Below are 57,530 nucleotides of genomic sequence, written 5' to 3' on the forward strand. Positions count from 1 at the left end.
TTGCCGGCGATGGGGCCAGAACGAACAGCACAAAGGGATCAGCATGTTCGACTGGAATGATCTGCGGTTTTTCCTCGAGTTACAGCGCAGCGGCCGCTTGCTCACCGCTGCCAAACGCCTCAACACCACCCACAGCACCGTCGCCCGGCATATCGAAAGCATCGAGAAAAGCCTCGGTACACCGCTGTTCGTGCAGCATGCCCAAGGCTACGAACTGACCTCCTCAGGCCAGGCCCTGCTCAAGCATGCCGAAGCCATGGAGAACGTTGCCCTGCTGGCGCAGGAAGAAATCACCCAGGCCATCACGCCACTGGGCAAGATTCGTCTGGGGGTTACCGAAGGCATCGGCATCATGTTCTTCACCCCGCGCATGCGCGATCTGTTCGAACGCTACCCGGGCCTTGAGGTAGAGCTGGTTGCCGTGCCGCGCTTCGTCAGCATCCTGAACCGCGAAGCGGAGATCAGCATTCATCTGGAACGGCCCAACGCCGACCTGCTGATCACCCGCAAACTCACCGACTACCGCCTGGCGCTGTATGCCAGCCAGGCGTACCTGGACCGCGCCCCACCGCTGCGCAACCGCGAGGACCTGGCCCGCCACAACTGGATCGGCTACGTCGATGACCTGCTGTTCAGTCAGGAGCTGCTGTTTCTCAACAGCTTCTGCCGGGCGCCCAACGTGGCCTTTCGCAGCACCAGCGTGATCGCCCAGCAAACCGCTGCCCGCGCCGGGCTGGGGATCGCCGTGCTGCCCAACTACATGGCCCGCCGCGACCCCACGCTGGTCCGCGTGCTGCCCAGCGAAACCATCCAGCGCAGCTACTGGATCTGTACCCGTCGCGAGCTGCACAAGTCGGTGCGCCTGCGGGTGGTCTGGGACTACCTGCTGGCGCTGTGCGCGGCGGAGCAAGGCGAGTTGCTAGCCGAGTAGCGCCTTGCCCGCCAGCAGCAGTGCCGCCGACCAACCGGCCACGGCAAACAACTGCTGCAATCGCGGCCCGGCGAGTTTGGCGGCCAGCGGCCGGGCCACCAGCAAGCCGAGCACCGCGCCGATGGCGAACGGTGCGCCAACCCGCCAGTGCATCACCCCCGCCAGGCTGGCGCTGACCACACTGCCCATGGAGACCAGGGCGATCACCGCCAGCGATGTGCAGACGATGCTCGTCATGCGCAAGTTGGTGTAGCGATTCAAGGCTGGAATGATCACGAATCCGCCGCCTACGCCCAGCAAGCCGGACAACAGCCCAGACAATGCGCCCGTGAAGGCCAAGGCTCGCGCGCACGGCAACGTCCAGCGCAAGCGACCCTGCAACGGGTTGAGTACGCAGGGCGCGATGAGCCGGTGCGCATCGACGGTTTCACCGCGCAGCTCCTTGGCCGCCTTGCGCCAGATGCGCAGGCAGGCATAAACCAGCACGGCGGCGAAAACCAGGGCCAGGGGCGTGTTGGGCAAGCGGTGGGCCAGCATCAGCCCGAACGGCGCTGCAACGATACCGATCAGGGCGATGAACAAGGCGGCGCGATAACGCACCAGCCCCTGGCGCAACCCCAGTACCGCGCCCACGGCCGCCGCCAAGCCCACCGCCAGCAGTCCGATCGGCGCCGCTTCGACCATCGACAAACCCAGGCCGAACACCAGCAGCGGCACCGCCAGGATGCCGCCGCCAGCGCCGGTCAGCGCCAGCACCGCACCGATGATGGCGCCGAGGCCGGCGCCCAGCAGTTGATGTTCGATCACTGGCGGGCCTCGACCAGTGGCTGTGGACGCGCCATCCATTCGCGCCCCTTGAGCATGCCTTGCCAGTACAACGGAGGCAGCACCCGTGCCTTGAGCAGCCAGGCCAGGCGGGTAGGCTTGCGGCCATCGAGCAGCCAGCGCGGGAAGCTCGGTGCGACCTTGCCGCCATAGGTGAACTCGGCCAGCACGATCTTGCCGCGCTCGACGGTCAGTGGGCAGGAGCCGTAGCCATCGTACTGGGCCAGGGTAGGCAGCCTGCCCAGTGCCACCAGCACGTTGTTGGCCACCACCGGCGCCTGCTTGCGTGCCGCGGCAGCGGTCTTGGCATTGCTGGTGTTGGCCACGTCGCCCAAGGCATGGACATTGGAGAACTTGCGATGGCGCAGGGTCTGCGGGTCGACATCGACCCAGCCAGCGGCATCGGCCAACGGGCTTTGGCGAATGAACTCGGGGGCAACCTGCGGCGGTACCACGTGCAGCATGTCGAAGGCTTCAGTGCGGGTTTCGCTGGTGCCGTCGGCGAGGGTACGGGCGAACGTCGCGCGCTTGTTGGGGCCATCCACCGCGACCAGACGGTGACTGTAGTTCAGGTCGACACCGTATTTGTCGATGTAGGCCATCAGCGCAGGTACATAGTCGGGCACACCGAACAGCACCGCCCCGGCATTGAAGAAGCTGGCTTTGACATGGCCCAGCTGACCGTGGCGCAGCCAGTGGTCGCAGGACAGGTACAGCGCTTTCTGTGGTGCGCCAGCACACTTGATCGGCATGGGCGGTTGGGTGAACAGCGCTCGGCCCTGCTTGAGGTTTTGCACCAGCTGCCAGGTATAGGGCGCCAGGTCGTAACGGTAGTTCGAGGTCACGCCATTGCGGCCCAGGGTTTCGCTGAGCCCGGCAATGGCCTCCCAGTCGAGCTTGAGGCCCGGGCAGACCACCAGCTGTTCATAACTGATGGCGCGGCCGTCTTCGAGCATCACCAGCTGGCCCGACGGGTCGAAGCCCTGGACCCGTGCCTTGACCCAATGCACACCGCGCGGGATAGCCGAAGCCATGGTGCGGGCGGTGCTCGGTGCTTTGAACACACCTGCGCCAACCATGGTCCAGCCAGGCTGGTAGTAGTGCACATCGGCAGGGTCGATAAGGGCGATGTCCAGTGAAGGGTCGCGGCTGATGAGGCTCGAAGCGGTGGCGATACCGGCGGCACCGGCACCGACGATGACCACTTTATGGTGATCGGTATGGGTTGGGGACAACAAGGCAGGCATGAAGGTATTTCCTGGAATTCTGATAATGGAGCAGGGCGGTCAGAGCTTGTTCAGCGGGATCTTCAGGTAGCTCACACCGTTCTCCTCGGGTTCGGGAAAATGGCCGCTGCGCATGTTCACCTGCACCGAGGGCAGGATCAGTACAGGCATGTCGAGCGTCTTGTCGCGGGCTTCGCGCATGGTCACGAAGCTGTCCTCGTCGATGCCGTGATGGATGTGGATATTACTGGCGCGCTGTTCGGCCACGGTGGTGACGTACCGCATGTCACGCCCACCTGGCAGGTAGTCGTGGCACATGAACAGCTGGGTCTGGTCAGGGAAGGCCAGCAGTCGGCGGATGGAGCGATACAGGGTGCGGGCATCGGCACCGGGGAAGTCGCAACGCGCCGTGCCGTAGTCGGGCATGAACAGGGTGTCGCCAACGAACAGCGCTTTTTCCCCAGCATCCTCGAACAGATAGCTCATGCAGGCAGGTGTGTGCCCGGGGGTGTGCAGGGCACGGGCGTGCAGGTTTCCGATACGGAAGCCTTCTTCGTCCTCGAGCAGCACATCGAACTGGCTACCGTCACGAGCAAAGCCGGGTTCGGCATTGAACAGCGAACCGAAGACTTTCTGCACCTGCGTGATGTGGGCACCAATGGCGGTATGGCCACCCAGTGTTTCCTTCAGATAAGCCGCTGCGGAAAGGTGGTCGGCATGTACATGGGTTTCCAGTACCCACTGCACCTCGGCACCCAGCGCCTTGACCCGGGCAATCAGCAAGTCTGCGGAGTCTGTGCAGGTGCGCCCGGACTTGGGGTCGTAGTCCAGGACACTGTCGATCAACGCGCACTTGCGCGTCTCGCCGTCCATGACCAGGTAGCTGATGGTCGAGGTCGCCTTGTCGAAGAAGGCTTCCACGTGAAGGTTGTTGCCGATGATCATCACGTTCTCCAAATTATCTGCCGCGCCTTGTAGAGGCGTAGGCAGTGCCGGGAGGTTTATCAAGATGCATGCCAGGGTTTTTCTGCTCGAAAGGCCAATGAAAACGGCCGGTGCTGGCGTATGCCTTGCCGATATGGCAGCTGCACTGGCAGTCGACTGTCAGCTAATGGCAGTGTTTGGCAGTCCTTGTTACCCTGCAGCGGTCATTCCTCGGTGCCGTCATGCCTGAATCCCACTCCCTCATCCTAGCTTTGGTTTCCTACCTCGAACACGATGCGCAGCCTACGATCGTGCTGGATACCGACTACAACATCCTCGCGGCCAACGCGGCCTACCGCCGGCTGTTCGGCCGTGACCAGCAAGCACCACTGGGCGAGAAGTGTCACCGCGTGTCCCATCACTACGCCGTGCCTTGCGATCAGGCCGGTGAGCATTGTCCGATGCGCAAGGCCTGGGACAGCAAGGTGCCGGAACGTGTCCTGCACATCCACCACACACCACGCGGGCCGGAACACGTGGATGTCGAGCTGCGCCCCATCCTCGATGAGCAGGGCAGGGTGGTGGCCTTCGTCGAGCGTCTGACCACCGTTACCCTGGCTTCGGCACAACCTCAGCAACAAGGCCTGGTGGGACGGGCGCCAGCCTTCAAGGCGGCACTGGCCAGCCTGCAGCGTGCGGCCCCAGCGCAGATCCCGGTGTTGCTCCAGGGTGAGTCGGGCACGGGTAAAGAACTGTTTGCCCGTGCTATCCACATGGGCAGCCCACGGGCCAACGGCCCCTTGGTGGTGGTCGACTGCACGGGCTTGACCGAGTCGCTGTTCGAGAGCGAATTGTTCGGCTACGAGAAAGGCGCCTTCACCGGTGCCAACCAGCGCAAGATCGGCCTGGCCGAAGCGGCCCATGGCGGCACGTTGTTCCTCGACGAAATCGGTGAAGTGCCATTGGCCATGCAGGTCAAACTGCTGCGCTTGATCGAGTCCGGCAGCTTCCGCCCGGTAGGCAGCCTGCGCACCGTACACTCGGACTTCCGCCTGGTATCGGCGACACACAAACCCTTGAAGCAGATGGTGGCAGAGGGCACGTTCCGTGAAGACCTGTATTACCGCATCAGCGGCTTCCCCATTCGCTTGCCCGCCTTGCGCGAGCGCGTGGAAGACCTGCCATTGCTCGCCCAGAGCCTGTTGCAGCGCATGCCAGGCAAGTCCACATCCAGGCTGAGCGTTGAAGCGCAGCAGCATCTTCAATTGCATCCCTTCCCGGGCAACATCCGCGAGCTGCGCAACATTCTGGAAAGGGCCCACTTGTTCGCCGACGACGGGCTGATCCGGCCAGAGCATTTGCCGGAAGACGTCGGCCCTGAATACGCTCGCGGGCTGAGCAAGGGGCGAGGGCGCAACGAGTTGGGTGAGCTGGCGCAGGCGCTCGAACAGTTTCAGGGGTCGCGCAGCGAACTGGCCCGTCACCTCGGCATGAGTGAACGCACCTTGTATCGGCGTTTGAAAGAGTTGGGGTTGTCCTAGCTTTCGTGGATCTGCCGCCATGAAAAAACCCGCTTACGCGGGTTTTTTCATGGCGGTCTATCTACACCTGATCAGAAGTCCAGGTTCGACACCGACAGCGCATTGCTTTCAATGAACTCACGGCGTGGTTCCACCGCATCACCCATCAGGGTGTTGAAGATCTGGTCGGCAGCGATCGCATCTTCAATGGTGACCTTCAGCATACGGCGGACGGTTGGGTCCATGGTGGTTTCCCACAGCTGATCCGGGTTCATCTCACCCAGCCCTTTATAGCGCTGGATGGTGTGGCGCTTGGTGGTCTCGTTCATCAGCCAGTCCAGGCCTTCCTTGAACTCGACGATGGCCTTGCGGCGCTCACCACGCTGAACATAGGCACCTTCACCCAGCAGAGTGGACAGCTTGGAACCGATGTTGACCACGGTACGGTAGTCGTTGCTGCCGAAGAAGTCGCGGTTGAAGGTGATGTAGCTGGCCAGGCCGTGGGAGGTGATTTCCACTTCCGGCAGCCAGACATTACGCTCTTTGTCTTCGCGCAGGCTGGCCTTGTAAGCCAGGCCCGACTTCTGGCTGTTGTTCAGGCGCTCCTGGAAGCTAGCCAACCAGGCCTGCATGACGGCGTGGTCGCCCAGGTGCTCCAGGGTCACTTCCGGCAGGTAGATGAAGTGCTCGGTCAGCTCTTCCGGGTACAGTCGCGACAGACGCTTGAGGGTCTTCATCACGCTGCGGAACTCGTTGACCAGGGCTTCCAGTTGCACACCGGAAACGGCTGGCGCCGATTCGTCCAGGTGCAGGCTGGCGTCTTCGAGGGCCGACTGGGTCATGTATTCTTCCATGGCCTCGTCGTCCTTGATGTACTGCTCCTGCTTGCCTTTCTTCACCTTGTACAGCGGTGGCTGGGCAATGTAGATGTAGCCACGCTCGACCAGTTCCGGCAGCTGACGGAAGAAGAAGGTCAGCAACAGGGTACGGATGTGCGAACCGTCGACGTCAGCATCGGTCATGATGATGATGTTGTGATAACGCAGCTTGTCGATGTTGTACTCTTCGCGACCGATACCGCAGCCCAGCGCAGTGATCAGCGTGCCGACCTCCTGGGACGAGATCATCTTGTCGAAACGGGCTTTCTCGACGTTGAGGATCTTGCCCTTCAGCGGCAGGATCGCCTGGGTACGACGGTTACGACCTTGCTTGGCCGAGCCACCTGCGGAGTCACCCTCCACCAGGTACAGTTCGGAAAGGGCAGGGTCCTTCTCCTGGCAGTCCGCCAGTTTGCCCGGCAAGCCAGCAATATCCAGCGCACCTTTGCGGCGAGTCATTTCACGTGCTTTACGCGCCGCTTCACGGGCACGGGCAGCATCGATCATCTTGCCGACAACGGCCTTGGCTTCGTTAGGGTTCTCCAACAGGAAGTCGGAGAAGTACTTGTTCATCTCCTGCTCCACGGCGGTTTTCACCTCCGAGGAAACCAGCTTGTCCTTGGTCTGGGAGCTGAACTTCGGATCCGGCACTTTTACCGAGATGATCGCGGTCAAGCCTTCACGGGCATCATCACCGGTGGTGGCGACCTTGTTCTTCTTGGCCAGGCCTTCCTGCTCGATGTAGCTGTTGAGGCTACGGGTCAGGGAGGAACGGAAGCCAACCAGGTGGGTACCGCCATCGCGTTGCGGAATGTTGTTGGTGAAGCACAGCAGGTTTTCGTTGAAGCTGTCGTTCCACTGCAGCGCCACTTCGACACCAACGCCATCGTCACGCTGAACATTGAAGTGGAACACCTGGTTGTTGACCGGGGTCTTGTTGGTGTTCAGGTACTCAACGAACGCACGCAGGCCGCCTTCATATTTGAAGAACTCTTCCTTGCCCGAGCGCTCGTCCTTCAGCAGGATGCCAACGCCGGAGTTGAGGAAGGACAACTCACGGATACGCTTGGCCAGGATGTCCCAGCTGAAGTGGATGTTCTTGAAGGTTTCAGCCGAAGGCTTGAAATGGATGTGGGTACCGGTGGTTTCACTGTCGCCTACTACGGCCATCGGTGCCTGCGGCACACCGTGCACGTAGGTTTGTTCCCAGATCTTGCCGCTACGGCGAACGGTGAGCACCAGCTTTTCAGACAGGGCATTGACCACCGACACACCCACGCCGTGCAGGCCGCCAGAAACCTTGTACGAGTTGTCGTCGAACTTACCGCCGGCGTGCAGCACGGTCATGATGACCTCGGCTGCCGAAACGCCTTCTTCTTTATGCACGTCAACCGGAATGCCGCGACCGTTGTCGCGCACACTGATCGATTCGTCCGTATGAATGATTACGGTGATGTCATCGCAGTGACCCGCGAGGGCTTCGTCGATCGAGTTGTCGACCACCTCGAAGACCATGTGGTGCAGGCCGCTACCATCATCGGTGTCGCCAATGTACATGCCGGGGCGCTTGCGCACGGCATCCAAACCTTTCAGCACCTTGATGCTGGAGGAGTCGTACGTTTGATTTTCGCTCATGCCTTCACTCCCGATGGTCGTGGGTCTGGGTGATACGGCCCTGTTCCACGTGGAACAAAGCAACTGGCGTTTCCGTTTGCCAGCCTTCCCTCAGTAATTCGTGATCTACACAGGTAATGAACACCTGGCAGCGTAATTCTTCTAGCAAGCGGCACAATGCGCGGCGGTGCTGGTCGTCCAGCTCCGACGGCAAGTCATCCACGAGATAAATACAGTGACCGCGGCGAGCCTGGCTGACGAGGTGGCCCTGGGCAATGCGCAATGCACACACCACCAGCTTTTGCTGACCGCGCGACAAAATGTCCGCTGCGTTGTTGGCAGCCAGACGAAGACGCAAATCAGCACGCTGCGGGCCGGCCTGGGTATGGCCCATCTGCTGATCACGAAGGAGAGAGGAGGCGAGGACTTCTTGCAGTTCCCGGTCCTTGTCCCAGCCTCGGTAGTAGCTCAGGGTCAACCCGTCCAACTCGACCAGTTCGCTCAGGGTTCGCTCGAAGACGGGCTTCAAGGCCTTGATGTAGTTGCGACGGTATTCATCTATTTCCGCGCTGGCCAGGCACAATTCCCGGTCCCAGGCGGCTTGCGAAGCTGGGTCAAGTGTACCATGACGCAACCACGAGTTCCGCTGCCTCAGCGCCTTCTGCAGACGTTGCCAGGCAGGCAAGAATCGGGGTTCCACGTGGAACACTCCCCAATCGAGGAACTGCCGACGTATTTTCGGCGCCCCTTCCAACAGCCGAAAGCTGTCTGGGTTGATGAGCTGCAAGGGCAGTAGTTCAGCCAGTTGCGCTGCGCTCCTGGCATTCTGCCCATCGATGCGGATGGTGAACTCTCCCTGCCGTTCCCGTGAAACACCGAGGTTGCTGGTGCCACCCTGGGCGAGCTGCACTTCGCCAAAGACCGTGCACGCCGGTTGCTCGTACTGAATGACCGGGTTCAGGCGGGTGCTGCGGAACGAACGGGCCAGGCCGAGCAGATGCACAGCTTCGAGCACGCTGGTCTTACCGCTGCCGTTGGCGCCGTAGAGGATATTGATGCGGGGAGAGGGTGTGAGTGTCACCGGGTGCAGGTTGCGCACCGCGGTGACCATGATACGTCGAAGGGACATTAGGCCTGCTACGTTACAGACGCATCGGCATGACTACATAGGAAGAATCGTCATTGCCGGCTTCCTGCAGCAGCGCACTGCTGTTGGAGTCGGACAGAATCAGACGAACTTGCTCGGTAGTCATCACGCCCAATACGTCCAGCAGGTAGCTGACGTTGAAGCCGATTTCCAGCGAGCTACCTTCGTAGTCCACGCTGATCTCTTCTTCAGCTTCTTCCTGCTCAGGGTTGTTGGCCTGAATCTTCAGTTGGCCAGCCGCCAGCTGCAGACGGATACCGCGATACTTTTCGTTGGAGAGAATCGCGGTACGGCTGAACGCTTCACGCAGTGCCTGACGATCGCCCAGCACCAGCTTGTCGCCGCCCTTGGGCAGCACGCGCTCGTAGTCCGGGAACTTGCCGTCGACCAGTTTCGAGGTAAAGGTGAACTCGCCGGTGGTCGCGCGAATGTGATGCTGACCCAGCACGATGCTGACCATCCCCTCAGGGTCGGTGAGCAGGCGCGCCAGCTCCAGGATACCTTTGCGCGGCACGATGACCTGGTGACGCTCATCCTGCTCGATCGCTGCGCTCATCGAGCACAGGGCCAAGCGGTGGCCGTCGGTGGACACCGCACGCAGGGTGTTGCGCGACACTTCCAGCAGCATGCCGTTGAGGTAGTAGCGCACATCCTGCTGGGCCATGGCGAAGCTGGTGCGCTCGATCAGGCGGCGCAGTTTGCTTTGCTCCAGGTTGCAGGTAAGCGAGCCCGGGCCTTCTTCCACGGTCGGGAAGTCATTGGCCGGCAGGGTCGACAGGGTAAAGCGGCTACGGCCGGCCTTGACCAACAGCTTCTGCTCGTCAACCTTGATATCGATCAGAACGTCGTTCGGCAAGCTCTTGCAGATGTCCATCAGCTTACGCGCCGGGACAGTGATTTCGCCGGGCTCAGCCGGCTCTTCCAGTTGCACGCGGCCTACCAGTTCGACTTCCAGATCGGTACCGGTCAACGACAGCTGCTGGCCTTGTACGACCAGCAGTACGTTGGACAGGACCGGCAAGGTCTGGCGGCGCTCGACGACACCGGCGACCAGTTGCAGGGGTTTCAACAGGGCTTCGCGTTGAATGGTGAAATGCATGGTCTAGTCCCTTGCCTTCAGTTAGCTGGGCTGACGGCCATCAGGTCGTTAGCGTGCGCAGCAGGTTCTTGTAGTCCTCGCGGATGTCCGCGTCGGATTCCTTCAATTCGTTGATCTTGCGGCAGGCGTGCAGCACGGTGGTGTGGTCACGGCCGCCAAACATGTCGCCGATCTCCGGCAGACTGTGGTTGGTCAGCTCCTTGGACAACGCCATGGCCACCTGACGCGGGCGCGCGACAGAGCGCGAGCGGCGTTTGGACAACAGATCGGCGATCTTGATCTTGTAGTACTCGGCCACGGTGCGCTGAATGTTATCCACACTCACCAGCTTGTCTTGCAGCGCCAGCAGATCCTTGAGCGATTCGCGAATCAGCTCGATGGTGATATCGCGGCCCATGAAGTGCGAGTGGGCGATCACCCGCTTCAGGGCGCCTTCCAGTTCACGCACGTTGGAGCGAATACGCTGGGCGATGAAGAACGCCGCGTCGTGCGGCAGCTCGACCTTGGCCTGGTCGGCCTTCTTCATCAGGATCGCGACACGGGTTTCCAGTTCCGGCGGCTCCACGGCCACCGTCAGGCCCCAGCCGAAGCGCGACTTCAGACGCTCTTCCAGGCCTTCGATTTCCTTGGGGTAGCGGTCGCTGGTGAGAATCACCTGCTGGCCACCTTCGAGCAAGGCGTTGAAGGTGTGGAAAAACTCTTCCTGCGAGCGCTCCTTGCGGGCAAAGAACTGGATGTCGTCGATCAGCAAGGCGTCGACCGAGCGATAGAAACGCTTGAACTCGTTGATGGCGTTGAGCTGCAGCGCCTTGACCATGTCCGCGACGAAGCGCTCGGAATGCAGGTAGACGACCTTGGCATTCGGATTCTTCTTCAGCAGGTGGTTACCCACAGCGTGCATCAAGTGCGTCTTGCCCAAACCCACGCCGCCATAAAGGAACAGCGGGTTGTAGCCATGCTTGGGGTTATCGGCCACCTGCCAGGCAGCGGCGCGGGCCAACTGGTTCGACTTACCTTCGACAAAGGTTTCGAAGGTAAAGGTGCGGTTCAGGTAGCTGGTGTGCTTGAGCGCGCCTTCGACCTGGACGGTGCGCTGTTCGGTGCGCCCGCTCGCGGCCGGCGCCGAGTTGCTTTCGGCCATGGAATCGAAGCTGTCACGCGATGACGACTCTGCGCTGTCATTGACCAGCACAGGTTCAGCCACGGCGGCGGTGACCGGCTCGGCAAAGGCTGCTGGTGCGGCGGTGGGTGGCGTCTGGCTTTGTGCAAGAGACGCGGCCACTGCGGCACTGACCGGGGCGTTGGGTGCGGCACGTGGTGCGGAGCTACGACGGCTGCCTATTAATAAGGAAAGGGCAGGCGCGATGCCGCTGCCGTTCTCACCCAACAGTTCGAGCAGACGGCCGAGGTACTTTTCATTCACCCAATCGAGAACGAAGCGGTTAGGCGCATAAACGCGCAACTCGTCGCCTTCGGCTTCGACCTGTAGCGGACGGATCCAGGTGTTGAATTGCTGGGCAGGCAGTTCATCGCGCAGAAGCTCCACGCACTGCTGCCAAAGTTCCACTGACACGGATATCCCCTGAGTTTGAAAGCCGGATGAGGCAAAAGCAAACCGCCATTGTACCGGTCGAGCGTTCAGTTATCCACATGTGGAAACATTCTGAGTAATGACAAATCAGCCATTTAGCGACCAAAACACCTCAATGGCGCGGTGGATAAGCCCTGTGGATAACCGAGCATGAGGGCTATGCACAACCCCGGGTCGAGCCCTGTTGATAACTCCCCTGTGGATAATTACCGTTTTCATCCACAAGTTTTGCCCACCCGCAGCACAGGCGCCGCACCCCTTGTGGACAAGGTTTTGAAATTCTGTACAGCCCATGAATAAAGGGCTGCAGAAGGTTATCCACAGATACTTATCCACTTAAGAGTTATAAGTTCTTCAGAAAAGCTTTTTATATGTCTCTTCTTTTTTTTCATTTTGTCGTCCGTTTGTCTGCACGAGCAAGCGTCGCCTGGACGAGCGTCGGGTTTGCACCTTCCATAAGGAAAGGCTGGTTGGAAATTGACCTATTGGCTTGCTTTCTCTAGAATCGCCGATCTCTTAAAAAGGGGGCCATCCCGGCCCGTCGTCGACAAACCCAGGTAACACGCCATGAAACGTACTTTCCAACCAAGCACCATCAAGCGCGCTCGCACCCACGGCTTCCGTGCCCGTATGGCTACCAAGAACGGCCGTGCTGTTCTGTCGCGTCGTCGCGCCAAAGGCCGTAAGCGTCTGGCCATTTGATTTTTCGGCACAGGTGGTGAGTCAGGACTTCAGTCGGGAAAAGCGACTGCTTACACCCCGGCATTTCAAAGCGGTCTTCGACTCCCCAACCGGCAAGGTTCCAGGGAAAAACCTGCTGATCCTTGCTCGCGAGAACGGTCTCGATCATCCGCGCCTCGGCCTGGTAATCGGCAAGAAGAGCGTCAAGCTCGCCGTTCAACGCAATCGCCTCAAGCGCTTGATGCGCGATTCCTTCCGTCTGAACCAGCACCTGCTCGCTGGCCTGGACATAGTGATCGTCGCGCGCAAGGGATTGGGTGAGATAGAAAACCCGGAATTGCACCAACACTTTGGCAAGCTCTGGAAACGCCTGGCACGCAGCCGGCCCACTCCAGCGGCAAACGCCGATTCCGCAGGGGTAGACAGTCAAAATGCGTAAACTGGCCCTCGTTCCGATCCAGTTTTACCGTTACGCCATCAGTCCCCTGATGGCCAGCCACTGTCGTTTCTACCCCTCTTGCTCCTGTTACGCTTACGAAGCCATTGAAAACCATGGTCTTTGGCGTGGCGGGTGGCTAGCCGTTCGTCGCCTGGGGCGTTGTCATCCGTGGAACGACGGCGGTTTCGATCCCGTTCCCCCCGCTCCTTCCTCCCGAACTTCTTCGATAGCCGAGTAATCATGGATATTAAACGCACGATCCTGATCGCCGCCCTGGCAATCGTGTCCTACGTCATGGTCCTGAAGTGGAACGATGACTACGGGCAGGCTGCCCTGCCGACTCAGAATACTGCTGCCAGCACTGTTGCTCCGGGCCTGCCAGATGGCGTACCGGCCGCTAACAACGGCGCCAACGCCGATGTTCCGAGCGCCAACGGCGAGTCGACCCCTGCCGAGCTGGCACCCGTTGCACTCAGCAAGGATCTGATCCGGGTCAAGACCGATGTCCTGGAACTGGCTATCGATCCAGTCGGTGGTGACATCGTCCAGCTGAACCTGCCGAAGTACCCACGCCGTCAGGACCATCCGAACATTCCGTTCCAGCTGTTCGACAACGGTGGTGAGCGGGTGTACCTGGCCCAGAGCGGTCTGACCGGCGCCAACGGCCCGGATGCCCGTTCGACTGGCCGTCCTCTGTATGCTGCCGAGCAAAAGTCCTACCAGATGGCTGATGGCCAGCAACAACTGGTGGTCGACCTGAAGTTCAGCGACAACGGTGTGAACTACATCAAGCGCTTCAGCTTCAAGCGCGGTGAGTACGACCTGAATGTCAGCTACCTGATCGACAACCAGAGCGGCCAGGCCTGGAACGGCAACATGTTTGCCCAGCTCAAGCGTGACGCCAGTGGCGATCCGTCTTCGAGCACTGCTACCGGCACCGCGACCTACCTGGGCGCTGCCCTGTGGACAGCTGGCGAGCCGTACAAGAAAGTGTCGATGAAAGACATCGACAAAGGCAGTTTGAAAGAAAATGTGTCCGGCGGCTGGGTCGCCTGGCTGCAGCACTACTTCGTGACTGCATGGATCCCTGCCAAGTCGGACAACAACGTCGTCCAGACCCGCAAGGACAGCCAGGGCAACTACATCATCGGCTACACCGGCCCGACCATCAGCGTACCTGCTGGCGGCAAGGTCGAAACCAGCGCCATGCTGTACGCCGGTCCGAAGATTCAGTCCAAGCTCAAGGAATTGTCCCCAGGCCTGGAACTGACCGTCGACTACGGCTTCCTGTGGTTCATCGCCCAGCCGATCTTCTGGCTGCTGCAACATATCCACAGCCTGCTGGGTAACTGGGGCTGGTCGATCATTGTCCTGACCATGCTCATCAAGGGTCTGTTCTTCCCGCTGTCGGCTGCCAGCTACCGCTCGATGGCGCGCATGCGTGCCGTGGCGCCGAAGCTTGCCGCACTGAAGGAACGCTTCGGTGACGATCGCCAGAAGATGTCCCAGGCGATGATGGAGCTGTACAAGAAAGAGAAGATCAACCCGCTGGGCGGCTGCTTGCCGATCCTGGTGCAGATGCCGGTATTCCTGGCCCTGTACTGGGTACTGCTGGAAAGCGTCGAGATGCGTCAGGCCCCATGGATGCTGTGGATCACCGACCTGTCGATCAAGGATCCGCTCTTCATCCTGCCGATCATCATGGGCGCCACCATGTTCATCCAGCAGCGCCTGAACCCGACGCCGCCGGATCCGATGCAGGCCAAGGTGATGAAAATGATGCCGATCATCTTCACCTTCTTCTTCCTGTGGTTCCCAGCCGGTCTGGTGCTGTACTGGGTTGTGAACAACTGCCTGTCGATTTCGCAGCAGTGGTACATCACCCGCCGTATCGAAGCAGCGACCAAAAAAGCTGCTGCTTGACGGGCTACTGCGCTAGCCTGTGAATAAAAACGCCCCTTCGGGGGCGTTTTTGCTATCTGTCGTTTTTGTCGTAGAGGCTTTCGAGCATGAACACTGTGCGTGAAACCATCGTCGCCATCGCTACCGCCCAAGGCCGCGGCGGCGTAGGCATCGTCCGCCTGTCCGGGCCACTGGCGGCCCAGGCCGGCCAACTCATCACCGGCCGCACGTTGACGCCGCGCCATGCCCACTACGGGCCGTTCCGCGACGAGCAGGGGCTGGTGCTGGATGAAGGCATTGCGCTGTTCTTCCCGGGCCCCAACTCGTTTACCGGCGAAGACGTGCTCGAGCTGCAGGGCCATGGTGGTCCGGTGGTCCTGGACATGCTCCTGCAGCGCTGTGTACAAGTCGGTTGCCGTCTGGCTCGCCCCGGCGAGTTCAGCGAGCGAGCATTCCTCAACGACAAGCTCGACCTTGCCCAGGCCGAAGCCATCGCCGATCTCATCGAAGCCAGCTCCAGCCAGGCCGCGCGCAATGCCTTGCGTTCGCTGCAGGGTGAATTTTCCAAGCGTGTGCACAGCCTGACCGAAGCGCTGATTGCGTTGCGGATCTACGTCGAGGCCGCCATCGACTTCCCGGAAGAGGAAATCGACTTCCTGGCTGACGGCCATGTGCTGTCGATGCTCGATACCGTGCGCAGCGAGTTGTCCACAGTGCAGCGCGAAGCCGGGCAGGGGGCCTTGCTGCGTGACGGCATGACGGTGGTGATTGCCGGCAGGCCCAATGCGGGCAAGTCGAGCCTGCTCAATACACTGGCTGGCCGTGAAGCGGCGATCGTCACCGATATCGCCGGCACCACCCGGGACATCCTCCGCGAACATATCCACATCGATGGCATGCCGCTGCACGTGGTCGACACCGCTGGTCTGCGTGATACCGATGACCATGTGGAAAAGATCGGCGTGGAACGGGCGCTCAAGGCCATTGGCGAAGCCGACCGTGTGTTGCTGGTGGTGGACTCCACCGCTCCCGAAGCCAGCGACCCATTTGCGCTGTGGCCGGAGTTCCTGGACCAGCGCCCTGACCCTGCGAAGGTCACGCTGATTCGTAACAAGGCCGACCTCAGTGGCGAGCGAGTAGGGCTGGAACAGTGCGACGACGGCCATGTGACGCTTACCCTGAGCGCCAAGGGCGACGACCAGGGCCTGCTGCTGCTGCGTGACCACCTCAAGGCCTGCATGGGCTACGAGCAGACGGCGGAGAGCGGCTTCAGCGCACGCCGGCGCCACCTGGATGCGCTGCGCCAGGCCAGCGACCACCTGGAGCACGGTCGCGCTCAATTGACCCTGGCTGGCGCTGGCGAGCTGCTGGCTGAAGACCTGCGCCAGGCACAACAGGCCCTGGGCGAAATCACCGGTGCGTTCAGTTCGGACGACCTGCTGGGCAGGATTTTCTCGAGTTTCTGCATCGGCAAGTAGTCCACAACCTGCAAGACCAAGGCCGCTCCTACAGGGAGCGGCTTTTTTTTGCCCGCAGGAGCCCTGTGGAAAACTCGCCTTCAGCTCAGTTGATAAGCAGGCTTTTTTTCTGAGGACAAACTGGCCTGTGGGTAAACAGGCATTTAATCCACAGGCTAAAAGACGTTATCCAGAACCCTCAAGGCACTCCAGACACAGGGTTTAATTTCTCTCTACACAGCGAATTATAAGGGATACAGAATCTTATCCACAGATATGTGTGTGCATAAGAATAAACATAAAAACAAAGCTTTTTTAAATTTCTCTTCTTTGATTTCTGTTGTCTGCCACTCATCCACAGCTGGTCAAAATTTGCGCAAAAGGTTTCTTTAGAGGGGGGGAAGTCCCTATACTTGTCGGCTTACCTTCTCTATTCGCAAAAACAGGCACGAGGTGCGTGGTGGATTTCCCTTCCCGTTTTGAAGTGATCGTCATCGGCGGCGGCCATGCCGGTACCGAGGCTGCGCTTGCGTCTGCACGCATGGGTGTGAAAACCCTGCTGCTGACCCACAACGTGGAAACCCTCGGTCACATGAGTTGCAACCCCGCCATCGGCGGTATTGGCAAAAGCCATCTGGTCAAAGAGATCGATGCGCTCGGCGGCGCCATGGCATTGGCTACCGACAAGAGCGGTATCCAGTTCCGCGTCCTGAACAACCGCAAGGGGCCGGCCGTACGCGCCACCCGTGCACAGGCAGACCGCGCCATCTACAAGGCGGTGGTGCGCGAGATCCTGGAAAACCAGCCGAACCTGTGGATATTCCAGCAGTCGTGCGACGACCTGATCGTCGAGCAGGACCAGGTCAAAGGCGTGGTCACGCAAATGGGCCTGCGCTTTTTCGCCGAACAAGTGGTATTGACCACCGGTACCTTCCTCGGTGGCCTTATCCACATCGGCCTGCAGAACCATTCCGGTGGCCGCGCCGGTGATCCACCTTCGATCGCCCTGGCTCACCGCATGCGTGAACTGCCGCTGCGTGTCGGCCGACTGAAAACCGGCACGCCACCGCGTATCGACGGGCGCTCGGTGGACTTCTCGGTCATGACCGAACAACCGGGCGACACGCCAATCCCGGTGATGTCGTTCATGGGCAATGCGCAGATGCACCCGCGCCAGGTCAGCTGCTGGATTACCCACACCAATGCGCGCACCCACGAGATCATCGCCTCGAACCTCGACCGTTCGCCGATGTACTCCGGGGTGATCGAAGGCGTGGGCCCGCGCTATTGCCCGTCGATCGAAGACAAGATCCATCGCTTCGCCGACAAGGAAAGCCATCAGGTGTTCATCGAGCCGGAAGGCCTGACCACCCATGAGCTGTACCCCAACGGTATTTCCACTTCGCTGCCGTTCGACGTGCAGCTGGAGCTGGTCCGCTCGATCCGCGGGATGGAAAATGCCCACATCGTGCGCCCGGGCTACGCCATCGAGTACGACTACTTCGACCCGCGTGACCTCAAGTACAGCCTGGAGACCAAAGTCATCGGCGGCCTGTACTTCGCTGGCCAGATCAACGGCACTACCGGTTACGAAGAAGCCGGCGCCCAGGGCCTGCTGGCCGGGACCAACGCCGCGCTGCGCGCGCAGGGCCGTGAAAGCTGGTGCCCACGGCGCGACGAGGCCTACATCGGCGTACTGGTCGACGACCTGATTACCCTGGGTACCCAGGAGCCCTACCGCATGTTCACTTCGCGTGCCGAGTACCGGCTGATCCTGCGCGAAGACAATGCCGACCTGCGCCTGACCGAAAAAGGCCGTGAACTGGGCCTGATCGACGACGCGCGCTGGGCCGCGTTCTGTGCCAAGCGCGACGGCATCGAGCGTGAGGAACAGCGCTTGAAGTCGACCTGGGTACGCCCGAATACCCCGCAAGGCCAGGCCGTTGTGGATAAGTTCGGTACCCCGCTGAGCCACGAGTACAGCCTGCTGAACCTGCTCGCCCGTCCGGAAATCGACTATGCCGGGCTGATTGAAGCGACCGGCGGTGATGTCATCGACCCACAGGTGGCCGAACAGGTCGAGATCAAGACCAAGTACGCCGGTTACATCGACCGCCAGCAGGATGAAATCGCCCGCCTGCGTGCCAGCGAAGACACCCGCTTGCCTGTGGATATCGACTACACCACGATTTCCGGCCTGTCCAAGGAAATCCAGAGCAAGCTGGGGCAGACCCGCCCGGAAACCCTGGGCCAGGCTTCACGCATCCCCGGCGTCACGCCAGCGGCGATTTCCCTGTTGCTGATTCATCTGAAAAAACGCGGCGCTGGCCGCGAATTGGAGCAAAGCGCTTGAGTTCCCTGGTCACCCCGCAGCACGCAGAAGAGTTGTCCACAGGCGCGCGCCAGCTCGGCATCGAGTTGACCGCGCAGCAGCACGAATCGCTGCTGGGCTACCTGGCCCTGTTGATCAAGTGGAACAAAGCCTACAACCTCACCGCCGTGCGTGACCCGGACGAGATGGTGTCGCGCCACCTGCTCGACAGCCTCAGTGTCATGACGTTTATCCACAACGACCGCGAAAGCTGGCTGGATGTTGGCAGTGGCGGTGGCATGCCGGGTATTCCCTTGGCTATCCTGCATCCGCACAAGCAGGTGACGGTGCTGGATGCCAATGGCAAGAAGACGCGTTTTCTGACCCAGGTGAAAATGGAGCTGAAACTGGACAACCTCACGGTTATCCACAGCCGGGTCGAGGCCTTCCAGCCCGCGCAGCCGTTCAGCGGCATCATCTCCCGCGCCTTCAGCAGCATGGAGAACTTCACCAACTGGACCCGCCACTTGGGCGACACCGGGACGCAATGGCTTGCAATGAAGGGGCTGCATCCTGCCGATGAACTGGTAGCATTGCCCGCAGACTTCACAGTGGAAAGCGAACAGGCCCTGACCGTTCCAGGTTGCCAGGGCCAGCGCCATCTGCTGATACTGCGCCGCAAGGCATGACTGGGAACACACGCACCAATGGCTAAGGTATTCGCAATCGCGAACCAGAAAGGTGGAGTGGGCAAGACCACCACCTGTATCAATCTTGCAGCATCGCTGGCCGCGACCAAGCGTCGTGTGCTGCTGATCGACCTCGATCCGCAGGGCAACGCCACCATGGGCAGCGGTGTGGACAAACACGAACTCGAGCATTCGGTCTATGACCTGCTGATCGGCGAATGCGACCTAGCCCAGGCCATGCACTACTCCGAGCACGGCGGCTTCCAACTGCTGCCGGCCAACCGCGACCTGACCGCCGCGGAAGTGGTGCTGCTGGAAATGCAGGTCAAGGAGAGCCGCCTGCGCAATGCCCTGGCGCCGATCCGCGAGAACTACGACTACATCCTGATCGACTGCCCGCCGTCGTTGTCCATGCTGACGCTGAACGCCCTGGTCGCTTCCGATGGCGTGATCATCCCGATGCAGTGCGAGTACTACGCACTGGAAGGTCTCAGCGACCTTGTGGATAACATCAAGCGCATCGCCGCCCGTCTGAATCCGCAGCTGAAGATCGAAGGCCTGCTGCGAACCATGTTCGACCCGCGCCTGAGCCTGAACAACGATGTTTCGGCGCAGCTCAAGGAACACTTCGGCGAGCAGCTGTACGACACGGTCATTCCGCGCAACATCCGCCTGGCGGAGGCACCGAGCTTCGGCATGCCCGCGCTGGCCTACGACAAGCAATCGCGTGGCGCACTCGCCTACCTGGCCCTGGCCGGGGAACTGGTTCGCCGTCAACGCCGTCAATCACGCACTGCACAAACAACTTAAGGAATCCGTATGGCCGTTAAGAAACGGGGTCTCGGACGTGGGTTGGATGCACTGCTCAGTGGTCCTTCCGTCAGCGCGCTCGAAGAGCAGGCTGTGAAGATCGACCAGAAAGAACTGCAACACCTGCCGGTTGAGCTGATCCAGCGTGGCAAGTACCAGCCGCGTCGCGACATGGATCCGGAGGCGCTGGAAGAACTCGCGCACTCGATTCGCAGCCATGGCGTGATGCAGCCGATCGTGGTCCGCCCGATCGACGGCAACCGCTTCGAGATCATCGCCGGTGAGCGCCGCTGGCGTGCCACCCAGCAGGCCGGCCTCGACACCATCCCGGCGATGGTCCGTGAAGTGCCGGACGAAGCTGCCATCGCCATGGCGCTGATCGAGAACATCCAGCGCGAGGACCTCAATCCTTTGGAAGAGGCCCTGGCCCTGCAGCGCCTGCAGCAGGAGTTCGAACTGACTCAGCAACAGGTGGCGGATGCCGTGGGCAAGTCGCGGGTCACCGTGGCCAACTTGCTGCGCTTGATTTCGCTGCCTGAAGCGATCAAGACCATGCTCGCTCACGGCGACCTGGAAATGGGCCATGCACGTGCATTGCTCGGTCTTGAAGAAGATCGGCAGGAAGAAGGGGCGCGACATGTTGTCGCACGTGGCCTCACCGTGCGCCAAACCGAGGCACTGGTGCGCCAGTGGCTCAACGGCAAGCCTGATCCGGTCGAACCGAGCAAACCTGATCCGGACATCGAGCGCCTTGAACAGCGGCTTGCAGAGCGCCTGGGCTCGCCCGTGCAGATACGCCATGGCAACAAGGGAAAAGGCCAGTTGGTTATTCGTTATAACTCGCTCGACGAGTTGCAGGGCGTCCTTGCTCACATCCGCTGAAACAATTCCCGTTGTAGCGCGCAGTCGGAAATCACTACCCAAGAGTTGAATAGGGGTTAATCCACCCCTATACTCTGCGCGCATTTTGTCGGCACAAATTATGCCAAGTCATAACTGACTTGTTGGTCGACTTCCGAGGAGCAGTTGTGATGGAAATCCGCACGCCAAACCGCCTGCCTTTCCATCGCTGGGCGGTTTTTCCGGTACTGCTGGCTCAATTCGTCGTACTACTGCTGGCAACCTTGGTGTTGTGGCAGTGGAAAGGGGCGGTCAGTGGATATTCAGGCCTTTGCGGAGGTTTGATTGCCTGGCTGCCCAATGTGTATTTCGCCTGGAAGGCTTTTCGCTTCAGCGGGGCCCGAGCGGCACAGGCCATCGTCAAGTCGTTTTACGCAGGCGAGGCAGGCAAGATGATTTTGACGGCAGTGCTATTTGCACTGACCTTCGCAGGAGTGAAGCCACTGGCGCCGTTAGCAGTATTCGGCGTCTTCGTGTTGACCCTTTTGGTCAGCTGGTTCGCGCCCCTGCTGATGAATAAAAGACTTTCGAGACCTTAGGGCGTTTGAGGCAACCATGGCAGCAGAAACCGCTTCGGGCTATATCCAGCACCACTTGCAGAACCTGACCTACGGTCAACTACCAGACGGCAGCTGGGGCTTTGCCCATTCGGCTGCAGAAGCCAAGGCAATGGGCTTCTGGGCGTTCCACGTGGACACCCTCGGTTGGTCCGTAGCGCTGGGTCTGATCTTCCTGTTCATTTTCCGCATGGCGGCCAAGAAGGCGACCTCCGGTCAGCCTGGCGCTCTGCAGAACTTCGTGGAAGTCATGGTGGACTTCGTCCACGGCAGCGTGAAGGACTCCTTCCACGGCCGTAGCCCGGTAATTGCACCGCTGGCGCTGACCATCTTCGTCTGGGTATTCATGATGAACGCCATCGACCTGATTCCGGTCGACTGGATTCCTCAGCTGGCGATGCTGATCTCCGGTGATCCGCACATTCCGTTCCGCGCCGTGTCGACCACCGACCCGAACGCGACCCTGGCCATGGCCTTCTGCGTGTTCGCCCTGATCATCTTCTACAGCATCAAGGTCAAGGGCCTGGGCGGCTTCATCGGTGAGCTGACCCTGCACCCGTTCGGCAGCAAGAACATCTTCCTGCAGATCCTGCTGATTCCGGTCAACTTCCTGCTGGAATTCGTCACCCTGATCGCCAAGCCGATCTCGCTGGCACTGCGTCTGTTCGGCAACATGTACGCCGGCGAGCTGGTGTTCATCCTGATCGCGGTGATGTTCGGCGCCGGCATCCTCTGGCTGAGCGGCCTGGGTGTGGTGCTGCAGTGGGCGTGGGCTGTGTTCCACATCCTGATCATCACCCTGCAAGCTTTCATCTTCATGATGCTTACCATCGTCTACCTGTCGATGGCTCACGAAGATAACCATTAAGACCGCCTGGCGTGTCTGATAGCCTTCCCCGCTCGTTTGGGGGGAGGGCTTAAAAAGTCCGCAAGGGCAGCTGTACCAAACGATTTGTTTTACCGCTTCAAACTAAAAACCTAACCAATACGACGTAAAAGTCGGGAGGAAAGATGGAAACTGTAGTTGGTCTGACCGCTATCGCTGTTGCTCTGCTGATCGGCCTGGGTGCTCTGGGTACCGCCATTGGTTTCGGCCTGCTGGGCGGCAAGTTCCTGGAAGGCGCTGCTCGTCAGCCTGAAATGGTTCCGATGCTGCAGGTCAAAATGTTCATCGTTGCCGGTCTGCTCGACGCCGTAACCATGATCGGTGTTGGTATCGCTCTGTTCTTCACCTTCGCGAATCCGTTCGTTGGTCAGATCGCCGGCTAATCACTCGTATTCACGAGTTGATGGCTGTATGAATTAAGACCGAGCGAGGTGTTGGCGTGAACATTAATGCAACCCTGATTGGCCAATCCGTTGCTTTTCTGATTTTTGTACTCTTCTGCATGAAGTATGTATGGCCTCCGGTCATCACTGCTCTGCACGAGCGCCAAAAGAAGATTGCTGACGGCTTGGACGCTGCCAACCGCGCAGCTCGCGACCTGGAGCTGGCCCAAGAGAAAGTGGGTCAGCAACTGCGTGAAGCTAAAGCACAGGCAGCCGAAATCATTGAGCAAAGCAAGAAACGCGCTGCTCAGCTTGTCGAGGAAGCCCGTGATCAGGCCCGCGTCGAAGCTGACCGTGTGAAGGCTCAGGCTCTGGCCGAGATCGAACAGGAACTGAACAGCGCTAAAGACGCCCTGCGTGCCCAAGTGGGTGCTCTGGCCGTTGGCGGTGCTGAAAAGATCCTTGGCGCCACAATCGATCAAAACGCGCATGCGGAGCTGGTTAACAAACTGGCCGCTGAAATTTAAGCGAGGGCGATCATGGCAGAACTGACCACGTTGGCCCGACCTTACGCTAAGGCTGCCTTTGAGCATGCCCAGGCCCATCAGCAACTGGCCAATTGGTCAGCCATGCTCGGCCTGGCTGCTGCGGTGTCGCAAGACGACACCATGCAGCGCCTGCTCAAGGCCCCGCGACTGACGAGCGCAGAAAAGGCCGCCACGTTCATTGACGTGTGCGGTGACAAGTTCAATGCACAGGCACAGAATTTCATTCATGTTGCCGCGGAAAACGACCGTCTCCTGCTTCTGCCGGAGATTGCCGCTCTGTTCGACCTGTACAAGGCCGAGCAAGAGAAATCCGTGGACGTGGAAGTCACCAGTGCCTTCGCGTTGAACCAAGAACAGCAAGACAAACTCGCCAAGGTTCTCAGTGCACGGTTAGGCCAGGAAGTGCGCCTGCACGCGTCGGAGGATGCCAGCCTGATTGGCGGCGTCGTCATCCGCGCTGGTGACCTGGTAATCGATGGCTCTGTTCGCGGCAAAATCGCGAAACTGGCCGAAGCATTGAAATCTTGAGTTTGAAGGGGCAGCAGAGCAATGCAGCAACTCAATCCTTCCGAAATTAGTGAAATCATCAAGGGCCGCATCGACAACCTCGATGTGAGCTCCCAAGCCCGTAACGAAGGTACCGTCGTTTCGGTTTCCGACGGTATCGTGCGGATCCACGGTCTGGCCGACGTAATGTACGGCGAAATGATCGAGTTCCCGGGCGGCGTCTACGGCATGGCACTGAACCTGGAGCAAGACTCCGTAGGTGCAGTGATCCTGGGTGCCTATGACACCCTCGCCGAAGGCATGAGCGCCAAGTGCACCGGCCGCATCCTGGAAGTTCCGGTTGGTAAGGAACTGCTGGGTCGCGTCGTCGACGCACTGGGCAACCCGATCGACGGCAAAGGTCCCCTGGGCAACACCCAGACCGACGCGGTCGAGAAAGTAGCTCCAGGCGTGATCTGGCGTAAGTCGGTAGACCAGCCTGTACAGACTGGCTACAAGTCCGTTGACGCCATGATCCCTGTCGGCCGTGGCCAGCGTGAGCTGATCATCGGTGACCGTCAGATCGGCAAGACCGCCATGGCCATCGACGCCATCATCAACCAGAAAGACTCCGGTATTTTCTGTGTGTATGTTGCTGTCGGCCAGAAGCGTTCCACCGTTGCCAACATCGTTCGCAAGCTGGAAGAAAACGGCGCCCTGGCCAACACCATCGTGGTTGTTGCCAGTGCTTCGGAATCCGCCGCACTGCAATTCCTGGCGCCATACGCCGGTTGCACCATGGGCGAGTTCTTCCGTGACCGCGGTGAAGACGCGCTGATCGTTTACGATGACCTGTCCAAGCAGGCCGTTGCCTACCGTCAGATCTCCCTGCTGCTGCGCCGTCCACCAGGACGTGAAGCGTACCCAGGCGACGTGTTCTATCTCCACTCCCGTCTGCTGGAGCGTGCATCGCGCGTTTCGGAAGAGTACGTCGAGAAGTTCACCAACGGCGCAGTGACTGGCAAAACCGGTTCCCTGACCGCTCTGCCGATCATCGAAACCCAGGCTGGCGACGTTTCCGCGTTCGTTCCGACCAACGTGATTTCCATCACCGACGGTCAGATCTTCCTGGAATCGGCCATGTTCAACTCGGGCATCCGCCCTGCAGTGAACGCCGGTGTTTCGGTATCCCGCGTAGGTGGTGCCGCTCAGACCAAGATCATCAAGAAGCTGTCCGGTGGTATTCGTACCGCGCTGGCTCAGTACCGTGAACTGGCTGCATTCGCCCAGTTCGCTTCCGATCTGGACGAAGCGACCCGCAAGCAGCTGGAGCATGGTCAGCGCGTAACCGAGCTGATGAAGCAGAAGCAGTACGCGCCAATGTCCATCGCGGACATGGCCCTGTCGCTGTACGCCGCTGAGCGTGGTTTCCTGACTGACGTAGAAGTCTCCAAGATCGGCAGCTTCGAGCAAGCACTGATCGCCTTCTTCAACCGTGATTACGCCGAACTGTTGGCGAAGATCAACGTGAAGGGTGACTTCAACGACGAAATCGACGCAGGCCTGAAAGCCGGTATCGAGAAGTTCAAGGCCACCCAGACCTGGTAAGCCGCAGCGGGGGCTCAGGCCCCCGCTTGCTAACCTGATAGGTGATACATGGCAGGCGCAAAAGAGATTCGCAGTAAGATTGCGAGCATCAAAAGCACGCAAAAAATTACCAGCGCCATGGAGAAAGTGGCGGTCAGCAAGATGCGCAGAGCTCAAATGCGCATGGCTGCTAGCCGTCCTTACGCGGAGCGTATCCGCCAGGTGATCGGTCATCTGGCCAACGCCAACCCGGAATATCGCCACCCGTTTATGATCGAGCGCCCTGTAAAGCGTACCGGTTATATCGTGGTGAGCAGTGACCGTGGTCTGTGCGGTGGCTTGAACACCAACCTGTTCAAGGCCCTGGTCAAGGACATGAACGTCAACCGCGAACAGGGCGTCGAAATCGACCTGTGCGTGATCGGCAGCAAGGGTGCGACTTTCTTCCGCATCTTTGGCGGCAACGTCGTAGCCGCGATCAGCCAACTGGGCGAAGAGCCATCGATCAATGATCTGATCGGCTCCGTCAAAGTGATGCTGGACGCCTACCTGGACGGCCGTATCGATCGCCTCTCCGTGGTGTCGAACAAGTTCATCAATACCATGACCCAACAACCGACGGTCGAGCAATTGGTACCGTTGGTGGCAACCCCGGATCAGGATCTCAAGCATCACTGGGATTACCTGTACGAACCCGACGCAAAAGAGCTGCTGGACGGCTTGATGGTGCGTTACGTGGAGTCGCAGGTGTACCAGGCGGTGGTCGAGAACAACGCTGCTGAACAAGCGGCCCGGATGATCGCCATGAAGAACGCCACAGACAACGCCGGTGATTTGATCAAAGAGCTTCAGTTGATCTACAACAAGGCGCGTCAGGCTGCGATCACCCAGGAGATCTCGGAAATCGTCGGCGGCGCTGCCGCGGTTTAACGGTTCACATATTCAGAGGATCCAGCTATGAGTAGCGGACGTATCGTTCAAATCATCGGCGCCGTCATCGACGTGGAATTCCCACGTGACGTCGTGCCGAGTGTATACAACGCGCTGAAAGTACAAGGCGCGGAAACCACCCTCGAAGTTCAGCAGCAGCTGGGCGACGGCGTGGTTCGTACCATTGCGATGGGCTCCACCGAAGGCCTCAAGCGCGGTCTGGATGTCGTCGACACCGGCGCTGCCATTTCCGTTCCTGTTGGTAAGGCCACTCTCGGCCGTATCATGGACGTTCTGGGCAACCCAATCGACGAAGCCGGCCCGATCGGCGAAGAAGAGCGTCGCGGTATCCACCAGCCAGCGCCTTCGTTCGCTGACCAGGCAGGCGGCAACGACCTGCTGGAAACCGGCATCAAGGTTATCGACCTGGTTTGCCCGTTCGCCAAGGGTGGTAAAGTTGGTCTGTTCGGTGGTGCCGGTGTCGGCAAGACCGTAAACATGATGGAACTGATCCGTAACATCGCCATGGAACACAGCGGTTACTCCGTGTTCGCTGGTGTGGGTGAGCGTACTCGTGAGGGTAACGACTTCTACCACGAGATGAAGGACTCCAACGTTCTCGACAAAGTAGCGCTGGTCTACGGTCAGATGAACGAGCCACCAGGAAACCGTCTGCGCGTAGCGCTGACCGGCCTGACCATGGCCGAGAAGTTCCGTGACGAAGGTAACGACGTTCTGCTGTTCGTCGACAACATCTATCGTTACACCCTGGCCGGTACCGAAGTATCCGCACTGCTGGGCCGTATGCCTTCGGCAGTAGGTTACCAGCCGACCCTGGCTGAAGAGATGGGCGTTCTGCAAGAGCGCATCACCTCCACCAAGGAAGGTTCGATCACCTCCGTCCAGGCCGTATACGTACCTGCGGACGACCTGACCGACCCGTCGCCAGCGACCACCTTCGCCCACTTGGACGCCACCGTCGTTCTGTCCCGTGACATCGCCTCCCTGGGTATCTACCCAGCGGTCGACCCACTGGACTCGACTTCGCGTCAGCTGGACCCGAACGTGATCGGCAACGAACACTACGACACCGCTCGTGGCGTTCAGTATGTTCTGCAGCGCTACAAAGAGCTGAAGGACATCATCGCGATCCTGGGTATGGACGAACTGTCCGAAAGCGACAAGCAACTGGTTGCCCGCGCTCGTAAGATCCAGCGCTTCCTGTCGCAGCCGTTCTTCGTGGCCGAAGTCTTCACCGGTTCGCCAGGCAAGTACGTGTCTCTGAAAGACACCATCGCTGGCTTCAGCGGCATCCTCAAAGGTGACTACGACCACCTGCCAGAACAAGCGTTCTACATGGTCGGCAGCATCGACGAAGCGATCGAGAAAGCCAAGAAACTGTAATTCCTGCGCCCCGCAAGGGGCGCTATCAGGTTGAGGCAAGCAGATGGCTATGACAGTCCATTGCGATATCGTCAGCGCGGAAGGAGAGATCTTCTCCGGCCTGGTCGAGATGGTGGTTGCGCACGGTAACCTGGGTGATCTTGGTATCGCTCCAGGCCACGCGCCGCTGATCACCAATCTGAAGCCAGGTCCGATCACGCTGACCAAGCAGGGTGGCGCCCAAGAGGTGTTCTACATCTCTGGTGGTTTCCTCGAGGTTCAGCCGAACATGGTCAAGGTGCTTGCCGATACCGTGCAACGTGCTGGAGACCTGGATGAAGCTCAGGCTCAGGAAGCCCTCAAGGCTGCCGAGAACGCCCTGAATCTGAAAGGCGCGGACTTCGACTACGGCGCCGCCGCCGCACGTCTGGCCGAGGCTGCAGCTCAGCTGCGCACCGTCCAGCAAATGCGCCGGGGCAAGTAATCGGCCGACGGCTGATCACTTCCGTAGCGATTGAGTAAAAGGGTAGCCTCGGCTACCCTTTTTCTTTTTCCGATTTTCCCTCCCGGTCATTTCACTGACCACCCAGGATTGGTAGCCAGTCAATGTCACTCGATATCGTTATTCTCGCCGCCGGCCAAGGTACCCGCATGCGCTCGGCGCTGCCCAAGGTGCTCCACCCGGTAGCTGGCAACTCCATGCTTGGCCATGTTATCCACAGCGCACGTCAGCTTCAGCCTCAAGGTATCCACGTGGTCATTGGCCACGGTGCCGAGTTGGTACGTGAGCGCCTGGCCGCCGACGACCTCAACTTCGTCATGCAGGACAAGCAGCTGGGCACAGGCCATGCCGTTGCCCAGGCGCTGCCGGCCATTACCGCCGACACAGTGCTGGTGCTTTACGGCGATGTTCCGCTGATCGAGGTGGAAACCTTGCAACGCCTGCTGGCGAAGGTCAGTGACACCCAGCTGGGTCTGCTCACCGTCACGCTGCAGGATCCGACCGGCTACGGCCGCATTGTGCGTGATGGCGCCGGGCAGGTAACGGCGATCGTCGAGCACAAGGACGCCAGCGAAGCGCAGAAGGCTATCAAGGAAGGCAACACCGGCATCCTCGCCCTGCCTGCCGCGCGCCTGGCCGACTGGATGGGCCGCTTGTCGAACAACAATGCCCAAGGCGAGTACTACCTCACCGACGTCATCGCCATGGCTGTCGCCGATGGCCTGGTGGTTGCTACCGAACAGCCGCACGACCCGATGGAAGTGCAGGGCGCCAACGACCGCCGCCAGCTGTCCGAACTCGAGCGCCACTACCAACTGCGTGAAGGCCGCCGCCTGATGGCCCAGGGTGTCACGTTGCGGGACCCTGCGCGCTTCGACGTGCGTGGTGAAGTCACCGTGGGTCGCGATGTGCTGATCGATATCAACGTGATCCTCGAAGGCAAGGTGGTGATCGAGGACGACGTACAGATCGGCCCCAACTGCGTGATCAAGGACAGCACCCTGCGCAAAGGCGTGGTGGTCAAGGCCAACAGCCATATCGAAGGCGCGGTGATGGGGGAAGGCAGCGATGCCGGTCCGTTCGCTCGCTTGCGCCCGGGCAGCGTGCTCGATGCCAAGGCCCATGTGGGCAACTTCGTCGAACTGAAGAACGCGCACTTGGGCGAAGGGGCCAAGGCTGGCCATCTCACCTACCTGGGCGATGCAGAAGTCGGCGCACGTACCAACATCGGTGCTGGCACCATCACCTGCAACTACGACGGGGCCAACAAGTTCAAGACCGTTATGGGTGAAGACGTGTTCATCGGTTCCAACAACTCGTTGGTGGCGCCTGTGGATATCAAGGATGGTGCGACGACGGCGGCCGGGTCGACTATTACCCAGACCGTTGAAGCGGGTGACCTGGCGGTGGCGCGTGCGCGCCAGCGCAATATCTCGGGGTGGAAACGCCCGGAGAAAATCAAGAAGAGCTGAGTTATACACAGCTGATTCGATTAGAGAGAAGCCGACCTATGAATATAGGTCGGCTTTTTTATTGCTTGCGCGGGCCCTATCGCCGGCAAGCCGGCTCCCACAGAAATTCCCTGAGGCTTCCAGACCTGTGCAGATCCATGTGGGAGCCGGCTTGCCGGCGATAGGGCCAGAGCAGGCAAACATTATCCACAGGTCATCGCCAGCTTGACGAAACCTTCATCTTAGGTTTTGATTGCAACCATTATCTTTCGAATCGAAACTTAAGCGCCAATGTCGAAACGAAACACCCCCCAACGCCGCCACAACATCCTGGCCATGCTCAGCGAGCAGGGTGAGGTCAGTGTGGATGCGCTTGCCAAGCGATTCGAAACATCGGAAGTGACGATCCGCAAGGATCTGGCTGCACTCGAAGCCAATGGCCTGTTGCTGCGTCGTTATGGCGGCGCGGTACCCGTGCCGCAGGAAATGCTCGGTGAGTCCGCCCAGCCCGTGTCTGCCTACAAGAAGGCCATTGCCCGTGCTGCCGTCGGGCGCATCCGCGAGCACGCACGCATCATCATCGACAGCGGCAGCACCACGGCCGCCATGATTCCGGAACTGGGCCGCCAGCCGGGCCTGGTGGTGATGACCAATTCACTGAACGTGGCGCGCGCCATCAGCGAACTCGAACACGAGCCCGTGCTGCTGATGACCGGCGGCACCTGGGATCCTCACTCCGAGTCGTTCCAGGGCCAGGTCGCGGAGCAGGTACTACGCTCTTACGATTTCGACCAGCTGTTCATTGGTGCCGATGGCATCGACCTTACCCGCGGCACGACCACCTTCAATGAACTGCTCGGCCTGAGCCGGGTGATGGCCGAAGTGGCCCGTGAAGTGATCGTGATGGTCGAGTCCGACAAGGTCGGGCGCAAGATCCCCAACCTCGAGCTGCCCTGGGGCAGCGTGCACACCCTCATTACAGACGAACGCCTGCCCGCAGAGGCACGCGAACATATTCAAGCCCGCGGCATCAACCTGATCTGTGCCGCGATCAGCCAGGAGCAATAATCATGTGTGGAATCGTTGGTGCCGTAGCCGAACGCAATATCACCGCAATCCTCATCGAAGGCCTCAAGCGTCTTGAGTACCGTGGCTATGACAGCGCCGGCCTGGCGGTCTACACCCAGCAGGGCGAACTGCAGCGCCTGCGCCGCATCGGCAAGGTCGCCGAGCTGGAAGCTGCCAATGCCGCCGAGCCGCTGGTTGGCCAACTGGGTATTGCCCACACTCGCTGGGCCACCCATGGCGCGCCGACCGAAGGCAATGCCCACCCGCACTTCTCGGGCAACGAAGTGGCGGTGGTGCACAACGGCATCATCGAAAACCACGAAGAGCTGCGTGAAGAGCTCAAAGGCCTGGGTTATGTGTTCGCCTCGCAGACCGACACCGAGGTTATCGTCCACCTCATCCACCACACCCTGAAGACCATCCCGGACCTGGCCGACGCCCTCAAGGCCGCGATCAAGCGCCTGCATGGCGCCTATGGCCTGGCGCTGGTCAGCGTCAAACAGCCTGATCGCCTGGTGGCCGCGCGCAGTGGCAGCCCGCTGGTAATCGGCCTGGGCCTTGGCGAGAACTTCCTGGCGTCCGACCAATTGGCCCTGCGTCAGGTCACCGACCGCTTCATGTACCTGGAAGAGGGCGATATCGCCGAGATCCGCCGCGACCATGTGAAGATCTGGGACCAGGCCGGCAATGCCGTGCAGCGTGAAACCGTGCAGTACCACGAAGGTGCCGAAGCGGCCGACAAGGGTACCTACCGCCACTTCATGCTCAAGGAAATCCACGAGCAGCCGACCGTGGTCCAGCGCACCCTGGAAGGCCGCCTGGGCAAGGACCACGTGATGGTCCAGGCTTTCGGCCCACAAGCCGCCGAGCTGTTCGCCAAAGTGCGCAATGTGCAGATCGTCGCTTGTGGTACCAGCTACCATGCCGGCATGGTCGCCCGCTATTGGCTGGAGAGCCTGGCGGGTATTCCTTGCCAGGTCGAAGTGGCCAGCGAATTCCGCTACCGCAAGGTCGTGGTGCAGCCAGACACCCTGTTCGTGTCGATCTCTCAGTCGGGCGAAACCGCCGACACCCTGGCTGCCCTGCGCAACGCCAAGGAGCTTGGCTTCCTGGGCAGCCTGGCGATCTGCAACGTTGGCATCAGCTCGCTGGTGCGTGAATCCGACCTGACCCTGCTGACCCTGGCCGGCCCGGAAATCGGCGTGGCCTCGACCAAGGCGTTCACCACCCAGCTGGTATCGCTGATGCTGCTGACGCTGGCCCTGGGCCAGGTGCGCGGTACCCTGGAAGCCGGCGTCGAAGCCGAACTGGTCGAAGAGCTGCGTCGTCTGCCAGCTCGCCTGGGCGAAGCGCTGGCCATGGACGCTACCGTCGAGAAGATCGCCGAGCTGTTTGCCGACAAGCACCACACCCTGTTCCTCGGCCGTGGCGCCCAGTATCCGGTGGCCATGGAAGGTGCACTCAAGCTCAAGGAGATTTCCTACATCCACGCTGAAGCCTACCCGGCAGGTGAGCTGAAGCATGGCCCGCTGGCGTTGGTGGATAACGACATGCCAGTAGTGACCGTTGCACCGAACAACGAGTTGCTGGAGAAGCTCAAGTCGAACCTGCAGGAAGTTCGCGCACGCGGCGGCGAGCTGGTGGTGTTCGCTGACGAGCAGGCCGGCATGAGCAATGGCGAGGGTACCCACGTGGTCAAGGTGCCGCACATCTCCGACGCCCTGGCTCCGATCCTGTACACCATTCCGCTGCAGCTGCTGTCGTACTACGTTGCCGTGCTCAAAGGTACCGACGTCGACCAGCCTCGTAACCTGGCGAAATCGGTGACTGTGGAGTAAGACTGGGCAGTTTCTGAAGGCCGTTGTTTTTAGACCATTAATACGGCATCAGGACAGTAATAACGGTCACAGGGGTGGTTATCCTCCCCTGTGACCGGATCGCTCCACCACCTTCCTTGCTCACCTTCCGGTGACTGCGTCGTAGCTTGCCGCTCATGCAGCTGCGAATCCAACCCTCACGAATCCATGAGTTCGTACATTGAGCGCATCCGCTACTCAAGTTGGATGATCCCGGCAGAGTATGGTCATGGCTGACCGCTCGCCTTCCACTGAGTCTCATAACACTCGCCCTCTCGTCTGGCCCTTTTCAGCTTCGGTCACTTCAAGCCGAACGAGGCGTCATGACGCTCTCACAGACCGCGTTGGCGTCCCGAATGGTAGCCATTTGCCATATGTTCGTGTAAATTCCGGCGCGCGGCATATGGCAATTTGCCAGCGTCAGGAATCCAGCGGAAATAGACCATCACTAAAAAAGAGTAATGGTTTAGCGGGCCTGACTTTGAAAAAGCAAACACAATACAAGGAGTTCCGTAATGAGTAATAACCTGAACCAGGCGCCGCAGGACAAGACTGCACTGTATGTTTACTTCCTGTATCTGGCAGGTCTCTTCATCCCTTTCACCGGGCTGATTGGTCTGATCATGGCGTATGTCAATAAAGGAAAAGATACCCTCACAGACTCTTACTATCAGCATCAGATCAGCACGTTCTGGTGGGGACTGCTCTGGCTGGTAATAGGTTCTGTCACGGCAGTATTCATTATTGGCTACTTCATCATTCTGGCGTGGGCCATCTGGATGATTATTCGCTGCGTCAAAGGTATCAAGGCATTCAACAGCGGCATTGCTGTGTAAATAGTTGTCTCTTGAGTAATGCAAAACCTCTGGGCAAATTCAAATAGCCCTTCAGCTAGACGGAACTAAGAATGCTTCGTAAAAAATCACTGACTTTGGCCATCACGTTCGCGCTGTCCACGTCCCTGCTCTCTGGCTGTGGCGAAGAGCCTGAAAATTTTGCAGACAAGGATGGGAAATCCATAGCTCAGCGCATGCAGGAAGAGTCCGAGCTTAAGCACAAGCAGCTTGAAGAAGAGGCCCAGAGAAAGCGAGAAGAGGCTTTCAAAGCTTCCATTGCCATGCACGAAGCCAACAGCACCGTGCTGCCTGATTTGCCGGTGGCGGATGATTCAGCTTATTTGGACATCCATAAGCCGTGGATGCCGGGTAACCTTTACATCGCATTCAATGGCTTCAATGAATCAGACGAAACACTGATTGACGTATTACAAGTGTATACTCAGTACGACGGTTATCCCAAGGGTATCGCCGAACTGTCCAAGAAATACATGTTTGAAAAAGACGGCTTTGCCAAGATTGATCTTGCCAGGAACTTCAAGGAATTGATGGTTTCCGAGAGCAGTAAAATTAACGGTGTTCGCTACGTCAAGTTTGTAGTCAAACCAAAATTTGCTGAAATTGCGACTTACGACTTCAACCGCAAAGGCTTTAACCTGAGCCCGGACTTGTTCACCGACAAGCGTGATTTGACCGAGTCTGACAAGAAGGGCATGAACGTCGGCTCCAGTTTCCCGCCGGCACGCTCCTATTTCAATGGTGAGCCGATCAACTTGCACTATGGCTTTACCGAAGCCACTGCACTGCAATTTGTTCCGGTCGAAGATCAAGCGATCGCCCGCAAAATCGAAGCGGTTCGCACCGAGACCAGCGTTGTCATTTATGGCTACCTGAAAAGCGTCGAGCATGCCGAGCGTGCTAAAGATAACGACCGCTATCTCAACATCAAGCCCCAGCGTGCTGACTTCGTTTCCCCCGCTGGCGAGGTGCTGTACAGCGTGACGCTATGATTGCTTGAATCGGAACTAACGATCTTTCCGAAAAGCATTGCTCCTCCCGCAAACAACAAGGGCGCCCTACGGCGCCCTTGTTGTTCAACCTGTTGCTCCTGCGACAGGCGCCAGCCGCGTCTCCCATCCTGTTCTGACCCTCAGCGACCCTAGGTCGATCATGAGAAATTCTATAGTTGTGTGCAAAAAAAATGAGTTTGTCTCATGAGTACTGAATCCTGACAATTCCCTCATCGAATTCTTCGTTAGGGACAGAACATCATGGCACTGGCACACAACCTCGGCTTTCCGCGCATCGGCCGTGACCGCGAGCTGAAAAAAGCCCAGGAAGCATTCTGGAAGGGCGAGCTGAGCGAAGCCGGTTTGCGCGCTGTTGGTCGTGAGCTGCGTGCCGCCCACTGGCAGGCGCAGAAGGACGCTGGCATCGAGTTGCTGCCCGTCGGTGATTTCGCCTGGTACGACCAGGTGCTGACCCACTCGCTGACCTTCGGTGTGATTCCACAGCGTTTCCGTGGCCACGAAGGTGCGAAGCCCACGCTGCAAACCCTGTTCAGCATGGGCCGTGGCGCTGTGGATAACTGCTGCGGCGGTGCCCACGCCCAGGAAATGACCAAGTGGTTCGACACCAACTATCACTACCTGGTACCTGAGTTCACCGCTGACCAACAGTTCGCCCTGAGCTGGGAGCAACTGTTCGAAGAGGTCGACGAAGCCAAGGCCCTCGGCCATGCCGTCAAGCCGGTGGTGATCGGCCCGCTGACCTACCTGTGGCTCGGCAAGACCAAGGGTGCCGACTTCGACAAGCTGGAACTGGTCGAGCGACTGCTGCCGCTGTACGACGAAATCTTCAACCGCCTGGCTGCCCAAGGCGTGGAGTGGGTACAGATCGACGAGCCGATCCTGGTGCTGGACCTGCCTCAGGAGTGGAAGAACGCCTACGAGCGCGTCTATAACATCCTGCAGCGCGCACCGCTGAAAAAGCTGATCGCCACCTATTTCGGCGGCCTGGAAGAAAACCTGGGTCTGGCTGCGAACCTGCCGGTGGACGGCCTGCACATCGACCTCGTACGTGCCCCCGACCAATACCCGACCATCCTCGACCGTCTGCCAACCTACAAGGTGCTGTCGCTGGGGCTGGTCAACGGCCGCAACGTCTGGGCTACCGACCTGGAGAAAGCCGTTAGCGTGCTGCAAGATGCAGCCGAACGTCTGGGCGATCGCCTGTGGGTTGCGCCGTCCTGCTCGCTGCTGCACAGCCCGGTCGACCTGGCACGTGAAGACCAGCTCGACGCAGAGCTCAAGAGCTGGCTGGCCTTTGCTGTGCAGAAGTGCGAGGAAGTGGCCGTACTGGCCAAGGCCGTCAACCAGCCGGGCGCTGCCGATGTTGTTGCCGCCCTGGAACGTAGCCGCGCCATTCAGGCCAACCGCGCCACTTCGCCGCGGATCCACAAGGCAGCGGTACAAGCGCGTCTGGCGGCTATCAAGCCAGCCGACAGCCAGCGTCAATCGGGCTTCGAGCAGCGCATCGCCAAGCAGCGCGCCGGTCTCGACCTGCCGGCCTACCCAACCACTACCATCGGATCTTTCCCACAGACTTCGGCGATCCGTCTGGCGCGTCAGTCGTTCAAGCTGGGCAAGCTGACCGAGGGCGATTACGTCGAAGCCATGCAGAGCGAAATTCGCCATGCCGTGGAGATCCAGGAGAACCTCGGCCTGGATGTGCTGGTGCACGGTGAAGCCGAGCGTAACGACATGGTCGAGTACTTCGCCGAGCAACTGGATGGCTACGTCTTCACCCGCTTCGGCTGGGTACAGAGCTATGGTTCCCGCTGTGTCAAACCAGCGGTCATCTTCGGTGACCTGAGTCGCCCCAAAGCAATGACCGTGGAGTGGATCAAATACGCCCAGAGCCTCACCGACAAGGTGATGAAGGGCATGCTGACCGGCCCGGTGACCATGCTGATGTGGTCCTTCCCACGCGAAGACGCGAGCCGCGAAGTGCAGGCGCGCCAGCTGGCGCTGGCCATACGCGATGAGGTGGTCGACCTGGAAGCGGCTGGCATCAAGATCGTGCAGATCGACGAAGCCGCATTCCGCGAAGGCCTGCCGCTGCGCAGGAGCGCCTGGGCTCACTACCTGGATTGGGCAACCGAAGCCTTCCGCCTGTGCGCGTCCGGTGTGCGTGACGAAACCCAGATCCACACCCACATGTGCTACAGCGAGTTCAACGACGTGATCGAGTCGATCGCCGCGATGGACGCGGACGTCATCACCATCGAGACCTCGCGTTCGGACATGGAGCTGCTGGAGGCCTTCGAGAAGTTCGACTACCCGAACGAGATCGGCCCAGGCGTCTACGACATCCATTCGCCGCGGGTGCCGACCAGGGACGAGATCATCAAGCTGCTGAGCAAGGCGGCCCAGCGTATCCCTGCCGAGCGCCTGTGGGTCAACCCGGACTGCGGCTTGAAAACGCGCGCCTGGCCGGAGACCGAAGCGGCACTGGTGAACATGGTCGCCGCCGCCCGCGCACTGCGCGCCACGGTTTGATATACCTTGTCGAGATCCAAGCTCATCAAGGTTCACCCATGAAGGCCACCCATCTCACGCTGATCAGCCACGCACCGACCGAAGCGCAGCGGTCAGGGCGATTTCATGCCGATGAGGACGGGGTTCAGCTCACAACCGATCAGCCCTTGGTCCTGCCCAGGGGCTCGATTGGCCTGACCGGCCCCGAGTTGCGCGCCACGCAGACGGCGCAGCTGTTGGGGCTGCGGCCTACCGTGGAACCTGCATTGCGGGACTGCGATTTCGGGCGATGGAAAGGTGTGTCGCTGAAGGCGCTACAGCGCGATGAGGCTGAGCTTTTGCAGGTGTGGATGAACGACCCTCAGTCAGCGCCGCATGGAGGCGAGTCGATTGCCGATGTTTGCCGGCGCGTGGCTGACTGGCTGGAAGGTTTCACGGCACCCGGCCATTGGGTCGCCGTGACGCACCCGATGATCATCCGGGCGGCGATGCTGCATGTGCTGCAATGCCCATTGTCGGCTTTTCATCGCATCGACGTGCAACCCCTGTCGCCGTTGCATCTTGGCCATCACGGCATGTGGCGAGTCAAACTGACGTCCGCTGACTGATCGGCGGGCGCCTTGCCGGTGGCGAAAGCGCTCGAGAGGGTTTCGAGGCCACGGAACAGGCGGATGCCAGCCTGCATGGCATCGGCATCGAGGATGACGATGCGTCCTTGCTTCACCGCATCCATTTGCCGGGTTACCGGGTCGTTGCGCAAGAATTCCAGCTTCTTCTGGTGGTCGTCGGCGGGGAAGCGGCGGCGGTCCATGCGGGCAATGATGATCCAGGTCGGATTGGCCTTGGCCAACGTTTCCCACCCGACCGTTGGCCATTCCTCATTGGACGCGACGACATTGCGCACGCCAAGGGTCTGCAGCATGAAATCAGCCACGCCCTCGCGGCCGGCGACGTAGGGGTCGGTGTCGAGGTCGGCGCTGGAGAACCAGAACAGTGCGGAGGTTTTCGACAGGTCCTTGTCTGCGAGCTGCTGCCTGGCATGATCCAGGCGGGCTTTGAGATCCGCATTCAGCGCGGCGCCACGGTCCTGTACATCAAAAATCTCTGCCAGCTGGCTGACACTTTTGTAGACGGTGTCGATGCGAAACGGTTGGGTACGGGTGCCGTCGGCGCCGACCAGGTTGTCCTTGCCTTCGCAGTCGGAAGGCAAGAGGTAGGTCGGGATGTTCAGCTCATTGAATTGTTGGCGCGTGCCGACCGCACCCTGGGGGCCGACCATCCACTCGAACTGCACGGTCACCAGTTGCGGACGCTTGTTGACGACGGCCTCGAAGCTCGGCTCGTTGTCGGCGAGGCGCTCGACCTTGTCGTTCTGCGTCTTGAACTCCGGTAGCACGTTGTTGAACCACAGCGAGGTGCCCGCGAGTTTGCCGCCCAGGCCCAGGGCATACAGGAGCTCGGTGCCGGCCTGGCCGATGGTGACGGCGCGCTCTGGCGCCTGCGCAAAGGTCTGCGGTACACCACAGTTGTCGATCGTCAGCGGGTAGTGGCTGGCGCCAGCCTGGGCGAAACCGGAAAGACTCATCGCGGTGAGCAGGGCAGCGAAGCGGGGCAGCATGGGGCGATCTCTGGACAGGGCGGCAGCGGCCATTGTCGGAATCGCGAGGGGTGCTGGCAACCTGACGCCCCCTCGGGGAGCGTCAAGCTGCAGCTTGGCCGGGGTCAGATCTGCATGGCCATGCCTTGCACATTCATCGCTGCCTGGCGCAAGGCCTCGGAGCGGGTCGGATGCGGGTGACAGGTGAGGGCGATGTCCTCGGCGGAGGCGGAGAATTCCATGGCCACGCAGAACTCGCCGATCATCTCGCTGACGCTCGGGCCTACCAGGTGCACGCCCAGCACCTCATCGGTGTTGGCATCGGCGATGACCTTGGCGAAGCCTTCGGTCTCATGGTTGATCTTGGCCCGGCTGTTGGCCGTGAACGGGAACTTGCCGACCTTGTAGGCACGGCCCTCAGCCTTGAGCTGCTCTTCGGTCTTGCCGACCGTGGCCAGCTCCGGACGGGTGTAGATCACCCCGGGAATCAGGTTGTAGTTCACCTCATGCGGCTTGCCAGCGATGCGTTCGATGCACGCCACCGCTTCGTCCTCGGCCTTGTGCGCCAGCATCGGGCCGGAAGTGACGTCGCCGATCACCCAGATGCCCGGGACCGAGGTGCGATGGTGCTGGTTATCGAGCATGCCGCGCTTGTCGGTCTCCAGTCCCACGCTTTCAAGGTTCAGGCCCTTGGTATAAGGGCGGCGACCGATGGCGACCAGCACATAGTCGGCTTGCAAGGTTTCTGCAGCACCACCCGCGGCCGGTTCCAGGGTCAGGCTGACACCGTCGGCCGTCGCACTGGCCTGAGTCACCTTGCTGCCGAGCTTGAAGGTCATGCCTTGCTTGGCCAGCGCTTTTTGCAGGGTCTTGGCGGTCTCTTCATCGGTGCCAGGGCAGATCCGGTCGAGGTACTCGATCACGGTGACCTGGCTGCCCAGTCGGCGCCATACCGAACCCAGCTCCAGGCCGATGACGCCGGCGCCGATCACCACCAGGTGCTTGGGCACTTGCGGCAGGGCGAGGGCGCCGGTGGAATCGATGATGCGCTGGTTGTCGATGGTCACGCCGGGCAGGGGGGTCGGCTCGGAGCCGGTGGCGATGACGATGTCCTTGGCCTGCAGCGTCGTTTCGCTGCCATCCTCGGCCTTGACGACGACCTTGCCGACGCCGTCCAGGCGGCCCCAACCCTTGACCCAGTCGACCTTGTTCTTGCGGAACAGGTACTCGATGCCCTTGGTCAGGCCGGTAACGCTCTCGTCCTTCTGTTTCATCATCTGGGCGAGGTTCAAGGTGGGCTTCACTTCGATACCGAGGTGGGCGAACTCGTCACCGCTGGCAGCCTCGTACAGTTCGGAGGCATGCAGCAAGGCCTTGGACGGCATGCAGCCGACATTCAGGCAGGTACCGCCCAGGGTCGAGCGACCCTCCACACAGGCGACGCTGAGGCCAAGCTGCCCGGCGCGAATCGCCGCGTTGTAGCCGCCAGGGCCGCCACCGATGATCACCACGTCATAGGATTTCATGGGTTTCTACTCCAGATGAGGAAGCGCGAGAGGGGCACAAGGTTAAGCAAAGCGAGGCAGATTGTATACAATCGCGGTTAAGATCATTCGGTTCTAGACCATGGTCTTGTTTAGCGGAAAGCTCGCACGAATGAACTACTCTGATTCGGTGGCGTTCGAAATTTCATAGGCGCCATGCCAAACATGGAAAGGAGGATCGTTCATGCTCGCGCAACTTCCGCCGGCATTGCAGAGTCTTGACCTGCCGCTGCGCCTTAAACTATGGGACGGTAACCAGTTCGACCTGGGGCCTAGCCCGCAGGTCACCATCCTGGTCAAGGAGCCTCAGCTGATCAATCAGCTGATGCACCCGAGCATGGACCAGTTGGGCACCGCTTTCGTCGAGGGCAAGCTGGAGCTGGAAGGCGATATTGGCGAAGCCATTCGGGTGTGCGACGAGCTCAGCGAAGCGCTGCTGACCGATGAAGAAAAGGCCCCTCCGCAGCGTGTGGCTCACGACAAGAGCACCGATGCCCAGTCCATCTCTTACCACTACGACGTTTCCAACGCGTTCTATCAACTCTGGCTCGACCAGGACATGGCCTATTCCTGTGCCTACTTCCGCGAGCCGGACAACACCCTCGATCAGGCGCAGCAGGACAAGTTCGATCACCTGTGCCGCAAGCTGCGCCTGCAGGCAGGTGACTATTTGCTGGACGTGGGTTGCGGGTGGGGCGGGTTGTCACGGTTCGCCGCGCGCGAGTATGGCGCCAAGGTCTTCGGTATCACCTTGAGCAAAGAGCAGCTGAAGCTGGGACGGCAGCGGGTCAAGGCTGAGGGATTGGCCGACTTGGTCGACCTGCAGATCCTCGACTATCGCGACCTGCCACAGGATGGTCGCTTCGACAAAGTGGTCAGCGTGGGCATGTTCGAACATGTCGGGCATGCCAACCTGGCGTTGTATTGCCAGAGGCTGTTCGGTGCCGTGCGTGAGGGTGGCGTGGTGATGAACCACGGCATCACCGCCAAGCATATCGACGGCCGACCTGTGGGGCGAGGTGCGGGCGAATTCATCGACCGCTATGTGTTTCCCCATGGAGAGCTGCCGCACCTGTCGATGATCAGTGCAAGCATCTGTGAGGCGGGGCTGGAGGTGGTGGATGTGGAGAGCCTGCGCCTGCACTACGCCAAGACCTTGCACCACTGGAGCGAAAACCTGGAGAACCAGTTGCACAAGGCGGCGGCGCTGGTGCCGGAAAAGACCCTGCGCATCTGGCGGCTCTACCTGGCGGGCTGTGCCTATGCATTCCAGAAGGGGTGGATCAATCTTCATCAGATACTGGCGGTGAAGCCTTATGCCGATGGGCACCATGATCTGCCCTGGACACGTGAAGACCTCTATCGCTGAAAGCAATGAACGGGGGCCGCAATAGCGGCCCCCGTCGCGTTACAGGATCGGTGAAATCAGCCGCGCAATACGCATCCCCAGTTGCTGGAGGCGATGGGTGTCGAGGCTATCCTCTGCGGTAATTTCCCTGGATTGCTCGAAGTCGGCCAGCAGCATGGTCTCGACGTGATCGGCGAACGCCCGGTCGACCGTCAGCAAGGTAATCTCGAAGTTGAGCCGGAACGAACGGTTGTCCAGATTGGCACTGCCAATCGCACTGACCTCGTCGTCCACCAACACCACCTTCTGATGCAGAAAGCCCGGCTGGTAGCGGAACATGCGCACGCCTGCGCGCACTGCCTCGAAGGCGAACAGGCTGGAGGCGGCATAGACGATCCGGTGATCCGGGCGGGCTGGTATCAGCACCCGCACATCCACCCCGCGAAGCACGGCCAACCGCATGGCAGCGAACACGGCTTCGTCAGGAATGAAATAGGGGCTGGTGATCCACACTCGCCGGGTGGCGGAATGGATAGCTTCGAGGAAGAACAGCGAGCAGGTTTCCTGGGGATCGGCAGGCCCGCTGGCCAGGGCCTGGCAGAGCACGCCGTTGTCGGGGTAAGTGTCCGGCAGAATCAGCGGTGGCAGCTGCCGGGTCGCCCAGTACCAGTCCTCGGCGAACGACTCTTGGAGGCACGCCAACACGGGCCCGCTGATCTGCACGTGGGTGTCCCGCCAGGGAGAAAGACGTGGGTGGCTGCCGAGGTATTCGTCGCCTACGTTATGCCCGCCAATGAACCCGGCCAGGCCATCGACCACGACGATCTTGCGATGGTTGCGGAAGTTCACCTGGAAGCGGTTGAACAATCCACGGCGGGTAGCGAAGGCATGAATCTGTACGCCACCTTGGCGCAGTACCTGGCTGTAGCTGGCGGGCAGCGCATGGCTGCCCACCCGGTCATACAGCACGAACACCTGAACACCTTCGGCGGCCTTGCGTAACAGCAATTGCTGCAGGGCCTTGCCGAGGTTGTCGTCGTGGATGATGAAGAACTGCACCAGTACCACTTCACGGGCCTTGGCAATGGCGTCGAAGATGGCATCGAAGGTGGCCTTGCCATCGATCAGCAGCTTTACCTGGTTGTTGGCCAGGCAGGGCATGCGGCCGAGTTTCGGCATGGCGCGCAACGCGGCGTAGCTCTGCGACTCGCGGGCAGTGAGTGCCTCTTCTACCCACGGCCGCCAATTGAGGTTGGCCATGGCCACGTGCATTTCCTGGTTGGCCTGGCGCCGGGCCTGGATGTAGGCGAAGAACGAGCGAGCACCGAAGATCAGGTAAGGAATCAGCGTGAAGTAGGGGATGAAGAACAGCGACAGGGCCCAGGCAATTGCGCCCTGGGCGGTGCGCACGGTGAACACTGCATGCAGCGCCGCGATGGCGCCAAGCAAATGAATGATGCCGAGCACGTAGCCGAAGAAGTAGGGGCTGTGGTAATCCATACGCATCCTGCTTGCCGAATACACAGCGGATAACAGAACACGTTCCAGACCCGCCTTGCAACCTGAAAGCGGATTTGGCGTCTAAGGTTCAGCCCGGCCCGTTGGCCGGCTTTTTCGAGGAGCGTTGGTTCATGAAGATTCGTCTGCCTCTGTTGGCACTGGCACTGGCCCTTGGCCTGAGCAGCCCGCTGGTGCATGCGCAGATGTTGCAACCCGGCCTGTGGGAGCTCACTACCAGCAATATGCAGGTCGATGGCAAGCCGTTGCCTGACATGCAGTTCATGCTGGGGCAACTGAAGAACTTGCCACCCGAGCAACGGGCAATGATGGAAGGGGTACTGGCCAAGCAAGGCATCACGGTCGGGGGTAATGGCGTGCGCTCGTGTCTGACACCGGAGCAGGTGCAGACCAACGATATTCCGTTGCAGGATCCGAAGTCTGGCTGCACGCAGAAAATAACCGACCGAACCGGGAATGTCTGGAAGTTCGAGTTCAGCTGCCCCAAGGCCCAGGGTACCGGCCAGGCAACCTTCCTGAGCGACAAGGAATTCACCACGCAGGTCAGCGGTAACTTCAATGCTTCCGGTGTGCAGCAACAGGGCAGCATGAATACCCGGGCCGTCTGGCTCGGCAGTGATTGTGGAACCGTCAAACCCCGCAGCTGATCTCTACCATTGCCACTGGCTGCTGGCGACTGCGTCGTGGGCATGCAGGCTTTCTGCATGTTCCACGCGCAGGGTGAAGCCTGTGGTCCAGGTCAGTGCCCGCAGCGCTCGATGAAGGCGTCGGGCCGCATCTTCGCAGAACATCAGATTCTGTCCATTGGCCAAGGCGAAGGCCTGTTCGTCTGCGCGTTTCACGGCCGTCTGAACGGCGGTACCCAGGCTAGCTTCAATAGTGTCGATCAACTCGGTTACCGATAAAGCATCCAGGTTGTCCCGCAGGCGTAACTTGATGCTGGCCTGGCTCCGTTGGCTGTGCGGCGTCGCCACTATGCCTTGGCTACTGCCCAGCCATGTCAGCACTGCATCTCGATTCAATTCATCCTCCTTAAAATCTTGCTCGAACTGGCGCTGAATCAACTGCCGTGCCAATGCTGCAGAGCAAGGGCAGGTGGAGGAATAAGGCACACGCACGGATAGTTCCACGTGGAACATTTCGTTTTCGAGCTTGGCATCCACACTCACCTGATAACGCTTCCAGCCGGCCAAAGGGCTGACCAGTGCTGGCCGTTTCAGTAGATGCTCGAAGTTCAGTCGCAAATGGGCCGCTGTAGAAAGCCCCTCATGGCTGGCGAGAAACGCCTCCAGCAAGCGACGCAGGACAAGAGGCGTCAGGGCTTGATTTTCCAGACGCTCCAGCGCCAGGTAGAGCCTGGACATATGAATGCCCCGCGATTTGCCTTCTATCAAGTTGACCCCGGCATCGGCCATAGCCGCCACTTGGCGTCCTTCAACCTGAATGGGCAGGGCGATTGCGCACATGCCGACCCAGTCCAGAGGCGTGGCGTGCAGCTGTGATTGTGCGGCGATGTCGGGAAGCGTCAGGCTGTTCATGGCAATACCAGGCAATGGGCTGTTTAGCAGCATCTTCGAAACCCTTCCGACGAATACGGCTTGGCGAAATTGTATTGTTACTTTATAACATTATGCAATGCATCGTTCGAATGCGCCCGTCTGAAGAGGTCTCGCCATGCCCAATCGTCTTCCCGTCACTGTGCTTTCCGGTTTCCTCGGCGCCGGCAAGAGCACCTTGCTCAACCATGTGCTGCGTAACCGTGACCATCTGCGGGTCGCGGTGATCGTCAACGACATGAGTGAAATCAACATCGATGCCAGTGAGGTTCAGCGCAACGTCAGCCTGAACCGTGCCGAGGAAAAACTGGTGGAGATGAGCAATGGCTGCATCTGCTGCACCCTGCGTGAGGACTTGCTGGAAGAGGTGGCGCGTTTGGCTGGAGAAGGCCGCTTCGATTACTTGCTGATCGAGTCCACCGGCATCGCCGAACCGTTGCCAGTCGCCGAGACCTTCACGTTCCGCGACGAGCAGGGTCGTAGCCTGTCCGACCTGGCGCGCCTGGATACCATGGTGACAGTGGTCGATGGGGTGAATTTCCTGCGCGACTATCAGGCAGCCGACAGCCTGGCGAGCCGTGGAGAAACCCTGGGTGACGACGATGAGCGCTCGATCAGCGACTTGCTGATCGAGCAGGTCGAGTTCGCTGATGTGCTGCTGCTGAGCAAGATCGACCTCATCAGCCGCCACGAGCGTGAAGAGCTCACGGCCATTTTACGTAGCCTCAATGCGCGAGCTCAGATCGTGCCGATGGTGATGGGCCAGGTGCCGCTGGGGCGGATTCTCGACACTGGGTTGTTCGACTTCGAGCAGGCTGCGCAGGCGCCAGGCTGGTTGCAGGAATTGCGCGGAGAGCATGTGCCGGAAACCGAGGAGTACGGCATCGCGGCGAACACCTGGGCAGCACGCAGGCCCCTGCACCCACAACGCTTCTTCGATTTCATCCACAGCGAATGGCAGAACGGCCGGCTGCTGCGTTCGAAAGGTTTCTTCTGGTTGGCAAGCAAATACCAGGAGGCCGGCAGTTGGTCACAGGCGGGCGGCATGATGCGCCATGGCCTGGCCGGCCGCTGGTGGCGATTCGTGCCGCGTGAGCAGTGGCCGCAGGATGAACAAGCCAAGGCGGAGATCCTCAGGCACTGGACTGGCGAGAGCGGTGATTGCCGTCAGGAGCTGGTGTTCATCGGGCAAGATATCCACTTCGAAAAGTTATCCACAGAGCTGGATGCGTGCCTGCTTAGCGATGATGAGATGGCGTTGGGCCCGAAGGGCTGGCTACGTATGGCGGATCCGTTCGGGCCATGGTAAGGCGGCAGCCTGTGGGTATGTGGATATGTATAAGCCGAGCCTTGACTGGCTGGCGTGACGGGGCATAGTGGGGACAAATCCGCCCCGAAAGTGATCGCATGCTGCAGAACATCCCCACCCACGTCATCGCCGGCCCCCTGGGGGCTGGCAAGACCAGCCTGATTCGGCAGCTGATGGCTCAACGCCCGGCGGCCGAGCGTTGGGCGGTGTTGGTCAATGAGTTCGGCCAGATCGGCCTCGATGCGGCACTGCTGGCCCATGACCAGGATGGTATTGCAATCGCCGAGGTGGCGGGGGGATGCCTGTGCTGCGTGAACGGTATGCCGTTTCAGGTCGGCTTGGGTCGGCTGCTGCGAAAGGCGCGTCCTGATCGCTTGTTCATCGAACCTTCAGGGCTTGGGCACCCCTTGCAACTGCTCGATCAGCTGAGCCGTGCTCCTTGGCTTGGAGTGCTTTCAGTGCAGCCACTGGTCATGGTCGTGGATGCCCAGGCGCTGGCGCGAGGGGAGCCCCTTTGCGAGGCTCAACAACAGACATTGGACGCTGCTGCACGGGTCGTATTGAACAAAAGCGAGGCTGTTGATGAAAAATGTAAGCTGTTGATAAGTAAGGAAATTTCTAAAAATAGGGGGTTGTGGACAAATCACGGACGGATCGCTTTTCAGCAACTTCCAATTTCATCCACAGGGGAAATTAGTCCTGTTTCTGTTGATAACCTCGCTGTGGATATAGATATCCCCAGCAGGCCGACAGGCGGTTTGTGGACAGATCCCAGCGTGCCAATCTGTTCAGCTCAGAACGGGGAGGGAGGTTGGAGCATCGGGTGGCGCTGGCATCCATCACAGCGTTTTGATGCACAGCGTCTGGGTGGCTTCCTCGAAGCTTGGGCATGGCGCCGGGCCAAAGGTGTTATCCACAGCCTAGAAGGTTGGCAATCGTTCAATGGCCTGAATGGCACCCTGCCGGATTGGCAGTCCAGTGAATGGCGCCGTGACACCCGCATCGAGCTGATCTTCGATCAACCGCAGCCCCAACTAGCCCTCCAGCAGGCACTGGATGAATGCCGGGTTTGCTGATCATTTGCTCCAGCGATTGTGCTCCTGGCGCCACTGCTGCATTTCGATCACGTTATCGGCCCGGGGCGGCGTCTTGATCTCGAACGGGTAGGGCGCCAGTTCGATCTGCACGCTGTGGGCACCGAACTGGGTCACCGTACCGGGGTGGCGTTGTTCGCCGGTTACGGTGAACTCGAAGGCATACACACGTGCCAGGCGCTTGCGGCCATTGGCGTCGCGAATGAAGGCGATGCGCTTGAGCGCGACGGCATCGTCGAGCAGTTCCAGGTCCAGTTTGGCGCAGTGTTGCTTGACCCGCTCCAGGGCTTTCTCGCGCAGCCCATGGTTGTGCCATAACCAGGCGCCAGCCGTGGCCACCAGCATCAGGACGAAGAGATTCTCCAGGGTCAACATTTGCGTATGCTCCAAACAGGTCGAACCAGCTTAACTGCGTCTCTGGCCTGTCGTACAGGTGGCAATCGAGTTCATACTGCGCAACGCACAATCCTTGAAACAGATTTGGAAACCTTGCGCATGAAACGTACCCCGCACCTGCTCGCCATCCAGTCCCATGTGGTGTTCGGCCACGCCGGAAACAGCGCCGCGGTGTTTCCCATGCAGCGTATCGGGGTCAACGTCTGGCCGCTCAATACCGTGCAATTCTCCAATCACACTCAGTATGGCCAGTGGGCGGGCGAAGTGCTTGCGCCAGCGCAAATTCCTGCGCTGGTGGAAGGTATTTCCAATATTGGCGAACTTGGCCATTGCGATGCCGTGCTGTCCGGCTATCTGGGCAGCGCCGAACAGGGCCGGGCGATCCTGGCCGGGGTAGCGCGGATCAAGGCCGTGAACCCGAAGGCGCTGTACCTGTGCGATCCCGTCATGGGCCACCCGGAGAAGGGCTGTATCGTTCCCCAGGAAGTCAGCGAGTTCCTGCTCGAAGAGGCGGCGGCACAGGCTGACATCCTCTGCCCCAACCAGCTGGAACTGGACAGCTTCTGCGGCCGACGTGCGCAATCCCTGGAGGATTGCGTCAGCATGGCGCGCAGCCTGCTCGAGCGTGGCCCGCAAGTCGTGCTGGTAAAGCACCTGGCCTATCCGGGACGGGAGCAGGACATGTTCGAGATGTTGCTGGTGACCCGCGACCAGAGCTGGCACCTGCGCCGCCCGCTGCTGGCGTTTCCGCGTCAGCCCGTGGGGGTGGGCGACCTGACCTCGGGCTTGTTCCTGGCGCGCGTGCTGCTGGGCGACAGCTGGCAACAGGCATTCGAATTCACTGCGGCGGCGGTGCATGAGGTGCTTCTGGAAACCCAGGCCTGCGCCAGCTACGAACTGCAGCTGGTGCGGGCCCAGGATCGCATCGCCCATCCGCGTGTGCGCTTCGAGGCGCAGCGCCTGGCGTATTAAATCGAATCGGTTTTCAGGTCCTGATAGCGCTTTTCCAGTTCTTGACGGATCTGGCGGCGCTGTTGGCCCTGAAGGAAGCGGCGCTTTTCTTCGCTCGATTGTGGCTGGAGCGCAGGGACCGGCACTGGGCGGCGATTGTCGTCGACCGCGACCATGGTGAAGAAGCAGCTGTTGGAGTGGCGCACCGAGCGTTCGCGAATGTTCTCGGTGACCACCTTGATGCCCACTTCCATGGAGGTGTTGCCGGTGTAGTTGACCGAGGCCAAGAAGGTTACCAGCTCGCCGACATGTACCGGCTCGCGGAAGATCACTTGGTCGACCGACAGGGTGACTACATAGCTGCCCGCATAACGGCTGGCGCACGCATAGGCCACTTCGTCGAGGTACTTGAGCAAGGTGCCGCCATGTACGTTGCCAGAAAAGTTGGCCTTGTCCGGGGTCATCAGGACGGTCATGCTCAGCTGGGCGTTTCCAGGTTCCATAGTGTGCTCACGGTGAGGTTGCGCTGAATCGGGCCAATCGGGGTCGTTATCTGCTGACACTTCTGTTTCCCCTTTTGAAATTTGCCTTCTGGTACGGGACGATGGCTGACGCGCCATGGTCACGCCGATCACGCCATCGCAGGCCGCTAACCAGCCGATCTGTTTCTACATATTGCGCCGGCATTTTGCGGCGGGGTGCGATGTTAACCTGACTACGCCCATGCAACATGGGCTTTCCTGCATTCAATACAGTATGTACTTGCTGCTCGCTCGGGTTTGCCTGGCAGAGGAGCGGTCTGCCTGGTCATCCAGATAATGGGCATCGAGAAAGGAGAATCGCGCCATGCATGCCATCAGCTTCATCCAGGACTTGGCAGTGATCATGCTGGTCGCCGGGGTGGTGACGATCCTCTTCCATCGCTTCAAGCAGCCTGTTGTATTGGGCTACATCGTCGCCGGTTTCATCATCGGCCCTCATACTCCGCCGTTCGGCCTGATTCACGACGAAGACACGATCAAGACCCTGGCCGAGCTGGGCGTGATCTTCCTGATGTTCTGTCTGGGGCTTGAGTTCAGCCTGCGCAAGCTGTTCAAGGTGGGGGCCACGGCGTTCATTGCGGCGTTCCTGGAAATCGTCCTGATGATCTGGATCGGCTTCGAGATCGGCCGCTGGTTCGGTTGGAACACCATGGATTCGCTGTTCCTGGGCGCCATTCTGGCCATTTCCTCGACCACCATCATCGTCAAGGCGCTCAACGACCTGAAGATGAAGAACGAGCGTTTTGCCCAGCTGATCTTTGGCGTGCTGATCGTCGAGGACATTCTTGGTATCGGCATCATTGCCTTGCTTTCGGGCATCGCGGTCAGCGGATCGGTCAGCTCCGGGGAAGTGTTCTCCACCGTGGGCAAGCTGTCGCTGTTCATGATCGTCGCGCTGGTCATCGGCATTCTGCTGGTGCCGCGGCTGCTGGCCTATGTGGCAAAGTTCGAGAGCAACGAGATGTTGCTGATTACCGTACTGGGCCTGTGTTTTGGTTTCTGCCTGCTGGTGGTCAAGCTTGAGTACAGCATGGTACTGGGCGCTTTCCTGATCGGTGCGATCATGGCCGAGTCGCGTCAGCTATTGAAGATCGAGCAGTTGATCGAGCCGGTGCGCGATCTGTTCAGCGCCATTTTCTTCGTCGCCATTGGTTTGATGATCGACCCGCAGGTGCTGCTCGATTATGCCTGGCCGATCGTGGTCATTACCCTGGCGGTGGTGCTGGGCAAGATGCTCTCCTGCGGCATGGGCGCCTTCATCGCCGGTAACGACGGGCGAACTTCGTTGCGTGTGGGCATGGGGCTGTCACAGATTGGCGAATTTTCATTCATCATCGCGGCATTGGGCATGACCCTGCAGGTGACCAGCGACTTCCTCTATCCGGTCGCCGTGGCGGTTTCGGCCATCACCACGCTGCTGACGCCGTACCTGATCCGCGCCGCCGACCCGCTGTCCCTGAAGCTCGGCAAGGTGATGCCGAGCCGGCTTTCGCGGGTTCTATCGCTCTATGGTGAGTGGCTGCGCAGCATTCAACCGCAAGGTGAAAGTGCCATGTTGGCCGCGATGATCCGACGCATCCTGTTGCAGGTCGGGGTCAACCTGGCACTGGTGATCGCGATCTTCTTCAGCGGCGGCTATTTCGCTGGCCGTATCGGCGATTGGCTGAATGAATGGGTCAGTGATGTGAGCCAGCAGAAGGCGGTGATCTGGGGGGCGGCGCTGTTGCTGTCGCTGCCGTTCCTGATTGCGGCGTACCGCAAGCTCAAGGCGCTGTCGATGCTGTTGGCGGAAATGGGGGTCAAGCCGGAAATGGCGGGTCGTCATACTCAGCGTGTGCGCCGCGTGGTCGCCGAAGTGATTCCACTGTTGTCGCTGCTGGTGATATTCCTGCTGCTGTCGGCCCTGTCCGCAAGCATCCTGCCGACCAACGAGCTGTTGCTGATCATTGCGGTTGTGGCGGCGGTGGTGGTGGCACTGCTGTGGCGCTGGTTCATCCGCGTGCATTCGCGTATGCAGATCGCCTTGCTGGAGACGCTGGAAAACAGCCGCGACCATACCCACTGAGGGCATGCCCTCTGCGCGAGATTTCATCGAAGTCCGAGGGGATGGAGCGGTAGCGATGTCGCCAGGCGCAGAAAGCCTGGCGATTCTACGAGAGCTGGTGGCTTGTGGCCATCACTTTCTGCGGTTGGTTCTCAATCAGCTTTCCAGCCAGACATCCCGCGCCCAGTGCCACACCGATTCCCAGCTTTCTTCGCCGACCTCTTCTGCGTCGCCTTCCCACAGCACCACGGTGCCATCTTCCTCGACGCAGTAGTAGTTGTCGCCGTCCTGGCACAACGGAATCAGCTCACGCGAAACACCGGCGTCCCAGGCATTGGCCGCCACGTCGGGCAGGTAGGTGTGCGATTGCGGGTCGGTAACGGTCACCGGCTCCAGCGTGCCGTACACCACATCACTGACGGTCAACAGGAACTCTTTGAACACGAACGGAATGTTGATGAACAGCTGTTCCTCGATTTCAACCAGTTGGTCTTCGTCGGGAAGCTCCAGCGGCACCGGTACGGGTTCATTGGCTTCACGGAGTTGTTCGATCACTTCTTCCACGGTTCATATCCTCTAACCTTGATGACAACGCTGCGCGTTATACCCTAGTAGGCCGCTCTGGCAAAAGCAAAAACCCCGGGACAGGCCCGGGGTTTTTTGTGCAAACGTGCGACGGTTAACCGTTCTGACGGATACCGGCGACCAGCCAGGGCTGGTTCTCGCCCTTGGCGCGAACCATGTGCCAGCTTTCGCTGAAGGCTTCACCCTGGTCGAAGCGCGAGGTCTTCGACAGGCCACGGAAGGTCAGGGTAGCGTCGGTACGGTCCGAGCGATCGTCGACGCCGTCCAGTTGCACATCGAGGTTATCGATGTAGGTGGACTGGAAGCCGTCACCCAGGTCAGCGCGCTCGCGCTTGAGGAACTCGAGCATTTGCGGCGTGACGAACTCGGCGATCTTGTCCATCTCGTTGGCATCCCAGTGCTGCTGCAGCGACTGGAAGTGGTTGCGAGCGGCAGCCAGGAAGCTCTGCTCGTTGAACCAGGCCGGGGCGTTGATCACCGGAGCAGCTGCAGCGGCAGGTGCAGCCGAACCACCGAAGACCGACGGCTGGGCAGGCTGTGCATGGGCTTCACGCTGGAACGGCGCATGGCCTGGTGCGGCCATTTGCGGCTGCTGCTGGCGGCGGCGCGCGGCGATGAAGCGGAACACCAGGAAGGCAATGAGCGCGACGATCAGGAAGTCCATGATCTGGAAGCCCTCGAAGCCGTCACCCATGAACATGGACGCCAGCAGGCCACCGGCGGCGAGGCCGGCCAGTGGACCCAGCCAGCGCGAAGCACCGCTGGCGGCGGCCGGTGCGCGGCCTGGAGCGGTCGGCGCGGCTGCAGGCGTGGTTGGCGTGGCCTGGCGGGTCTGGTGGATAGGCGCGGAGCCCGAGCTCTTGCCGCCGCCGAAGCGCTTGGCGTTGGCGTCCAGGCTCAGCGTCAGGCCGACGCAGAGCGCCAGTGCGATGCTAAGAAAACGTTGCATAAGTGGGATATCCCCTGTTGTGGATTGCACGCGCGTCATGGTGCACAGGTTCCCGGGCACATGACCAGCGACATAATGTTTCGAGCTTTTGCCTGGATGTTACAAGCCTGGCTGAGCCGGCCCCTGAGGGAGCCGGCTTGCCAGTGATAGCGGCATTGAAGGCTTCAAATGGCTTCGAGCTTGGCATACCCCAGCATCAACCACTTGCTGCCTTCGGCAAAGTTCACCTGCACCCGTGCCTGGGCGCCGGAACCTTCGAAGTTGAGGATAACCCCTTCACCGAATACCGAATGCTGCACGCGCTGGCCGAGATTGAACGCGGTCTGCGGAATGCTGGCGTTGGCGAACAGGCTGCTCGTGTTGCTTTGCGAGCCCCCGAACGGGCGGCTGACGCTATTGGACAAACGCACTTCCTGAACCAGGCCCGACGGAATCTCCCGTACGAAACGTGACACCTTGTTGTAGGTCTCGCTTCCATAAAGGCGGCGCGTTTCGGCATAGGTCATGATCAGCTGGCGCATGGCGCGGGTGATGCCCACATATGCCAGGCGGCGTTCCTCTTCCAGACGGCCGGGCTCTTCCAGGCTCATCTTGTGCGGGAACAGGCCTTCTTCCATGCCCACCAGGAACACGTAGGGGAACTCCAGGCCCTTGGCACTGTGCAGGGTCATCAGCTGGATGCTGTCTTCGTGCTCGTCGGCCTGGGTGTCGCCCGCTTCCAGCGAGGCGTGGCCGAGGAAAGTCGACAGCGGCGAAAGCTCGGCGTCGTCTTCGCTGGCCTCGAAGTTGCGCGCGGCGCTGACCAGTTCCTCAAGGTTTTCTACCCGTGCCTGACCCTTTTCGCCTTTTTCTTCCTGGTGGTAGATGATCAGCCCGGACTGCTCGATGACCGTTTGGGTCATCGTGTGCAGAGGCATGTCGGCGACCTTGCCGGCCAGGCTCTCGATCAATTCGATGAAGGCACCCAAGGCACTGGCTGCACGGCCTTTGAGTGCCTTGGCAGCAATCAGCTGACACATGGCTTGCCACATCGACAGCTGGCTGTGGCGGGCATGTTCGCGGATGGCCTCGACGGTTTTCTCGCCAATGCCGCGGGGTGGTACGTTGATCACCCGCTCCAGCGCTGCATCGTTGCCGCGGCCTTCGAGCAGGCGCAGGTAGGCCATGGCGTTCTTGATTTCGGCGCGTTCGAAGAAGCGCTGGCCGCCGTAGATGCGGTAGGGAACGCGTTCGCGCAGCAGGGCCTCTTCCAGCACCCGCGACTGGGCGTTGGAGCGGTAGAGGATGGCGATGTCGCTGCGTGCGTTGCCGCCTTTGATCAGGCTCTCGATGGTCTCCACCACATAACGTGCTTCGTCGTGCTCGTTATAGGCGGCGTACAGCGTCAGCGGCTCGCCTTCGCCCAGATCGGTCCACAGCTCTTTGCCCAGGCGCCCGCTGTTGTTGGCGATCAGGGCGTTGGCGGCCTTGAGGATGCCACTGGTGGAGCGGTAGTTCTGCTCCAGACGGATCATTTCGGCGTCGGGGAAGTCGGCGGTGTACTGGTGGATGTTTTCGATCTTGGCACCGCGCCAGCCGTAGATCGACTGGTCGTCGTCGCCTACGGCCATCAGGCTGTCGCCCCCGCCCGCGAGCAAACGCAGCCACGCGTATTGCACGGCGTTGGTGTCCTGGAATTCGTCCACCAGCACATGGCGGAAGCGCCGCTGGTAGTGCTTGAGCAGGTCGGGGTGATCGCGCCAGAGGTCCAGGGCACGCAGCAGCAGTTCGGAGAAGTCGATGACGCCGGCGCGTTCACAGGCCTGTTCATAGGCACTGTAGACGTCGCGCATGGTCATCAGGAACAGGTCGCCGCTGGCCTGGATATGCTGTGGTCGCAGCCCCTCGTCCTTTTGCCCGTTGATGAACCACTGCGCCTGGCGCGCAGGCCATTTCTGCTCGTCCAGGCCGAGCTCGCGCATCACCCGCTTGATCAGCCGCTGCTGGTCATCGCTGTCGAGGATCTGGAAGTTCTGGACCAGGCGGGCTTCCTGCCAGTGCGCTCGCAGCAGGCGGTGCGCCAGGCCGTGGAAGGTGCCGACCCACATGCCCGCCGGGTTGATACCCAGCAGCTGTTCGATCCGCTGGCGCATCTCTGCTGCCGCCTTGTTGGTGAAGGTCACCGACAGGATCGAATGCGGCGAGGCCTGCTCGACCTGGATCAGCCAGGCGATGCGGTGCACCAGCACGCGGGTTTTACCGGAACCGGCGCCCGCAAGCACCAGCTGACGACCGAGCTTGGCCGCGACGGCCTGGCGTTGGGCATCGTTGAGGGAATTGAGCAGGAGGGAGAGGTCATCTGTGTGCATCCGGCCATTCTAGGGGGAGGCCGGTTACGGGGCAAACACCTACTGTATAAATATTCACCTTCAGGCACTGTCGCTCATCGGTTTCTTGCAACGCGCCCTACCAGATCAACACCTGATGTCGATCTGGCATGGCCAGCCATCAGTTGACGGCTACGTGGTGCCCGATTTCACCCATTTTTCATTGCTGCAAAGGGGGGCACTGGAATCGGGCACGCTTTCAGCTATACCAGTGCCTGCCGTGCCCGGCCAACAGGCTATTGGCCTGCTCGGGGCCATTGCTGCCGGCTGCATACTGGCGGGGAGGCTGGAAGTGTTCGTCCCATCCTTTGATGATGGCGTCGATCCAGGCCCAGGCGGCTTCCACTTCATCGCGTCGCATGAACAGGGTCGAGTCCCCTTCCAGAACATCCAGCAACAGGCGCTCGTAGGCTTCCCAGCGACGTGTCTGGCTGAATACCTGGGCCAGGTTGAGGTCGAGGTCCACCGGTTCCAGGCGCATGCCTTTGCCGGGGCTCTTGGTCATCATGCGCAGGCTGATGCGTTCGTCCGGCTGCAGCTGGATCAGCAACTGGTTGACCTGGCCACCACTGAACAGCTCATGGGGCACGGGTTTGAACTGTATGACGATCTGAGAGGATCGGCGCGCCATGCGCTTGCCGGTGCGCAGGTAGAAGGGCACGCCGGCCCAGCGCCAGTTGTCGATATGCGCCTGCACGGCGATGAAGGTTTCGGTGTCGCTGTCGTTGTCCACGTCCTTTTCGAAGTAGTAGGCCGGCACTTCCTGACCACCGATGTGGCCGGCGCCATATTGGCCTCGTACGGTCTTGTCCTGCACGTCCTGGCCGTTTATCGGCTTCAGTGCGCGCAGAATCTTCACCTTTTCGTCGCGCACGGCCTCGGCTTCGAACTGCGCAGGAGGCTCCATGGCCACCAGGCACAACAGCTGCAGCAAGTGATTCTGCAGCATGTCGCGGGTCGCGCCGGCTCGGTCGTAGTAGCCGCCGCGGTTTTCTACGCCCAGCGTTTCACAGACGCTGATCTGTACATGGTCGACCTGCCCATTGCGCCATACCGGTTCGAGAAAGGCATTGGCGAAGCGCAGGGCCATGAGGTTCTGCACGGTTTCCTTGCCCAGGTAGTGGTCGATGCGAAATACCTGGCGCTCCTCGAACACCGTGCCGATCGCTTCGTTGATGGCAATGGCCGATTCCAGTGAGTGGCCGATGGGTTTTTCCAGCACGATGCGGGCTTCGCTGTCGGCAAGCCCAGCGATGCGCAGGTGCTTGGCGATGGGCACGAACAGGTTGGGGGCGGTGGCCAGGTAATAGATGCGGGTGAGCCCGCCGGGCTCGCCGAGGTAGCGTGCCAGGCGGCCGAAGTCGGCGCTCTGCGACGCGTCCATGGGGAAGTAGTCGAGGCGTGCGGAAAAACGCCGCCACACATCTTCTTCGAAGTCATTGCGGGCGACCTGAGCCCGGCAATGGCGTTCGGCGAGCTTGAGGTACTCGTCGCGCGAAAAATTGCGTCGGGCCAGGGCAATGATGCGCACGGCAATGTTCAGACGCTCCTCGCGATAAAGGTGATAGAGCGCCGGCAGCAGCTTGTGCAGGGCCAGGTCACCGGTGCCGCCGAACACCAGAATGTCGCAAGGAATAGTCAAACCACCACTCTCCACGTTCGTTTAACTGGGCGGGTTGACGTCCATGTAGTATAACTACAAGAAAGCTACATCCCGGCCAGCCGATCATAACCGAGTCCAGCCCGTGAATCTGTTGCAACATATCGCCCAATCGCGCCACCTGCTGCGCAAATCGGAACTCAAAGTCGCGGACCATGTGCTGCTGGACCCGGCTGCCGTCATGCACAGCTCCATGGCCGACCTGGCGCACAGCGTGGGCATCAGCGAGCCGACCATCGTGCGCTTTTGCCGGGCGATCGGTTGCTCGGGCTTCCAGGACCTCAAGCTCAAGCTGGCGCAGAGCCTGGCGGCGGGCGCCAGCTTTGGTCAGTTCGCCATTCACGAAGACGACTCGGTCGCTGACTACAGCCTGAAGATTTTCGACACGACCCTGCACACCCTGATGGAAGTGCGTGAGCAGCTTGACCCGCACGCGTTGCAGCAGGCCGTGAGCGCCATGGCTCAGGCCCAGCGTGTGGAGTTCTACGGCTTTGGCGCGTCAGGTGCGGTGGCCGCCGATGCTCAGCACAAGTTCTTCCGCCTGCTGCTCAACGCTGCCGCCTATTCCGACCCGCACATGCAGGCGATGTCGGCGGTAACCCTGAAGCCGGGTGACGTGGCCGTGTGCATTTCCCAGTCGGGGCGCTCCAAGGATTTGCTGATCACTGCCAACCTGGTGCGTGAGAGCGGCGCCAACCTGATCACCCTGTGCCCGAGCCAGACGCCGCTGGCGGAACTGTCGACCGTCAACCTGGCGATCGATGTGCACGAAGACACCGAAATCTACACCCCGTTGACCTCCCGTATCGCCCACCTGGTGGTGATCGACGTGTTGGCCATGGGCGTCGCCATGGCGCGCGGGCCGAGCCTGGTCAATCACCTCAAGAGCGTGAAACGCAGCTTGCGCAGCCTGCGCCTGTCGCCAAAATCGATCAAGGCGATGGATGACTGAAGGCATCCGGCCTGACCCACCGGTGCACTACATGCCTTGAAGTCCCTGGTTTCCCCTGTGGGAGCAACTGTCTTGCTCAACTTCTGAAAGTTGACGCGATTCCTGTGGGAGCGGGCTTGCCCCGCGAAGCAGGCAATTCGGCGTATGGCACCGGCTTCGCCGG

General features: G+C 60.2%; 51 protein-coding genes. 34 read left to right on the forward strand and 17 right to left on the reverse strand.

Annotation, left to right across the window (positions count from 1 at the left end; genetic code table 11):
• Positions 1-43: 43 nt before the first annotated feature.
• Positions 44-931, forward strand: a complete 888-nt coding sequence (locus tag PMI38_RS07130) for a LysR family transcriptional regulator (RefSeq protein ID WP_043273204.1) — start codon at positions 44-46, stop codon at positions 929-931.
• On the opposite strand, the gene PMI38_RS07135 is transcribed toward PMI38_RS07130, so the two are convergent.
• The 3 genes from PMI38_RS07135 to PMI38_RS07145 are packed head-to-tail and all read right to left on the reverse strand — an operon-like array spanning position 920 to position 3,927.
• Positions 920-1,738 (reverse strand): sulfite exporter TauE/SafE family protein, encoded by an 819-nt coding sequence (locus tag PMI38_RS07135; RefSeq protein WP_008092191.1) that lies wholly within the window; start codon positions 1,736-1,738, stop codon positions 920-922. The genes PMI38_RS07130 and PMI38_RS07135 overlap by 12 nt on opposite strands.
• Positions 1,735-3,003, reverse strand: a complete 1,269-nt coding sequence (locus PMI38_RS07140) for an NAD(P)/FAD-dependent oxidoreductase (protein ID WP_008092193.1) — start codon at positions 3,001-3,003, stop codon at positions 1,735-1,737. Before PMI38_RS07140 ends, PMI38_RS07135 begins: the two co-directional genes overlap by 4 nt.
• Positions 3,004-3,042: 39 nt before the next feature.
• Positions 3,043-3,927, reverse strand: coding sequence for an MBL fold metallo-hydrolase (locus PMI38_RS07145; RefSeq protein ID WP_008092195.1), 885 nt, complete (start codon positions 3,925-3,927; stop codon positions 3,043-3,045).
• Between the two features lie 221 nt (positions 3,928-4,148).
• Between PMI38_RS07145 and PMI38_RS07150 the strand changes: the two genes are divergently transcribed.
• A complete protein-coding gene (locus PMI38_RS07150; protein WP_008092197.1) occupies positions 4,149-5,447 on the forward strand; it encodes a sigma-54 interaction domain-containing protein in 1,299 nt (432 codons plus the stop codon).
• A gap of 71 nt (positions 5,448-5,518) precedes the next feature.
• Here the strand turns inward: PMI38_RS07150 and gyrB are convergent, their stop codons facing one another.
• Genes gyrB through dnaA form a run of 4 tightly spaced genes read right to left on the reverse strand, consistent with a single transcriptional unit; the run spans position 5,519 to position 11,737 of the window.
• Positions 5,519-7,939 carry a DNA topoisomerase (ATP-hydrolyzing) subunit B gene (gyrB, locus tag PMI38_RS07155; RefSeq protein WP_008092201.1) on the reverse strand — a complete coding sequence of 807 codons (2,421 nt, stop codon included), beginning with the start codon at positions 7,937-7,939 and terminating at the stop codon, positions 5,519-5,521.
• Positions 7,940-7,943: 4 nt separating this feature from the next.
• Positions 7,944-9,047: a DNA replication/repair protein RecF gene (gene recF / locus PMI38_RS07160; protein WP_008092202.1), complete on the reverse strand. Its 1,104-nt coding sequence runs from the start codon at positions 9,045-9,047 to the stop codon at positions 7,944-7,946.
• A gap of 13 nt (positions 9,048-9,060) precedes the next feature.
• Positions 9,061-10,164 carry a DNA polymerase III subunit beta gene (dnaN, locus tag PMI38_RS07165; protein ID WP_008092209.1) on the reverse strand — a complete coding sequence of 368 codons (1,104 nt, stop codon included), beginning with the start codon at positions 10,162-10,164 and terminating at the stop codon, positions 9,061-9,063.
• Positions 10,165-10,204: 40 nt separating this feature from the next.
• Positions 10,205-11,737 carry a chromosomal replication initiator protein DnaA gene (gene dnaA / locus PMI38_RS07170; RefSeq protein WP_008092211.1) on the reverse strand — a complete coding sequence of 511 codons (1,533 nt, stop codon included), beginning with the start codon at positions 11,735-11,737 and terminating at the stop codon, positions 10,205-10,207.
• A gap of 585 nt (positions 11,738-12,322) precedes the next feature.
• On the opposite strand from dnaA, the gene rpmH reads away from it, so the two are divergent.
• The 25 genes from rpmH to PMI38_RS07285 all read left to right on the forward strand — a co-directional run bounded on the left by rpmH (position 12,323) and on the right by PMI38_RS07285 (position 37,564).
• Positions 12,323-12,457, forward strand: coding sequence for a 50S ribosomal protein L34 (gene rpmH / locus PMI38_RS26505; RefSeq protein WP_003253163.1), 135 nt, complete (start codon positions 12,323-12,325; stop codon positions 12,455-12,457).
• A 13-nt stretch (positions 12,458-12,470) separates the two neighbouring features.
• Positions 12,471-12,875 (forward strand): ribonuclease P protein component, encoded by a 405-nt coding sequence (gene rnpA, locus PMI38_RS26510; RefSeq protein ID WP_008092213.1) that lies wholly within the window; start codon positions 12,471-12,473, stop codon positions 12,873-12,875.
• Positions 12,868-13,113: a membrane protein insertion efficiency factor YidD gene (gene yidD / locus PMI38_RS26515; protein ID WP_078477749.1), complete on the forward strand. Its 246-nt coding sequence runs from the start codon at positions 12,868-12,870 to the stop codon at positions 13,111-13,113. The genes rnpA and yidD overlap by 8 nt, the downstream gene beginning before the upstream one ends.
• 2 nt (positions 13,114-13,115) lie before the next feature.
• Positions 13,116-14,798, forward strand: a complete 1,683-nt coding sequence (gene yidC, locus PMI38_RS07180) for a membrane protein insertase YidC (protein WP_008092214.1) — start codon at positions 13,116-13,118, stop codon at positions 14,796-14,798.
• Between the two features lie 86 nt (positions 14,799-14,884).
• The gene (gene mnmE / locus PMI38_RS07185; RefSeq protein WP_008092216.1) at positions 14,885-16,255 is read left to right on the forward strand and encodes a tRNA uridine-5-carboxymethylaminomethyl(34) synthesis GTPase MnmE; all 1,371 of its coding nucleotides are present in this window, start codon (positions 14,885-14,887) and stop codon (positions 16,253-16,255) included.
• A gap of 439 nt (positions 16,256-16,694) precedes the next feature.
• A complete protein-coding gene (mnmG, locus tag PMI38_RS07190; protein WP_008092217.1) occupies positions 16,695-18,587 on the forward strand; it encodes a tRNA uridine-5-carboxymethylaminomethyl(34) synthesis enzyme MnmG in 1,893 nt (630 codons plus the stop codon).
• The gene (rsmG, locus tag PMI38_RS07195) at positions 18,584-19,234 is read left to right on the forward strand and encodes a 16S rRNA (guanine(527)-N(7))-methyltransferase RsmG (RefSeq protein ID WP_008092218.1); all 651 of its coding nucleotides are present in this window, start codon (positions 18,584-18,586) and stop codon (positions 19,232-19,234) included. Before mnmG ends, rsmG begins: the two co-directional genes overlap by 4 nt.
• Positions 19,235-19,252: 18 nt before the next feature.
• Positions 19,253-20,044: a ParA family protein gene (locus PMI38_RS07200; RefSeq protein WP_008092220.1), complete on the forward strand. Its 792-nt coding sequence runs from the start codon at positions 19,253-19,255 to the stop codon at positions 20,042-20,044.
• Between the two features lie 9 nt (positions 20,045-20,053).
• Positions 20,054-20,926, forward strand: a complete 873-nt coding sequence (locus tag PMI38_RS07205; RefSeq protein ID WP_008092222.1) for a ParB/RepB/Spo0J family partition protein — start codon at positions 20,054-20,056, stop codon at positions 20,924-20,926.
• A 149-nt stretch (positions 20,927-21,075) separates the two neighbouring features.
• Complete coding sequence (locus PMI38_RS07210) at positions 21,076-21,483, forward strand: F0F1 ATP synthase subunit I (RefSeq protein ID WP_008092225.1); 408 nt, start codon at positions 21,076-21,078, stop codon at positions 21,481-21,483.
• 16 nt (positions 21,484-21,499) lie between these two features.
• Entirely contained in the window at positions 21,500-22,369 is an 870-nt protein-coding gene (atpB, locus tag PMI38_RS07215; RefSeq protein ID WP_008092227.1) for a F0F1 ATP synthase subunit A, read from the forward strand.
• Between the two features lie 143 nt (positions 22,370-22,512).
• Positions 22,513-22,770 carry a F0F1 ATP synthase subunit C gene (gene atpE, locus PMI38_RS07220; protein WP_003097235.1) on the forward strand — a complete coding sequence of 86 codons (258 nt, stop codon included), beginning with the start codon at positions 22,513-22,515 and terminating at the stop codon, positions 22,768-22,770.
• Positions 22,771-22,826: 56 nt separating this feature from the next.
• Positions 22,827-23,297, forward strand: a complete 471-nt coding sequence (locus PMI38_RS07225; protein ID WP_008092228.1) for a F0F1 ATP synthase subunit B — start codon at positions 22,827-22,829, stop codon at positions 23,295-23,297.
• A 12-nt stretch (positions 23,298-23,309) separates the two neighbouring features.
• Positions 23,310-23,846, forward strand: coding sequence for a F0F1 ATP synthase subunit delta (locus PMI38_RS07230; protein WP_003253191.1), 537 nt, complete (start codon positions 23,310-23,312; stop codon positions 23,844-23,846).
• 21 nt (positions 23,847-23,867) lie between these two features.
• Positions 23,868-25,412, forward strand: coding sequence for a F0F1 ATP synthase subunit alpha (gene atpA / locus PMI38_RS07235; RefSeq protein ID WP_008092233.1), 1,545 nt, complete (start codon positions 23,868-23,870; stop codon positions 25,410-25,412).
• 48 nt (positions 25,413-25,460) lie between these two features.
• Positions 25,461-26,321: a F0F1 ATP synthase subunit gamma gene (gene atpG / locus PMI38_RS07240; RefSeq protein WP_008092234.1), complete on the forward strand. Its 861-nt coding sequence runs from the start codon at positions 25,461-25,463 to the stop codon at positions 26,319-26,321.
• 27 nt (positions 26,322-26,348) lie between these two features.
• Positions 26,349-27,725, forward strand: a complete 1,377-nt coding sequence (gene atpD / locus PMI38_RS07245) for a F0F1 ATP synthase subunit beta (protein WP_008092236.1) — start codon at positions 26,349-26,351, stop codon at positions 27,723-27,725.
• 43 nt (positions 27,726-27,768) lie between these two features.
• Positions 27,769-28,188, forward strand: a complete 420-nt coding sequence (locus PMI38_RS07250) for a F0F1 ATP synthase subunit epsilon (protein WP_008092237.1) — start codon at positions 27,769-27,771, stop codon at positions 28,186-28,188.
• Positions 28,189-28,310: 122 nt separating this feature from the next.
• Positions 28,311-29,678 (forward strand): bifunctional UDP-N-acetylglucosamine diphosphorylase/glucosamine-1-phosphate N-acetyltransferase GlmU, encoded by a 1,368-nt coding sequence (glmU, locus tag PMI38_RS07255; protein WP_008092239.1) that lies wholly within the window; start codon positions 28,311-28,313, stop codon positions 29,676-29,678.
• Positions 29,679-29,948: 270 nt separating this feature from the next.
• Positions 29,949-30,725, forward strand: a complete 777-nt coding sequence (locus PMI38_RS07260) for a DeoR/GlpR family DNA-binding transcription regulator (RefSeq protein WP_008092240.1) — start codon at positions 29,949-29,951, stop codon at positions 30,723-30,725.
• A gap of 2 nt (positions 30,726-30,727) precedes the next feature.
• A complete protein-coding gene (glmS, locus tag PMI38_RS07265; RefSeq protein WP_008092241.1) occupies positions 30,728-32,563 on the forward strand; it encodes a glutamine--fructose-6-phosphate transaminase (isomerizing) in 1,836 nt (611 codons plus the stop codon).
• 533 nt (positions 32,564-33,096) lie between these two features.
• Positions 33,097-33,417 carry a DUF4870 family protein gene (locus PMI38_RS07270; RefSeq protein WP_008092242.1) on the forward strand — a complete coding sequence of 107 codons (321 nt, stop codon included), beginning with the start codon at positions 33,097-33,099 and terminating at the stop codon, positions 33,415-33,417.
• Positions 33,418-33,488: 71 nt separating this feature from the next.
• Positions 33,489-34,427, forward strand: a complete 939-nt coding sequence (locus PMI38_RS07275; protein ID WP_008092243.1) for a hypothetical protein — start codon at positions 33,489-33,491, stop codon at positions 34,425-34,427.
• A gap of 261 nt (positions 34,428-34,688) precedes the next feature.
• The gene (gene metE / locus PMI38_RS07280) at positions 34,689-36,977 is read left to right on the forward strand and encodes a 5-methyltetrahydropteroyltriglutamate--homocysteine S-methyltransferase (RefSeq protein ID WP_008092249.1); all 2,289 of its coding nucleotides are present in this window, start codon (positions 34,689-34,691) and stop codon (positions 36,975-36,977) included.
• Between the two features lie 38 nt (positions 36,978-37,015).
• The gene (locus tag PMI38_RS07285) at positions 37,016-37,564 is read left to right on the forward strand and encodes a histidine phosphatase family protein (protein WP_008092250.1); all 549 of its coding nucleotides are present in this window, start codon (positions 37,016-37,018) and stop codon (positions 37,562-37,564) included.
• Here PMI38_RS07285 and PMI38_RS07290 read toward each other — a convergent pair.
• Together PMI38_RS07290 and lpdA are read right to left on the reverse strand one after the other, a co-directional pair.
• On the reverse strand, positions 37,525-38,574 hold the full coding sequence (locus PMI38_RS07290; protein ID WP_008092252.1) for an ABC transporter substrate-binding protein: 1,050 nt from the start codon (positions 38,572-38,574) through the stop codon (positions 37,525-37,527). The two genes, PMI38_RS07285 and PMI38_RS07290, sit on opposite strands and share 40 nt — an antisense overlap.
• Positions 38,575-38,678: 104 nt before the next feature.
• Positions 38,679-40,079, reverse strand: coding sequence for a dihydrolipoyl dehydrogenase (gene lpdA / locus PMI38_RS07295; protein WP_008092254.1), 1,401 nt, complete (start codon positions 40,077-40,079; stop codon positions 38,679-38,681).
• A 202-nt stretch (positions 40,080-40,281) separates the two neighbouring features.
• On the opposite strand from lpdA, the gene cfaB reads away from it, so the two are divergent.
• On the forward strand, positions 40,282-41,466 hold the full coding sequence (cfaB, locus tag PMI38_RS07300; RefSeq protein ID WP_008092255.1) for a C17 cyclopropane fatty acid synthase CfaB: 1,185 nt from the start codon (positions 40,282-40,284) through the stop codon (positions 41,464-41,466).
• 39 nt (positions 41,467-41,505) lie between these two features.
• Here cfaB and cls read toward each other — a convergent pair whose 3' ends face one another.
• Entirely contained in the window at positions 41,506-42,945 is a 1,440-nt protein-coding gene (cls, locus tag PMI38_RS07305; RefSeq protein WP_008092256.1) for a cardiolipin synthase, read from the reverse strand.
• A 131-nt stretch (positions 42,946-43,076) separates the two neighbouring features.
• On the opposite strand from cls, the gene PMI38_RS07310 reads away from it, so the two are divergent.
• Positions 43,077-43,610, forward strand: a complete 534-nt coding sequence (locus PMI38_RS07310) for a DUF3617 domain-containing protein (RefSeq protein WP_008092257.1) — start codon at positions 43,077-43,079, stop codon at positions 43,608-43,610.
• 3 nt (positions 43,611-43,613) lie between these two features.
• On the opposite strand, the gene folE2 is transcribed toward PMI38_RS07310, so the two are convergent.
• The gene (gene folE2 / locus PMI38_RS07315; protein WP_043273201.1) at positions 43,614-44,501 is read right to left on the reverse strand and encodes a GTP cyclohydrolase FolE2; all 888 of its coding nucleotides are present in this window, start codon (positions 44,499-44,501) and stop codon (positions 43,614-43,616) included.
• Between the two features lie 136 nt (positions 44,502-44,637).
• On the opposite strand from folE2, the gene zigA reads away from it, so the two are divergent.
• Both zigA and PMI38_RS07325 read left to right on the forward strand, forming a co-directional pair.
• Positions 44,638-45,828 carry a zinc metallochaperone GTPase ZigA gene (gene zigA, locus PMI38_RS07320; RefSeq protein WP_008092259.1) on the forward strand — a complete coding sequence of 397 codons (1,191 nt, stop codon included), beginning with the start codon at positions 44,638-44,640 and terminating at the stop codon, positions 45,826-45,828.
• Positions 45,829-45,926: 98 nt separating this feature from the next.
• Positions 45,927-46,904 (forward strand): CobW family GTP-binding protein, encoded by a 978-nt coding sequence (locus PMI38_RS07325; RefSeq protein WP_008092260.1) that lies wholly within the window; start codon positions 45,927-45,929, stop codon positions 46,902-46,904.
• Here PMI38_RS07325 and PMI38_RS07330 read toward each other — a convergent pair whose 3' ends face one another.
• Positions 46,905-47,297 (reverse strand): DUF3301 domain-containing protein, encoded by a 393-nt coding sequence (locus PMI38_RS07330; RefSeq protein ID WP_008092261.1) that lies wholly within the window; start codon positions 47,295-47,297, stop codon positions 46,905-46,907.
• 120 nt (positions 47,298-47,417) lie between these two features.
• Here PMI38_RS07330 and pdxY point away from each other — a divergent pair, with 120 nt between their 5' ends.
• The gene (gene pdxY, locus PMI38_RS07335; RefSeq protein ID WP_008092262.1) at positions 47,418-48,290 is read left to right on the forward strand and encodes a pyridoxal kinase PdxY; all 873 of its coding nucleotides are present in this window, start codon (positions 47,418-47,420) and stop codon (positions 48,288-48,290) included.
• Here pdxY and PMI38_RS07340 read toward each other — a convergent pair.
• Positions 48,287-48,772, reverse strand: coding sequence for an acyl-CoA thioesterase (locus tag PMI38_RS07340; protein ID WP_008092263.1), 486 nt, complete (start codon positions 48,770-48,772; stop codon positions 48,287-48,289). The genes pdxY and PMI38_RS07340 overlap by 4 nt on opposite strands.
• A 343-nt stretch (positions 48,773-49,115) precedes the next feature.
• Here PMI38_RS07340 and PMI38_RS07345 point away from each other — a divergent pair, with 343 nt between their 5' ends.
• Positions 49,116-50,876 (forward strand): cation:proton antiporter, encoded by a 1,761-nt coding sequence (locus tag PMI38_RS07345; RefSeq protein ID WP_008092264.1) that lies wholly within the window; start codon positions 49,116-49,118, stop codon positions 50,874-50,876.
• Positions 50,877-51,011: 135 nt separating this feature from the next.
• On the opposite strand, the gene PMI38_RS07350 is transcribed toward PMI38_RS07345, so the two are convergent.
• The 4 genes from PMI38_RS07350 to zwf form a co-directional block, all read right to left on the reverse strand.
• Positions 51,012-51,419, reverse strand: a complete 408-nt coding sequence (locus PMI38_RS07350; protein ID WP_008092265.1) for an SMI1/KNR4 family protein — start codon at positions 51,417-51,419, stop codon at positions 51,012-51,014.
• A gap of 115 nt (positions 51,420-51,534) precedes the next feature.
• Complete coding sequence (locus PMI38_RS07355) at positions 51,535-52,389, reverse strand: Tim44 domain-containing protein (RefSeq protein WP_008092267.1); 855 nt, start codon at positions 52,387-52,389, stop codon at positions 51,535-51,537.
• A gap of 164 nt (positions 52,390-52,553) precedes the next feature.
• Positions 52,554-54,737: a DNA helicase II gene (gene uvrD, locus PMI38_RS07360; protein WP_008092272.1), complete on the reverse strand. Its 2,184-nt coding sequence runs from the start codon at positions 54,735-54,737 to the stop codon at positions 52,554-52,556.
• 217 nt (positions 54,738-54,954) lie between these two features.
• Positions 54,955-56,397, reverse strand: a complete 1,443-nt coding sequence (gene zwf, locus PMI38_RS07365) for a glucose-6-phosphate dehydrogenase (RefSeq protein ID WP_008092281.1) — start codon at positions 56,395-56,397, stop codon at positions 54,955-54,957.
• A gap of 103 nt (positions 56,398-56,500) precedes the next feature.
• On the opposite strand from zwf, the gene hexR reads away from it, so the two are divergent.
• Complete coding sequence (hexR, locus tag PMI38_RS07370; protein WP_008092286.1) at positions 56,501-57,367, forward strand: transcriptional regulator HexR; 867 nt, start codon at positions 56,501-56,503, stop codon at positions 57,365-57,367.
• Positions 57,368-57,530: the final 163 nt, after the last annotated feature.

Source organism: Pseudomonas sp. GM84, assembly GCF_000282535.1.
GTDB lineage: Bacteria > Pseudomonadota > Gammaproteobacteria > Pseudomonadales > Pseudomonadaceae > Aquipseudomonas.

What these genes read in the sequence shown, in the direction of transcription:
- PMI38_RS07130 (WP_043273204.1), top strand. Translation starts at nt 44, where the DNA reads ATGTTCGACTGGAATGATCTGCGGTTTTTCCTCGAGTTACAGCGCAGC.
- PMI38_RS07140 (WP_008092193.1), bottom strand. Translation starts at nt 3,003, where the DNA reads ATGCCTGCCTTGTTGTCCCCAACCCATACCGATCACCATAAAGTGGTC.
- PMI38_RS07145 (WP_008092195.1), bottom strand. Translation starts at nt 3,927, where the DNA reads ATGATCATCGGCAACAACCTTCACGTGGAAGCCTTCTTCGACAAGGCG.
- PMI38_RS07150 (WP_008092197.1), top strand. Translation starts at nt 4,149, where the DNA reads ATGCCTGAATCCCACTCCCTCATCCTAGCTTTGGTTTCCTACCTCGAA.
- gyrB (WP_008092201.1), bottom strand. Translation starts at nt 7,939, where the DNA reads ATGAGCGAAAATCAAACGTACGACTCCTCCAGCATCAAGGTGCTGAAA.
- recF (WP_008092202.1), bottom strand. Translation starts at nt 9,047, where the DNA reads ATGTCCCTTCGACGTATCATGGTCACCGCGGTGCGCAACCTGCACCCG.
- dnaN (WP_008092209.1), bottom strand. Translation starts at nt 10,164, where the DNA reads ATGCATTTCACCATTCAACGCGAAGCCCTGTTGAAACCCCTGCAACTG.
- rpmH (WP_003253163.1), top strand. Translation starts at nt 12,323, where the DNA reads ATGAAACGTACTTTCCAACCAAGCACCATCAAGCGCGCTCGCACCCAC.
- yidD (WP_078477749.1), top strand. Translation starts at nt 12,868, where the DNA reads ATGCGTAAACTGGCCCTCGTTCCGATCCAGTTTTACCGTTACGCCATC.
- yidC (WP_008092214.1), top strand. Translation starts at nt 13,116, where the DNA reads ATGGATATTAAACGCACGATCCTGATCGCCGCCCTGGCAATCGTGTCC.
- mnmE (WP_008092216.1), top strand. Translation starts at nt 14,885, where the DNA reads ATGAACACTGTGCGTGAAACCATCGTCGCCATCGCTACCGCCCAAGGC.
- PMI38_RS07200 (WP_008092220.1), top strand. Translation starts at nt 19,253, where the DNA reads ATGGCTAAGGTATTCGCAATCGCGAACCAGAAAGGTGGAGTGGGCAAG.
- PMI38_RS07205 (WP_008092222.1), top strand. Translation starts at nt 20,054, where the DNA reads ATGGCCGTTAAGAAACGGGGTCTCGGACGTGGGTTGGATGCACTGCTC.
- PMI38_RS07210 (WP_008092225.1), top strand. Translation starts at nt 21,076, where the DNA reads ATGGAAATCCGCACGCCAAACCGCCTGCCTTTCCATCGCTGGGCGGTT.
- atpB (WP_008092227.1), top strand. Translation starts at nt 21,500, where the DNA reads ATGGCAGCAGAAACCGCTTCGGGCTATATCCAGCACCACTTGCAGAAC.
- atpE (WP_003097235.1), top strand. Translation starts at nt 22,513, where the DNA reads ATGGAAACTGTAGTTGGTCTGACCGCTATCGCTGTTGCTCTGCTGATC.
- PMI38_RS07230 (WP_003253191.1), top strand. Translation starts at nt 23,310, where the DNA reads ATGGCAGAACTGACCACGTTGGCCCGACCTTACGCTAAGGCTGCCTTT.
- atpA (WP_008092233.1), top strand. Translation starts at nt 23,868, where the DNA reads ATGCAGCAACTCAATCCTTCCGAAATTAGTGAAATCATCAAGGGCCGC.
- atpG (WP_008092234.1), top strand. Translation starts at nt 25,461, where the DNA reads ATGGCAGGCGCAAAAGAGATTCGCAGTAAGATTGCGAGCATCAAAAGC.
- atpD (WP_008092236.1), top strand. Translation starts at nt 26,349, where the DNA reads ATGAGTAGCGGACGTATCGTTCAAATCATCGGCGCCGTCATCGACGTG.
- PMI38_RS07250 (WP_008092237.1), top strand. Translation starts at nt 27,769, where the DNA reads ATGGCTATGACAGTCCATTGCGATATCGTCAGCGCGGAAGGAGAGATC.
- glmU (WP_008092239.1), top strand. Translation starts at nt 28,311, where the DNA reads ATGTCACTCGATATCGTTATTCTCGCCGCCGGCCAAGGTACCCGCATG.
- PMI38_RS07260 (WP_008092240.1), top strand. Translation starts at nt 29,949, where the DNA reads ATGTCGAAACGAAACACCCCCCAACGCCGCCACAACATCCTGGCCATG.
- glmS (WP_008092241.1), top strand. Translation starts at nt 30,728, where the DNA reads ATGTGTGGAATCGTTGGTGCCGTAGCCGAACGCAATATCACCGCAATC.
- PMI38_RS07270 (WP_008092242.1), top strand. Translation starts at nt 33,097, where the DNA reads ATGAGTAATAACCTGAACCAGGCGCCGCAGGACAAGACTGCACTGTAT.
- PMI38_RS07275 (WP_008092243.1), top strand. Translation starts at nt 33,489, where the DNA reads ATGCTTCGTAAAAAATCACTGACTTTGGCCATCACGTTCGCGCTGTCC.
- metE (WP_008092249.1), top strand. Translation starts at nt 34,689, where the DNA reads ATGGCACTGGCACACAACCTCGGCTTTCCGCGCATCGGCCGTGACCGC.
- PMI38_RS07285 (WP_008092250.1), top strand. Translation starts at nt 37,016, where the DNA reads ATGAAGGCCACCCATCTCACGCTGATCAGCCACGCACCGACCGAAGCG.
- PMI38_RS07290 (WP_008092252.1), bottom strand. Translation starts at nt 38,574, where the DNA reads ATGCTGCCCCGCTTCGCTGCCCTGCTCACCGCGATGAGTCTTTCCGGT.
- lpdA (WP_008092254.1), bottom strand. Translation starts at nt 40,079, where the DNA reads ATGAAATCCTATGACGTGGTGATCATCGGTGGCGGCCCTGGCGGCTAC.
- cfaB (WP_008092255.1), top strand. Translation starts at nt 40,282, where the DNA reads ATGCTCGCGCAACTTCCGCCGGCATTGCAGAGTCTTGACCTGCCGCTG.
- cls (WP_008092256.1), bottom strand. Translation starts at nt 42,945, where the DNA reads ATGGATTACCACAGCCCCTACTTCTTCGGCTACGTGCTCGGCATCATT.
- PMI38_RS07310 (WP_008092257.1), top strand. Translation starts at nt 43,077, where the DNA reads ATGAAGATTCGTCTGCCTCTGTTGGCACTGGCACTGGCCCTTGGCCTG.
- folE2 (WP_043273201.1), bottom strand. Translation starts at nt 44,501, where the DNA reads ATGAACAGCCTGACGCTTCCCGACATCGCCGCACAATCACAGCTGCAC.
- zigA (WP_008092259.1), top strand. Translation starts at nt 44,638, where the DNA reads ATGCCCAATCGTCTTCCCGTCACTGTGCTTTCCGGTTTCCTCGGCGCC.
- PMI38_RS07325 (WP_008092260.1), top strand. Translation starts at nt 45,927, where the DNA reads ATGCTGCAGAACATCCCCACCCACGTCATCGCCGGCCCCCTGGGGGCT.
- PMI38_RS07330 (WP_008092261.1), bottom strand. Translation starts at nt 47,297, where the DNA reads ATGTTGACCCTGGAGAATCTCTTCGTCCTGATGCTGGTGGCCACGGCT.
- pdxY (WP_008092262.1), top strand. Translation starts at nt 47,418, where the DNA reads ATGAAACGTACCCCGCACCTGCTCGCCATCCAGTCCCATGTGGTGTTC.
- PMI38_RS07340 (WP_008092263.1), bottom strand. Translation starts at nt 48,772, where the DNA reads ATGGAACCTGGAAACGCCCAGCTGAGCATGACCGTCCTGATGACCCCG.
- PMI38_RS07345 (WP_008092264.1), top strand. Translation starts at nt 49,116, where the DNA reads ATGCATGCCATCAGCTTCATCCAGGACTTGGCAGTGATCATGCTGGTC.
- PMI38_RS07355 (WP_008092267.1), bottom strand. Translation starts at nt 52,389, where the DNA reads ATGCAACGTTTTCTTAGCATCGCACTGGCGCTCTGCGTCGGCCTGACG.
- uvrD (WP_008092272.1), bottom strand. Translation starts at nt 54,737, where the DNA reads ATGCACACAGATGACCTCTCCCTCCTGCTCAATTCCCTCAACGATGCC.